This is a genomic window from Mesoflavibacter zeaxanthinifaciens DSM 18436, assembly GCF_000422365.1.
Classification (GTDB): domain Bacteria; phylum Bacteroidota; class Bacteroidia; order Flavobacteriales; family Flavobacteriaceae; genus Mesoflavibacter; species Mesoflavibacter zeaxanthinifaciens.
In genome coordinates, this window is sequence record NZ_AULQ01000012.1 from 1 (window position 1) to 57,671 (window position 57,671).

The 57,671-nt window shown below is 31.3% G+C and carries 56 protein-coding genes, 2 tRNA genes and 1 pseudogene (1 of these 59 running past the window's edge); 37 read left to right on the plus strand and 22 right to left on the minus strand.

Annotated elements, in window-relative coordinates:
- The coding region (locus H574_RS14185; protein WP_036227598.1) for a T9SS type B sorting domain-containing protein at nucleotides 1-876 on the plus strand (876 nt) is incomplete at its 5' end.
- 109 nt (nucleotides 877-985) lie between these two features.
- Here the strand turns inward: H574_RS14185 and H574_RS14595 are convergent.
- From H574_RS14595 to H574_RS0111395, 3 genes and pseudogenes are all read right to left on the minus strand, one after another.
- Nucleotides 986-1,120 (minus strand): annotated as a pseudogene (locus tag H574_RS14595) (dodecin family protein); the annotation flags it as partial.
- A gap of 62 nt (nucleotides 1,121-1,182) precedes the next feature.
- Nucleotides 1,183-2,703, minus strand: coding sequence for an OmpP1/FadL family transporter (locus tag H574_RS0111390; protein ID WP_027880704.1), 1,521 nt, complete (start codon nucleotides 2,701-2,703; stop codon nucleotides 1,183-1,185).
- Between the two features lie 70 nt (nucleotides 2,704-2,773).
- Nucleotides 2,774-3,742 carry a hypothetical protein gene (locus H574_RS0111395; protein WP_027880705.1) on the minus strand — a complete coding sequence of 323 codons (969 nt, stop codon included), beginning with the start codon at nucleotides 3,740-3,742 and terminating at the stop codon, nucleotides 2,774-2,776.
- A gap of 100 nt (nucleotides 3,743-3,842) precedes the next feature.
- On the opposite strand from H574_RS0111395, the gene proS reads away from it, so the two are divergent.
- The 3 genes from proS (at nucleotide 3,843) to rpsT (ending at nucleotide 5,829) form a co-directional block, all read left to right on the plus strand.
- Complete coding sequence (gene proS, locus H574_RS0111400) at nucleotides 3,843-5,321, plus strand: proline--tRNA ligase (protein WP_027880706.1); 1,479 nt, start codon at nucleotides 3,843-3,845, stop codon at nucleotides 5,319-5,321.
- 159 nt (nucleotides 5,322-5,480) lie between these two features.
- Nucleotides 5,481-5,552, plus strand: a tRNA-Glu gene (locus tag H574_RS0111405).
- Between the two features lie 25 nt (nucleotides 5,553-5,577).
- Nucleotides 5,578-5,829: a 30S ribosomal protein S20 gene (gene rpsT, locus H574_RS0111410; protein WP_027880707.1), complete on the plus strand. Its 252-nt coding sequence runs from the start codon at nucleotides 5,578-5,580 to the stop codon at nucleotides 5,827-5,829.
- A 159-nt stretch (nucleotides 5,830-5,988) separates the two neighbouring features.
- Here rpsT and rho read toward each other — a convergent pair whose 3' ends face one another.
- The gene (gene rho / locus H574_RS0111415; protein WP_027880708.1) at nucleotides 5,989-7,638 is read right to left on the minus strand and encodes a transcription termination factor Rho; all 1,650 of its coding nucleotides are present in this window, start codon (nucleotides 7,636-7,638) and stop codon (nucleotides 5,989-5,991) included.
- Between the two features lie 201 nt (nucleotides 7,639-7,839).
- On the opposite strand from rho, the gene H574_RS0111420 reads away from it, so the two are divergent.
- Complete coding sequence (locus tag H574_RS0111420) at nucleotides 7,840-8,253, plus strand: DUF4293 domain-containing protein (protein WP_027880709.1); 414 nt, start codon at nucleotides 7,840-7,842, stop codon at nucleotides 8,251-8,253.
- A gap of 60 nt (nucleotides 8,254-8,313) precedes the next feature.
- Here H574_RS0111420 and H574_RS0111425 read toward each other — a convergent pair whose 3' ends face one another.
- Nucleotides 8,314-8,808, minus strand: coding sequence for a metallophosphoesterase family protein (locus H574_RS0111425; protein ID WP_027880710.1), 495 nt, complete (start codon nucleotides 8,806-8,808; stop codon nucleotides 8,314-8,316).
- 97 nt (nucleotides 8,809-8,905) lie between these two features.
- Here H574_RS0111425 and truA point away from each other — a divergent pair, with 97 nt between their 5' ends.
- Together truA and H574_RS0111435 are read left to right on the plus strand one after the other, a co-directional pair.
- The gene (gene truA / locus H574_RS0111430; RefSeq protein ID WP_027880711.1) at nucleotides 8,906-9,655 is read left to right on the plus strand and encodes a tRNA pseudouridine(38-40) synthase TruA; all 750 of its coding nucleotides are present in this window, start codon (nucleotides 8,906-8,908) and stop codon (nucleotides 9,653-9,655) included.
- The gene (locus H574_RS0111435; RefSeq protein ID WP_027880712.1) at nucleotides 9,648-11,414 is read left to right on the plus strand and encodes an ABC transporter ATP-binding protein; all 1,767 of its coding nucleotides are present in this window, start codon (nucleotides 9,648-9,650) and stop codon (nucleotides 11,412-11,414) included. Before truA ends, H574_RS0111435 begins: the two co-directional genes overlap by 8 nt.
- Here the strand turns inward: H574_RS0111435 and cdaA are convergent.
- Genes cdaA through folP form a run of 3 tightly spaced genes read right to left on the minus strand, consistent with a single transcriptional unit; the run spans nucleotide 11,411 to nucleotide 13,706 of the window.
- Nucleotides 11,411-12,196: a diadenylate cyclase CdaA gene (gene cdaA, locus H574_RS0111440; RefSeq protein ID WP_027880713.1), complete on the minus strand. Its 786-nt coding sequence runs from the start codon at nucleotides 12,194-12,196 to the stop codon at nucleotides 11,411-11,413. The genes H574_RS0111435 and cdaA overlap by 4 nt on opposite strands.
- 36 nt (nucleotides 12,197-12,232) lie before the next feature.
- Nucleotides 12,233-12,889 (minus strand): hypothetical protein, encoded by a 657-nt coding sequence (locus H574_RS14465; protein WP_051169883.1) that lies wholly within the window; start codon nucleotides 12,887-12,889, stop codon nucleotides 12,233-12,235.
- Nucleotides 12,882-13,706: a dihydropteroate synthase gene (gene folP / locus H574_RS0111450; protein WP_027880714.1), complete on the minus strand. Its 825-nt coding sequence runs from the start codon at nucleotides 13,704-13,706 to the stop codon at nucleotides 12,882-12,884. The genes H574_RS14465 and folP overlap by 8 nt, the downstream gene beginning before the upstream one ends.
- 115 nt (nucleotides 13,707-13,821) lie before the next feature.
- Here folP and H574_RS0111455 point away from each other — a divergent pair, with 115 nt between their 5' ends.
- From H574_RS0111455 to H574_RS0111480, 6 genes are all read left to right on the plus strand, one after another.
- The gene (locus H574_RS0111455; RefSeq protein WP_027880715.1) at nucleotides 13,822-14,361 is read left to right on the plus strand and encodes a DUF1599 domain-containing protein; all 540 of its coding nucleotides are present in this window, start codon (nucleotides 13,822-13,824) and stop codon (nucleotides 14,359-14,361) included.
- 76 nt (nucleotides 14,362-14,437) lie between these two features.
- Nucleotides 14,438-15,769 (plus strand): BT_3928 family protein, encoded by a 1,332-nt coding sequence (locus H574_RS0111460; RefSeq protein WP_027880716.1) that lies wholly within the window; start codon nucleotides 14,438-14,440, stop codon nucleotides 15,767-15,769.
- A 22-nt stretch (nucleotides 15,770-15,791) separates the two neighbouring features.
- The gene (locus H574_RS0111465) at nucleotides 15,792-16,868 is read left to right on the plus strand and encodes an ABC transporter permease (protein WP_027880717.1); all 1,077 of its coding nucleotides are present in this window, start codon (nucleotides 15,792-15,794) and stop codon (nucleotides 16,866-16,868) included.
- A 188-nt stretch (nucleotides 16,869-17,056) separates the two neighbouring features.
- The gene (gene tpiA / locus H574_RS0111470) at nucleotides 17,057-17,806 is read left to right on the plus strand and encodes a triose-phosphate isomerase (protein ID WP_027880718.1); all 750 of its coding nucleotides are present in this window, start codon (nucleotides 17,057-17,059) and stop codon (nucleotides 17,804-17,806) included.
- Between the two features lie 143 nt (nucleotides 17,807-17,949).
- Nucleotides 17,950-18,786 (plus strand): 50S ribosomal protein L11 methyltransferase, encoded by an 837-nt coding sequence (gene prmA, locus H574_RS0111475; RefSeq protein WP_027880719.1) that lies wholly within the window; start codon nucleotides 17,950-17,952, stop codon nucleotides 18,784-18,786.
- 36 nt (nucleotides 18,787-18,822) lie between these two features.
- The gene (locus tag H574_RS0111480; RefSeq protein ID WP_027880720.1) at nucleotides 18,823-19,098 is read left to right on the plus strand and encodes an ATP-dependent Clp protease adaptor ClpS; all 276 of its coding nucleotides are present in this window, start codon (nucleotides 18,823-18,825) and stop codon (nucleotides 19,096-19,098) included.
- A gap of 34 nt (nucleotides 19,099-19,132) precedes the next feature.
- On the opposite strand, the gene H574_RS0111485 is transcribed toward H574_RS0111480, so the two are convergent.
- From H574_RS0111485 to H574_RS0111495, 3 genes are all read right to left on the minus strand, one after another.
- Nucleotides 19,133-19,339 (minus strand): YgaP family membrane protein, encoded by a 207-nt coding sequence (locus H574_RS0111485; RefSeq protein WP_027880721.1) that lies wholly within the window; start codon nucleotides 19,337-19,339, stop codon nucleotides 19,133-19,135.
- 125 nt (nucleotides 19,340-19,464) lie between these two features.
- Nucleotides 19,465-19,538 (minus strand) — tRNA-Arg (locus tag H574_RS0111490).
- 64 nt (nucleotides 19,539-19,602) lie between these two features.
- Nucleotides 19,603-19,755, minus strand: coding sequence for a hypothetical protein (locus tag H574_RS0111495; protein ID WP_027880722.1), 153 nt, complete (start codon nucleotides 19,753-19,755; stop codon nucleotides 19,603-19,605).
- Between the two features lie 553 nt (nucleotides 19,756-20,308).
- Here H574_RS0111495 and H574_RS0111500 point away from each other — a divergent pair.
- Nucleotides 20,309-22,258 (plus strand): endonuclease, encoded by a 1,950-nt coding sequence (locus tag H574_RS0111500; protein WP_027880723.1) that lies wholly within the window; start codon nucleotides 20,309-20,311, stop codon nucleotides 22,256-22,258.
- A gap of 64 nt (nucleotides 22,259-22,322) precedes the next feature.
- Here H574_RS0111500 and H574_RS0111505 read toward each other — a convergent pair whose 3' ends face one another.
- Nucleotides 22,323-24,389, minus strand: coding sequence for a M56 family metallopeptidase (locus H574_RS0111505; RefSeq protein ID WP_027880724.1), 2,067 nt, complete (start codon nucleotides 24,387-24,389; stop codon nucleotides 22,323-22,325).
- Between the two features lie 2 nt (nucleotides 24,390-24,391).
- Nucleotides 24,392-24,751: a BlaI/MecI/CopY family transcriptional regulator gene (locus H574_RS0111510; RefSeq protein ID WP_027880725.1), complete on the minus strand. Its 360-nt coding sequence runs from the start codon at nucleotides 24,749-24,751 to the stop codon at nucleotides 24,392-24,394.
- A gap of 157 nt (nucleotides 24,752-24,908) precedes the next feature.
- Here H574_RS0111510 and H574_RS0111515 point away from each other — a divergent pair, with 157 nt between their 5' ends.
- On the plus strand, nucleotides 24,909-25,850 hold the full coding sequence (locus H574_RS0111515) for a calcium/sodium antiporter (protein ID WP_027880726.1): 942 nt from the start codon (nucleotides 24,909-24,911) through the stop codon (nucleotides 25,848-25,850).
- A gap of 69 nt (nucleotides 25,851-25,919) precedes the next feature.
- On the opposite strand, the gene H574_RS0111520 is transcribed toward H574_RS0111515, so the two are convergent.
- On the minus strand, nucleotides 25,920-26,939 hold the full coding sequence (locus H574_RS0111520; protein ID WP_027880727.1) for a glutamine synthetase beta-grasp domain-containing protein: 1,020 nt from the start codon (nucleotides 26,937-26,939) through the stop codon (nucleotides 25,920-25,922).
- A 182-nt stretch (nucleotides 26,940-27,121) separates the two neighbouring features.
- Between H574_RS0111520 and H574_RS0111525 the strand changes: the two genes are divergently transcribed.
- From H574_RS0111525 to H574_RS0111595, 15 genes are all read left to right on the plus strand, one after another.
- A complete protein-coding gene (locus H574_RS0111525; RefSeq protein ID WP_027880728.1) occupies nucleotides 27,122-29,308 on the plus strand; it encodes a glutamine synthetase III family protein in 2,187 nt (728 codons plus the stop codon).
- A 270-nt stretch (nucleotides 29,309-29,578) separates the two neighbouring features.
- Nucleotides 29,579-30,694: a hypothetical protein gene (locus H574_RS0111530; RefSeq protein ID WP_027880729.1), complete on the plus strand. Its 1,116-nt coding sequence runs from the start codon at nucleotides 29,579-29,581 to the stop codon at nucleotides 30,692-30,694.
- Nucleotides 30,695-30,784: 90 nt separating this feature from the next.
- Nucleotides 30,785-31,312, plus strand: a complete 528-nt coding sequence (locus tag H574_RS0111535) for a hypothetical protein (RefSeq protein ID WP_027880730.1) — start codon at nucleotides 30,785-30,787, stop codon at nucleotides 31,310-31,312.
- Between the two features lie 13 nt (nucleotides 31,313-31,325).
- Complete coding sequence (locus H574_RS0111540; RefSeq protein ID WP_027880731.1) at nucleotides 31,326-32,099, plus strand: CsgE family curli-type amyloid fiber assembly protein; 774 nt, start codon at nucleotides 31,326-31,328, stop codon at nucleotides 32,097-32,099.
- A 1-nt stretch (nucleotide 32,100) separates the two neighbouring features.
- Nucleotides 32,101-32,502, plus strand: a complete 402-nt coding sequence (locus H574_RS0111545) for a curli production assembly/transport component CsgF (protein ID WP_027880732.1) — start codon at nucleotides 32,101-32,103, stop codon at nucleotides 32,500-32,502.
- 13 nt (nucleotides 32,503-32,515) lie between these two features.
- Nucleotides 32,516-33,991: a CsgG/HfaB family protein gene (locus tag H574_RS14195; protein ID WP_081653211.1), complete on the plus strand. Its 1,476-nt coding sequence runs from the start codon at nucleotides 32,516-32,518 to the stop codon at nucleotides 33,989-33,991.
- Between the two features lie 37 nt (nucleotides 33,992-34,028).
- The gene (locus H574_RS0111555) at nucleotides 34,029-35,522 is read left to right on the plus strand and encodes a carboxypeptidase regulatory-like domain-containing protein (protein ID WP_027880733.1); all 1,494 of its coding nucleotides are present in this window, start codon (nucleotides 34,029-34,031) and stop codon (nucleotides 35,520-35,522) included.
- Between the two features lie 97 nt (nucleotides 35,523-35,619).
- Nucleotides 35,620-36,798 carry an AIR synthase related protein gene (locus H574_RS0111560; protein WP_027880734.1) on the plus strand — a complete coding sequence of 393 codons (1,179 nt, stop codon included), beginning with the start codon at nucleotides 35,620-35,622 and terminating at the stop codon, nucleotides 36,796-36,798.
- 15 nt (nucleotides 36,799-36,813) lie between these two features.
- Nucleotides 36,814-37,764, plus strand: coding sequence for a DUF3078 domain-containing protein (locus H574_RS0111565; protein WP_027880735.1), 951 nt, complete (start codon nucleotides 36,814-36,816; stop codon nucleotides 37,762-37,764).
- A 284-nt stretch (nucleotides 37,765-38,048) separates the two neighbouring features.
- A complete protein-coding gene (locus H574_RS0111570; protein ID WP_027880736.1) occupies nucleotides 38,049-38,573 on the plus strand; it encodes a hypothetical protein in 525 nt (174 codons plus the stop codon).
- A gap of 233 nt (nucleotides 38,574-38,806) precedes the next feature.
- Nucleotides 38,807-39,883 (plus strand): peptide chain release factor 1, encoded by a 1,077-nt coding sequence (prfA, locus tag H574_RS0111575; RefSeq protein WP_027880737.1) that lies wholly within the window; start codon nucleotides 38,807-38,809, stop codon nucleotides 39,881-39,883.
- Nucleotides 39,884-39,903: 20 nt separating this feature from the next.
- Entirely contained in the window at nucleotides 39,904-41,265 is a 1,362-nt protein-coding gene (locus tag H574_RS14200; protein WP_051169884.1) for a DUF5723 family protein, read from the plus strand.
- A gap of 128 nt (nucleotides 41,266-41,393) precedes the next feature.
- Nucleotides 41,394-41,840 (plus strand): hypothetical protein, encoded by a 447-nt coding sequence (locus H574_RS0111585; protein WP_155912654.1) that lies wholly within the window; start codon nucleotides 41,394-41,396, stop codon nucleotides 41,838-41,840.
- A gap of 24 nt (nucleotides 41,841-41,864) precedes the next feature.
- On the plus strand, nucleotides 41,865-42,680 hold the full coding sequence (pyrF, locus tag H574_RS0111590; protein ID WP_027880739.1) for an orotidine-5'-phosphate decarboxylase: 816 nt from the start codon (nucleotides 41,865-41,867) through the stop codon (nucleotides 42,678-42,680).
- Complete coding sequence (locus tag H574_RS0111595; protein ID WP_051169885.1) at nucleotides 42,680-43,480, plus strand: ABC transporter substrate-binding protein; 801 nt, start codon at nucleotides 42,680-42,682, stop codon at nucleotides 43,478-43,480. Before pyrF ends, H574_RS0111595 begins: the two co-directional genes overlap by 1 nt.
- On the opposite strand, the gene H574_RS0111600 is transcribed toward H574_RS0111595, so the two are convergent.
- From H574_RS0111600 to purU, 3 genes are all read right to left on the minus strand, one after another.
- Nucleotides 43,448-43,645 (minus strand): Lacal_2735 family protein, encoded by a 198-nt coding sequence (locus H574_RS0111600; protein ID WP_027880741.1) that lies wholly within the window; start codon nucleotides 43,643-43,645, stop codon nucleotides 43,448-43,450. The two genes, H574_RS0111595 and H574_RS0111600, sit on opposite strands and share 33 nt — an antisense overlap.
- Before the next feature lie 246 nt (nucleotides 43,646-43,891).
- Nucleotides 43,892-44,593, minus strand: coding sequence for a DUF4197 domain-containing protein (locus H574_RS0111605; protein ID WP_027880742.1), 702 nt, complete (start codon nucleotides 44,591-44,593; stop codon nucleotides 43,892-43,894).
- Between the two features lie 183 nt (nucleotides 44,594-44,776).
- Nucleotides 44,777-45,625 (minus strand): formyltetrahydrofolate deformylase, encoded by an 849-nt coding sequence (gene purU, locus H574_RS0111610; protein WP_027880743.1) that lies wholly within the window; start codon nucleotides 45,623-45,625, stop codon nucleotides 44,777-44,779.
- A 146-nt stretch (nucleotides 45,626-45,771) separates the two neighbouring features.
- Here purU and H574_RS0111615 point away from each other — a divergent pair, with 146 nt between their 5' ends.
- The 5 genes from H574_RS0111615 (at nucleotide 45,772) to H574_RS0111635 (ending at nucleotide 52,385) form a co-directional block, all read left to right on the plus strand.
- Nucleotides 45,772-49,194, plus strand: coding sequence for a methylmalonyl-CoA mutase family protein (locus tag H574_RS0111615; protein ID WP_027880744.1), 3,423 nt, complete (start codon nucleotides 45,772-45,774; stop codon nucleotides 49,192-49,194).
- Between the two features lie 116 nt (nucleotides 49,195-49,310).
- Entirely contained in the window at nucleotides 49,311-49,928 is a 618-nt protein-coding gene (locus H574_RS0111620; protein ID WP_027880745.1) for a DEAD/DEAH box helicase, read from the plus strand.
- 77 nt (nucleotides 49,929-50,005) lie between these two features.
- A complete protein-coding gene (locus H574_RS0111625) occupies nucleotides 50,006-50,518 on the plus strand; it encodes a lactoylglutathione lyase family protein (protein WP_027880746.1) in 513 nt (170 codons plus the stop codon).
- A gap of 10 nt (nucleotides 50,519-50,528) precedes the next feature.
- Complete coding sequence (locus tag H574_RS0111630; protein WP_027880747.1) at nucleotides 50,529-51,614, plus strand: SMP-30/gluconolactonase/LRE family protein; 1,086 nt, start codon at nucleotides 50,529-50,531, stop codon at nucleotides 51,612-51,614.
- Nucleotides 51,615-51,845: 231 nt separating this feature from the next.
- Nucleotides 51,846-52,385, plus strand: a complete 540-nt coding sequence (locus H574_RS0111635) for a sigma-70 family RNA polymerase sigma factor (RefSeq protein ID WP_027880748.1) — start codon at nucleotides 51,846-51,848, stop codon at nucleotides 52,383-52,385.
- Here H574_RS0111635 and H574_RS0111640 read toward each other — a convergent pair.
- Entirely contained in the window at nucleotides 52,382-52,777 is a 396-nt protein-coding gene (locus H574_RS0111640; RefSeq protein WP_027880749.1) for a hypothetical protein, read from the minus strand. The two genes, H574_RS0111635 and H574_RS0111640, sit on opposite strands and share 4 nt — an antisense overlap.
- A 116-nt stretch (nucleotides 52,778-52,893) precedes the next feature.
- Here H574_RS0111640 and H574_RS0111645 point away from each other — a divergent pair, with 116 nt between their 5' ends.
- Nucleotides 52,894-53,334, plus strand: coding sequence for an Lrp/AsnC family transcriptional regulator (locus H574_RS0111645; RefSeq protein ID WP_027880750.1), 441 nt, complete (start codon nucleotides 52,894-52,896; stop codon nucleotides 53,332-53,334).
- Here the strand turns inward: H574_RS0111645 and H574_RS0111650 are convergent.
- Both H574_RS0111650 and H574_RS0111655 read right to left on the minus strand, forming a co-directional pair.
- Nucleotides 53,331-54,302, minus strand: a complete 972-nt coding sequence (locus H574_RS0111650; protein WP_027880751.1) for a YpdA family putative bacillithiol disulfide reductase — start codon at nucleotides 54,300-54,302, stop codon at nucleotides 53,331-53,333. The genes H574_RS0111645 and H574_RS0111650 overlap by 4 nt on opposite strands.
- 65 nt (nucleotides 54,303-54,367) lie before the next feature.
- Nucleotides 54,368-55,588: an MDR family MFS transporter gene (locus tag H574_RS0111655; protein WP_027880752.1), complete on the minus strand. Its 1,221-nt coding sequence runs from the start codon at nucleotides 55,586-55,588 to the stop codon at nucleotides 54,368-54,370.
- A 273-nt stretch (nucleotides 55,589-55,861) separates the two neighbouring features.
- Between H574_RS0111655 and H574_RS0111660 the strand changes: the two genes are divergently transcribed.
- A complete protein-coding gene (locus tag H574_RS0111660) occupies nucleotides 55,862-56,464 on the plus strand; it encodes a DUF1684 domain-containing protein (RefSeq protein ID WP_027880753.1) in 603 nt (200 codons plus the stop codon).
- 1 nt (nucleotide 56,465) lies between these two features.
- On the opposite strand, the gene crcB is transcribed toward H574_RS0111660, so the two are convergent.
- Together crcB and H574_RS0111670 are read right to left on the minus strand one after the other, a co-directional pair.
- Nucleotides 56,466-56,831: a fluoride efflux transporter CrcB gene (gene crcB / locus H574_RS0111665; protein ID WP_027880754.1), complete on the minus strand. Its 366-nt coding sequence runs from the start codon at nucleotides 56,829-56,831 to the stop codon at nucleotides 56,466-56,468.
- Between the two features lies 1 nt (nucleotide 56,832).
- Nucleotides 56,833-57,671 carry the 3' portion of an SRPBCC family protein gene (locus H574_RS0111670; RefSeq protein ID WP_027880755.1) on the minus strand. 181 nt of this gene lie beyond the right edge of the window, so only the last 839 of its 1,020 coding nucleotides appear in the window; its start codon lies beyond the right edge, outside the window; its stop codon occupies nucleotides 56,833-56,835.

Below are 57,671 nucleotides of genomic sequence, written 5' to 3' on the forward strand. Positions count from 1 at the left end.
ATCTATGTACGCGTAGATAATGATACTATGGTAGATGATGGAACCGGAACAATGGTAGATAGTTCGGTATGTTACGAAATAGCAACAATTACATTAGAAGTAAATCCACTGCCAGTAGTAGATTTAGAAGATAACTACTTATTATGTGTAAATACAAACGGAACCGAAGTTATCAATCCATTAGAGATCGAGACAGGATTAAGTACATCAGACTACACGTTTGAGTGGACCTTAAACGGTACTGTAGTAGGAACAGGTAGTAGTATCATGCCAACACAAGGCGGAAGCTATACAGTAACTATAGAAGATAACCTAACAGGTTGTATAAGTACAGATACAACTCTAGTAGAAGAAAGCGCACCACCAAGTATAGAAGCAGATGTAATTACACCAGCATTTGCAGACGTGCATAGTATACAAGTTACTGCAACAGGGACAGGCATCTCAGAGTATGAGTTCCAGTTAGATGGCGGACCATGGTATAATAACGAGCCAAATGACAATACATACATCTTTAATGATGTAAGTGGTGGCGAGCATACAATAACAGTAAGAGATATTAATGGATGTGGCGAGTCAAGCACAACTGTGATGGTTATGGATTATCCACATTTCTTTACACCAAACGGAGATACATATAACGAAACATGGCAGATATACGGAATAAGTGATCAGCCAGACGCAGTAATATACATCTTTGATAGATATGGAAAGCTGTTAAAGCAATTAAATCCAACAGGACCAGGATGGGATGGGACCTATAACGGTAACCCATTACCAACAAGTGACTATTGGTTTACAGTAGAATATAGAGAGCCAGGAGACACAAGTGATACCAAGAAGCAATTTAGAGCACACTTTACTTTGAAGCGCTAGGAAACAACTTCTAATTCAAACAAACCAATACAAATAGAAACAAAAAAGCCTGAACACTATGTTCAGGCTTTTTTGAATAAGGTGTTTTATAAATAAAAAATAAAAGCGATTACTCAACTTCAAAAGTGATTTTAAGGTTAACTCTAAACTCAGTTACTTCACCACTTTTAACAATTGCACTTTGGTCTTGTACATACACAGAACGTATGTTTTTTACACTTTTTGATGCGTGTTTTACTGCTTTTAAGATGTAAAAAAAAGCTTGAGTAGATACTCAAGCTTTTATATTTATGTTTTATTAGAGAGTTAAAGCTTAAAACTTAAAGAAAGTGTTATATTAGAGTTTGTTCTATCAATATTTGCAACATTGGTAAAACCAACATCAAAAAATTGCTCCTGTCTTTCTTGAGAAGAATTACTATAAGCCAAATCTAATACAGTGTTTCCAAAGTCGTAGCCTAATCCAAAAGAATAACCAGTTAAATCGCCAATAATTTCGTCGTTTTTATAAGGACTTTCTTCAAAGCGGTAACCACCTCTTAAACTAAACTGCTTTATTTTGTATTCTCCACCAATTCTGTAGGTGTTTGCTCTAGTTAGTATATTAGACATAATATTGTTTTGTGCACTATAATAAGCATCAGAAGTTGGTTTAAACTTTGTGTTACTAAAGTCTTTAGTAGAATAATCTAAACTAATAAGACCTTTTTGTCCAAACACATATGCTATACTAGAAGAAAATCTAGAAGGTGTTTGTAATTTGTAGCTAGGAAATATGTTAACTATATTAGGATTTACTATTTGGTAGAAATCTCCATTTGTTTCATCAATTACGAAAGTCTCTAAATATTGTGTGGTCTCTTCTTCAATAGTCATCCATGTAGGAGAATCGTAAGTGAATCCTATTCGTAATTCTGGTGTTACTTTATATATAGTTCCTAATTGAAATGAAAAACCAGTACCGTTAGTGGCTAATGTGTTATCAAATAAAACTTCATCAACTAAAGTGTTTGTGTTATTATTTGTTTCATAATAACTAGTGTATCTTTCGTAGTTTAAAAAATGAGAATTTAAATTTAAACCAATATATAAATCATCTGTGTATTGTGCTGCAGCATTAAAAGTCACTTTTCCGTTATATCCTGTTGCAGAGTAATTATTAGCTTGATTGAAGTCTCCTGCAGCAATATTAGAAAAGTACACTGTATTATTATCATCAAAGGTTTCAGGTTCTAGTATGTAAGAGTCATAACCTAAAAAAGCTTGTTGATTTTGATAGCCATACAAACTACCAATTTCTGAATAAGCTTGAGAAGTAGATTCTCCTTCTAAAGCAGAAATTTCACCTAAGGGTAAACCTTGCGCATTAGCTAAAAAGTATTGGTCAACAGAGTTTTGACTTACTCCAGAAGCTCTCCAATTATCATCATAATGTTTTGAATTTTCAAAATTTATTCCAACTGAAAATTTCTTCCAAGGTGAATCTTGTCGATTATTTCTAAAGACAAATACGGCACCACCTTGAGTAAAATCAAAATTAGATTCAGATGATGTGTTGTTTACATTAAAATAATTTGTTTCATTATCAATGTTTTGATTTTCTAAAGTAAATGTGGCATGACTGCTTGTAAAAACAGCAGAACCTGCAGGATTTATACTTATAGCGCTTAAATCTCCTCCTAGTGCACCAAATGCACCGCTTAAAGCTCTAAATCTAGCAGTTCCTTTTAAATCATCATTAGAGTATCTTAAAGCATCTGTAACTGTTTGCCCAAAACTAAAGGACATAACAAAGCTACTTATGGCAAGCATAATAATTTTTTTCATTTCAATTTTTTTAAATAATTATAAATTTGAATAAATAAGGTTAAATAGTAATGACTTATTAATATTCTAATCATCCACCTCTACGACCAGAAGACCTTGAAGATGTTCCTCTAGAAGAGGATCCACCACTTCTTGTTCCTCCAAAAGATCTTGTTGGAGAACTTGTACTAGGTCTTGTTGTGCTAGTCCTTGGTCTAGTAGTATTTGTTCTAGGTCTAGTAGTGCTAGTTCTAGGTCTAGTAGTAGAATTAGTTCTTGGTCTTGTGGTATTTGTTCTAGGTCTAGTTGTAGAGTTAGTTCTCGGTCTTGTTACAGATCTTGGTCTTACATTTGTGTTACCTCTATTTATGTTACTTCTACCATTTAGAACTGACGAGTTTCTTAATATAGATCCTCTTCTTCCAGCATTATAAGAAATACCTCTTCTAGTGTATATACCATTGTAAGCGTATCCATTATAGTAATTTCCGTAACCATATCCATAAAAGAATGGACCATATCCGTAAAAGCCTCTATTCCAAAAAGGATCGTAGAAACCGGCATTCCATCCCCAAGAATTCCATCCCCATGGTCTGTTCCATCTCCATGAGTTCCATCCCCAAGGTGTCATACCCCAAGAATTCCATCCCCAATTGTTCCAGCCGTATCTAGCTATTTGGTTTGAATAGACATCATTATATACGTTTATTACAACTTGATCATTAGAATCTCCCCATCCAGCTTTTTGAACAACAGCAGTAGTATCAGAGTATGTGCCTTCATAGGTGTCAATATCTGTGAAAATTTCGTTGTTATTATTGTCATAAGCTTCAGCTTCTAAAGCTTTCTCTCTAAAATAGTTAGTGTAATAATCGTTATTATCATTATTATTTCCTTCCTCTATAACAACGGTTTGTTGTCCATAAGCGTCAGATGTTTCATAAATACCATCATTTGTTTGTCCAACATATTGATAAGATCCACACGAGGTTAGTGCAATTGCAGCTATTATAGCTGTAAATGCGTTTAATTTGTTAGATAAAAAAGTAAATAATTTCATAACGCTTTATTTTTAATTGTTGAACTATACAAAAATAGTTAGTTTTGCTAAACTATTCTATTATTTAACATAGACACAATATTTGTGCCAAAATACCGATATGAGTAAAAAATTGACAAGTAGAGCCGAAGATTATTCCAAATGGTATAATGAATTGGTTGTAGAAGCTAATTTAGCTGAAAATTCAGCAGTTAGAGGTTGTATGGTTATAAAACCTTACGGTTATGCAATTTGGGAAAAAATGCAAGCAGAGTTAGACAGAATGTTTAAAGAAACAGGTCATGAAAATGCATATTTTCCAATATTTGTACCAAAAAAACTTTTTGAAGCTGAAGAGAAAAATGCAGAAGGCTTTGCTAAAGAATGTGCAGTAGTAACTCATTATAGACTTCAAAACGATCCTGATAATCCTGGTAAATTAAGAGTAGATCCAGACGCAAAACTAGAAGAAGAACTTGTGGTAAGACCAACAAGTGAAGCTATAATATGGAATACATATAAAGGCTGGATACAGTCCTATAGAGATCTTCCTTTGCTAGTAAATCAATGGGCTAATGTTGTAAGGTGGGAAATGCGTACACGATTATTCTTACGAACAGCAGAATTTTTATGGCAAGAAGGTCATACTGCGCATGCAACAAAAAAAGAAGCAGTTGCAGAAGCCGAACAAATGAATAATGTTTACGCAGACTTTGCAGAAAACTTCATGGCTATACCTGTAGTGCAAGGATTAAAAACAGAAAGTGAAAGGTTTGCGGGTGCAGTAGAAACATACTGTATAGAAGCACTTATGCAAGATGGTAAAGCTTTACAAGCTGGTACATCGCACTTTTTAGGTCAAAACTTTGCTAAAGCTTTTGATGTAAAGTTTACTTCTAAAGAAGGAAAGCAAGATTACGTATGGGCAACTTCTTGGGGAGTTTCAACACGATTAATGGGAGCATTAATTATGACGCATAGTGATGATAAAGGTTTAGTTTTACCACCAAATTTAGCCCCAAATCAAGTTGTAATAGTTCCTATATATAAAAATGAAGAACAGCTAGAAGCTGTAACAAAGGTTGTAAATGGTATAATGAAAGACTTAAGAAGTAAAAACATTACAGTTAAGTTTGATAATCGAGATACATTAAGACCAGGAGCAAAATTTGCACAGCATGAACTTCAAGGAGTTCCTCTAAGAATTGCAATAGGAGCAAGAGACTTAGAAAACGGAACTGTAGAATTAGCAAGAAGAGATACTTTAACTAAAGAAATAGTAAACCTAAATGGCTTGACAGAAAAAGTAGAAGGTTTAATGACAGAAATACAAGAGTCTCTATTTAATAAGGCATTAGATTACAGAAATAATCATATAACTAAAGTAGATACTTTTGAAGAGTTTAAAACTATACTTAAAGAAAAAGGAGGTTTTATTTCTGCTCATTGGGATGGTACACCAGAAACAGAAGAAAAAATAAAAGAACTTACTAAAGCAACAATAAGATGTATTCCTTTAGATGGAAAGGAAGAAGAAGGTAAATGTGTGCTTACTGGTAAGCCTTCAAACCGTAGAGTATTGTTTGCAAAAGCATACTAATAAAATTTTTTTTTAATTTTTTTTAATTAGTTGTTGCAATAGTCAAAAATAGTTGTATTTTTGCATCCGCAATGGAAACATTGTTAGTTGTTTTGAAATAAAAAAAAGTTTTGCAAGTATTAAAAATTAATTTATATTTGCGCTCTCAAAATAACAAATGGCCCGTTCGTCTATCGGCTAGGACGCCAGGTTTTCATCCTGGTAAGAGGGGTTCGATTCCCCTACGGGCTACAATTTTTTAATAAAAAAAGAACTAATGGCAAATCATAAGTCAGCATTAAAAAGAATAAGAAGTAACGAAGCTAAGCGCTTAAGAAATAGATATCAGCATAAGACAACTCGTAATGCTGTGAAAAAATTACGTGACTTAGATAACAAGAAAGAAGCTGAAGAGTTATTACCTTCTGTTGTATCTATGTTAGATAAGTTAGCTAAGAAAAACATTATTCATGCTAACAAAGCAGCTAATATTAAATCTAAATTAGCTAAGCACGTAGCTGCATTATAAGAAATTATTATTAGTTATATAATATTATTTTAACGCTTCATTTTATGAAGCGTTTTTTTGTTTTTAATAATTTTCAGTTATAATATTAGCGCATTTTAAGATTATAAAAAAGCCTTGAATAATTTCAAGGCTTTTTTTATATATAACATTCTTTAAGTCTTAACCATTCATAGAGATTAAAAACTCTTCATTGTTTTTTGTTTGTTTAAATCTTTCATTGATAAATTCCATCGCTTCAACAGGATTCATGTCTGCTAGGTATTTTCTCATTACCCACATGCGTTGTACTGTGTTGTCGTCTAATAATAAGTCGTCACGACGTGTACTAGAAGAAGTTAAATCAATAGCAGGGAAAATACGTCTATTAGCAATTTTTCTATCTAATTGAAGTTCCATATTTCCTGTTCCTTTAAACTCTTCAAAGATAACTTCGTCCATTTTAGAACCAGTATCTGTTAAAGCTGTAGCTATTATAGTTAAAGATCCCCCATTTTCAATATTTCTAGCTGCACCAAAGAAACGCTTAGGTTTGTGTAAAGCATTTGCATCTACACCACCAGAAAGTATTTTTCCTGAAGCTGGTTGTACAGTATTATAAGCTCTAGCTAAACGGGTAATAGAATCTAAAAGAATAACAACATCGTGTCCACATTCTACTAATCTTTTTGCTTTTTCTAAAACTATATTAGCGATTCTTACGTGTTCATGAGCTTCTTTATCAAAAGTAGAAGCAATTACTTCTCCGCGTACATTACGTTGCATGTCTGTAACTTCTTCAGGACGCTCATCGATAAGTAAAATCATTTGATATACTTCTGGATGATTAGCAGCTATTGCATTTGCTACGTCCTTTAGTAACATGGTTTTACCTGTTTTTGGTTGTGATACAATCATACCACGTTGACCTTTCCCTATAGGAGAGAATAGATCCATAATTCTAGTAGAAATTGTACTTTGCTTTTCTGCGATATTAAATTTCTCTTTTGGAAAAAGTGGTGTTAAATGTTCAAAAGATACACGATCTCTAACCACATTAGGGCTTTGACCGTTTATTTTATTAATTTTTATAAGAGGAAAATACTTTTCACCTTCTTTTGGAGGACGAACATTACCTAAAACAGTGTCCCCTGTTTTTAATCCAAATAGTCTAATTTGAGATTGTGATACATAAATATCATCTGGAGAAGAAAGGTAATTGTAATCAGAGCTTCTTAAAAAACCATAACCGTCCTGCATGATGTCTAAAACACCTTCACTTTCAATAATAGCATCAAACTCAAAATCAGGTTCTCTATAACGGTTGCGGTTATCTTTGTTTCCGTTATTACCTTTTTGATTGCTGTTGTTATTCTTGTTGTTGTTATTTTTTTGACGATTGTTATTATTAGGTTTGTTAGCTTTATTGTCCTTTTGTTGCTTATCGTCTTTTTTGTTGTCGTTGTTATTTGACTGTTTATTTTTTTGATGATTTTGTTGGGTAGCTTTTTTAGGCTGTTCCTTCTTTTCTTTAGATTTATCAGACTCTAAATCTAATTTACTTTGGTTATCATCTTTTTTTTCTGTTGAAGTTTTCTTGTCTGCTGAAGTTTTGCTAACTCTTGTTCTTTTTTGTCTTTGAGGTTTTGGTTTATCCTCTGTATCTTCCTTTTTTACCTCTAAGACAGCTTTTGGATCTGCTGCTTGTTTGTCTAGTATTTGATATACTAAATCTAATTTTTTCATAGAGCGAAATTTAGGAACGCTCAATTTTTTAGCAATTTCCTGTAATTCAGGAAGCTTCATGGCTTTTAATTGTGAGATTTCAAACATTGATGTTGAATTAACTTATGTAATGTTATAATTTTTAATTGATTGTTTCTTAAAGAAAATAAGATATTTCTGAAGAATTAACGCTTTGCTATTGTGAGTGTTGCGTAACGTTAATGCAATTATACAACTTTTATTTTAATTTTTAGTTCTATAATTCTAAAAGAAACTATATTTTTGTAATCCTAAAATTTAAAAATTATTATGCTACAACGCATCCAAACTGTATATTTATTAATTGTTGCTATTATCTCTGGCGGATTAATATTTGCATTTAATCTGTGGACCACTGCAGAAGGAACTGTTGTGTATGCTAAAGACGAAGTGCTTGCTTTAGGACTTTTTGTAGGTTCAGCTATTTTAGCAATTATCTCGATTTTCAATTTTAAAAATAGAAAGTCTCAATTTATGTTGGGACGTCTAAATATGATATTAAACTTAATTTTACTAGGATTTTTCGTGTATCGAATACTTAACTCACCTGGAGAAGCTAATGGAGTTTCAGAGAAAGGTGTTGGGATTTTTCTTCCAGTCATTTCTATCGTATTTTTGGTTCTTGCCAATAGAGCCATTAAAAAGGATGAAGATCTTGTAAAATCAGTAGATAGATTACGATAAACCTATCATCTTAGTAGTATTAGTGCGAAAGAAAAACCGAAGTGAATAACTTCGGTTTTTTTATTTTCTATCATATTGAATAACTTCTAGATTGTCAATCTTACCATTATCTATTGTAAAACGCAACATGGTACGTACTTTATGAAAACCATGTATGCCAATTGCTCCTGGATTTATATGTAACAAACCCAATTTTTTATCAGACATAACTTTTAAAATATGAGAATGACCGCAAATAAATAATTGTGGTGGATTTGCTTTAATAGCGTCTCTAACTCTAATATTATATCTACCAGGATAACCACCAATATGCGTAATCCAAACATCAACACCTTCAATAGTAAAACGATTATGTTCTGGGAATTCTGCTCTTGCTTTATCACCATCTATATTTCCCCAAACTGCACGTAAAGGTTTTAGTTTTTGTATTTGATCTGTAACACTTAAGTCACCAATATCACCAGCATGCCAGACTTCATCAGCATTTTTTACGTGTTTTAATATAGTGTCGTCAATGTAACTATGTGTATCAGAAAGTAACAGTATTTTTTTCATGCCTTAATTAAACTATTCTTAAAACTTGTATCATCAAGTTTTTAACTTAATGCTTTATCTTATCTTTGCATTTCAATTTGTAAAAATAAGCGATTAATTGAGATATTTCATAGAATTATCATACAACGGAAAAGCCTATCATGGTTGGCAAAATCAACCTAATGCTATTTCTGTTCAAGAAGTTTTAGAAAATGCGTTAAGTACTTTATTGGGTGAATCTGTCGCTATTGTCGGAGCAGGACGTACCGATGCAGGTGTACATGCTAAACAAATTTTTGCGCATTTTGATACAGAACAAATTGTTGAAAAAGCGCAATTAGTTTATAAATTGAATTCGTTTTTACCAAAAGACATTGCTATACACAATGTTTTTAAAGTAAAGCCTGATGCGCATGCACGTTTTGATGCTTTAAGCAGAAGTTATTTATACAGAATTTCATTTAAAAAAAATGCGTTTAACATAGAACAAGCGTATTTTGTAAAGCAGCAGTTGGATGTTGAAAAGATGAAAGAAGCAGCAAAAATCTTATTGGATTATAAAGATTTTCAATGCTTTTCTAAAGTACATACAGATGTAAAAACGTATAATTGTGATATCAAAGAAGCTGAATTTAATATTGTTGAAGACGAGCTTCATTTCACCATAAAAGCAGATCGTTTTTTGCGTAATATGGTGCGTGCCATAGTTGGTACGTTAATAAATATTGGTGTTGGTAAAATTGAAGTTACCGATATGCATCAAATTATAAAATCAAAAAATAGAGGAGAAGCAGGTTATTCTGTGCCAGCTAAAGGGTTATATTTAACAGCTGTAGAGTATCCAGATTCCATTAAAATAGATGACTAAGAAAAAAGAAAACATATTTGACGTCAACTTATTTAAGCGTCTTTTTAAATATACAAAACCTTATCGTGTAGTTTTTTACGGGTTAATAGTTTCGGTTCTAATTTTAGGAGCATTAAGTATTGCTACACCTTTATTAGTAAGAGAAATTGTAGACCAGCATTTGGTTAAGCAGGATTATGATGGTTTTGTCAACTTGATCACTATTATGGCTTTGCTATTATTAGCAACAGTTGTTTTTCAATTGTTATTTATCTACTATTCTTCTTGGCTGGGTTTAAAAATGGTTAAAGATATTAGAGTTAAGTTATTTGATCACATGCTTAATTTTAGAATGAAATACTTTAACAATTCTTCAGTTGGAGTTTTAATAACAAGAGCAGTTACTGATATGGAACGTATTTCGTCTGTATTTGGTGATGGTTTATTTTCAATCATAAGAGATTTATTAATTATGATTGTTGTCTCAAGCGCTATGCTTTATGTAAACTGGAAATTAGCGTTAATCGTTTTTGTAATGCTTCCTATAATACTATATGCTACCAAAGTATTTCAACGTTATATGAAACAAGCTTTTGAAGAAATTAGAAATGAAGTTTCTAATCTAAATTCGTTTGTGCAAGAACGTGTTACAGGAATGAAAATTCTGCAATTATTTACTAGAGAAGTAACCGAGTATAAAAACTTTCAAGAGATAAATACAAGACATAAAAACGCTTGGTTAAAAACCGTTTGGTATAACTCTATCTTTTTTGCAATTTTAGAGGTTTTATCAGCATTAACTGTAGGTACAGTAGTATATTTTGGTGGATTAAGAGTGATTATTGACGGTTCTGTTTCAGCAGGAGATTTGTTTATGTTCATAACCATGATACCAATGTTATTTAGACCTTTACGTCAAATAGCAGATAAGTTTAGTACACTTCAAATGGGGCTTGTTGCTGCCAACAGAGTGTTTAAAATTTTAGATACCACTTCGCAAATTGATAATTCTGGAACTATTGTAGCTAAAGATTTAAAAGGAAGTATTAGCTTTAAAGATGTTTATTTTAGATATGTTGAAGACGAAGAAGTTTTAAAAGGAATTTCTTTCGAAGTTACCGCAGGTCAAACCGTTGCTATTGTTGGTGCTACTGGCGCAGGAAAAAGTACGGTGATTAATTTATTAAATCGTTTTTACGAAATTAATAACGGTGAAATTAAAATAGACAACACCAACATAAAAGACTTTACATTAAGTTCTTTAAGACAACAAACTGCAGTTGTGTTGCAAGATGTGTTTTTGTTTGCAGATACTATTTTAAGTAACATTACTTTAAATCATCCCGAAATCACAGAAGCACAAGTAATACAGGCAGCAAAAGATATTGGTATACACGATTTTATAATGAGCCTTCCTAACGGATATCATTATAACGTTAAAGAACGTGGTGTTATGTTATCTTCTGGGCAGCGTCAGTTAATATCATTTTTACGAGCGTACGTAACTAATCCAAGTATTTTAATTTTAGATGAAGCAACATCTTCTGTAGATTCTTATTCAGAACAATTAATTCAAAATGCAACTGATAAGATTACTAAAGGTCGTACATCTATTGTTATTGCTCATCGTTTGGCAACCATACAAAAAGCAGATAATATTATTGTAATGGATAATGGTCAAATTGTAGAGCAAGGAACACATCAAGAGTTACTTAAAAAGGAAAATGGTTACTACAGAAACCTTTATGAAGTTCAGTTTTTAAAATCTGAAGTGGCTTAAACCAAATCTTTTTTCAAAATTTCAGCTAATTCTGAAGTATCAGAAAATGGTACAAATTCACCATCTCTAAAACAAGATATTTGTCCTGTTTCTTCACTTACTGCAATAGCTACAGCGTCTGTACGCTCGGTAACGCCAACTGCAGCACGATGACGTAGTCCAAAACGTTGTGGTATATTTTTTTCGTTATTAACAGGTAAAATAACACGTGTTGCTTTTACAATATTATCTTGTATTATAATTGCACCATCATGTAAAGGACTATTCTTAAAAAAGATACTTTCTATAATGGGTTGTGTTACTTTTATATTCATCTCGTCACCAGTATTGGCTAAAAAGTCTAGGTTGTTATTGCGTTCTAAAACAATTAATGCTCCAGTTTTTGAAGCACTCATCTTATTACAAGCAGCAATAATAGCATCAATATTTGTTGTAGCGTTTTCTTCCATTTTTAAAAACTTAAGCTGACTAAAAAACTTACGTCTACTAGCAAAATTGGTAGAACCTATCATTAATAAAAACTTTCTGATTTCTTGCTGAAAAACCACAATTAACGCAAACATTCCTACGCTAATAAATCCGCCTAAAATATTACTAAGCATTTGCATTTGTAGTGCTTGCGTAACCTTCCAAATAATGTAAATAATAACAATACCAATAAAAATATTGATAGCCACAGTACCTTTTACTAATTTGTAAACATAGTAGAGTAGTAGTGCAACTAAAATAACGTCGATAACGTCTATTAAACTAAATTTTAAAATATCATCTAATATCTCCAAAGTGAAGTCAGTTTTTGTAAATTTAATGAAATTGAATTAAAAAATATACTCGTTGTTGTCAATAACTATAGTTTCAAAATTTAAGTTTTGAAGTCTGTTTTTTACTGTAATGTAATCTTGAAATTTTAATTGCTTATTTAAATGAAGTGTCAAAACAGTGTTTTCTTCATTTTTATTAAAATTTTTCTCAAGTTGAATAATTAAATTATCAATATCAACTTCTGAAAGCTTTAAATCTTGATGCTTAAGTGTAATGTTATTTAAACTATTAATTGCTAATATGCTATTGTTTTCAGAATTGATTTCTTCAACATAATTTACATCTGTAAAATCAATAAATCCTAAATTTTTAATGCTGATATCGTTACAAGTGTAATAGTTTTTTGCGGCTTCATTTTTATGCATTTTTGCATTTCGTTTTTTGTCTTGCAAAAATTTAATTTTTGGTATGGCTTGCTCTAAAGTCAAGCGTTTATCTACATTAAATAACCAGTTAGTAGAGATAATCAAATTTTTTCTATTAAGCTCTACACTATCTGGTTGTGTTTCGTTATAAAAAATATATGCAGGAGACACATCTAAAATTTCAGTTATTTTAGCGTGTTGTACTTCTGGTAATTGGATGACTTTTTCGTTTCCGCAAGACCATAAAAAGAGCGTAATTAATCCTGTGAATCCTATTTTTTTAAGCATGTAATTGGTTATAAAGTGTGATACATTCTTTAGCTTCTTTTACATCATGTACGCGTAAAATTTTTGCGCCTTTTTGTAAAGCAATCATGTGTAAAGCAGTAGTTCCGTTTAGTGCGTTTTGAGCTGTTGTGTCTAGTGTTTTGTAAATCATAGATTTACGAGAGACTCCAACTAAAAGTGGTAAACCGGCAATGTTTAAAAGCTCTAATTGGTTTAAAAGTTCAAAATTTTGCTGTGTCGTTTTTGCAAAACCAAAACCAGGATCTAAAATCAAATCGATAATACCTAACGCTCTCGCTTTACTAATACGTTCAGAAAAATAGAAATTAACGTCTTTTGTCAAGTTATCATAATCTGTCAGCGTTTGCATAGTTTGTGGTGTACCACGCATATGCATCATGATGTATGGTACGCTTAAGTTTGCAACTGTTTGCAGCATTTTTTCATCTAAAAATCCTGCCGAAATATCATTAATTAAACTCGCACCAGCTTTAATGGTTTGTTTTGCAACTTCACTTCTAAAGGTGTCTACAGAAATGATAATTTCAGGAAAATGTTTCACTAGTAACTCAACAATAGGTACAATGCGTTGCAGTTCTTCGTCTTCTGTAACAAAATCTGCATTTGGTCTAGAGCTGTAAGCGCCAATATCTATAAAAGTAGCCCCTTGGTTAAGCATGGTTTCAACTTGATTTAATATAGAATTTTCGTCTTTATAACGTCCACCATCATAAAAAGAATCTGGCGTTACGTTTAAAATCCCCATCACTTTTGGTGTACTTAAATCGATAAGTTTTCCTTTACAATTTATTGTCATTGGTATATAGTTGATAGGTGTTGGGATAACTTGTAAAAACTTTAATCCCTAAACCTTGAACTTTAAATAATTTTATGCGAAATTTACGGAAATTATCAAGATAAGAACACCATTTATGCAAGATACTTCTAAACAATACGATGCGGTAATAAAAACCTGTCGTGATCTTTTTATAAAAAAAATGTCTGATTACGGAAGCGCATGGCGTATTTTAAGATTACCATCTTTAACCGATCAAATTTTTATCAAAGCGCAACGTATAAGAAGTTTACAACAAAATGACGTTAGAAAAGTTGATGAAGGTGAGCAAAGCGAGTTTATAGGTATTATCAATTACTGTATTATGGCACTAATACAAATAGAAAAAGGTGTCGTAGAGCAACCAGATATGGATGTAAATGAAGCGACAGAATTATACGATAAGCATGTTGCAATCACTAAAAAATTAATGGAAGACAAAAACCATGATTATGGTGAAGCTTGGCGTGATATGCGTGTAAGTAGTCTTACTGATTTAATCTTGCAAAAATTACTACGCGTTAAACAAATTGAAGATAATTCAGGAAAAACAATTGTTAGCGAAGGTATTGATGCAAATTATCAGGATATGATAAATTATGCTGTGTTTTCTATGATACATTTAAATGAAAAATAATATCATTCCTGCTTAGGTAAGAATGCATAAATAATATTAATTAAAACAGATGCCTGTTTGCTCAGGAAAAAATAACATGAAAATTATAGTAGGATTTTTAAGAATTTTTGTCGGAATATTTTTTATCATTTCAGGATTTATAAAGCTAAATGACCCAATAGGATTTGCATTTAAACTAGAAGAATATTTTGGGCCAACCGTTTTAGATTTACCATTTTTTACGCCTTATGCTCTAGGAATTTCTATAGTAGTTGTAGTTTTTGAAGTGCTTTTAGGAGTGTTCTTAATTATTGGTTATAAAAAGAAATTTATATTATGGAGTTTATTATTAATGATAGTATTCTTCACATTTCTAACATTCTATTCAGCATACTTTGATAAAGTGAAAGATTGCGGATGTTTTGGTGACGCTATGAAGATGGATCCATGGGAAAGTTTTGGTAAAGACGTTGTATTGTTAGTTATGATCCTTATCATTTTTGCAGGTCAAAAATACATTAAGCCATTCTTTAGTAAATTTATTACAACCGTAATAGCATTATTAAGTTTTATTGCATGCTTAGGGTTTGCATATCATGTTTTAATGCACTTACCAACAATAGATTTTAGACCATTTAAAGTAGGTAATAATATTACTGAAAAAATGACCATTCCAGAAGATGCGCCACAACCAGTTATAGAATATACTTGGACGTTTAAAGAAAACGGAGAAGAAGTAGAGTATGTAACTAATGGAAGTTATCCAGAATCTTCAGGAATTTATGTTGGTGTAGAAACCAATGTAATAGAAGAAGGTTATGAAGCTCCAATTCATGATTTTTCAATAGAAAAAGATGGAGAAAATTATACCGACGATATTTTAAATCGTGCACACGTATTACTAATTATCAATTATAATTTGGCTAAAGCTGAAACTGAAGGTCTTAAAACAATAAAAGTATTAACCGATAAAGCTATAGAAAACGGCTACGATGTTATTGGTATTACAGCAACAGGACCAGAAGAAGCAAATACATTTAAAAAAGAATATAATTTAAATTTTGATTATTATTTCTGTGACGAAACTGCTTTAAAAACCATCGTACGTTCTAATCCAGGTATTTTAAAACTTGAAGAAGGAACTATTATCCAAAAGAAACATTGGAATGATGCTGATGAAATTAAATTACCAAAAGTAAAGCGACCAGAACCTACCAAAAATTTATCTCAGATAGAGCAAGGAGAAGTCTTATATTTAATTGAAGGGAAAGAAGCTACGCTAGAAGAAGTTAAAGCTTTAGATAAAGATAAATACAAGCTAGTTCCTGTTCAAAAAGAAGGTTCTTTCGAAAAATATTTAGATTCAGTAAACACTGTAAAAGGCAAAAAATATATTGGTGTCTCAAGTTTTGAACTAAAACAAGAATAACCTAATCATAAAAATATAACATCTGTTAAGCTACTTACTAAATAAAATCTTTTACGCATTACTCACATTATTTGGAGTAGTCACTGTTATTTTCTTTTTATTTAGTGTGTTACCAGGTGATCCAGCACAAATGATGTTGGGTCAAAACGAAGATAGTGAGCAGTTAGCTATTGTTAAAAAAAAATATGGATTTGATAAATCAATTGGGACACAGTATTTATACTATTTAAACGATTTATCGCCCATTTCATTTCATTCAAAGACAGAAGGTGATTATACGTTTTTAAGTCAAAATAAATACGCTGCAACCCAACTGTTTTCAATAGGAAATACTACAACCGTATTAAAGTTTCCGTATTTAAGAGAAAGCTTTACAAAACAAGGTAAAAAAGTAAGTCAAGTACTTTTAGAAACATTACCAAATACTTTTGTTTTAGCTATATCAGCGATAACAATAGCTTTGTTTTTGGGTGTATTTTTAGGTGTTATTTCAGCATTAAAAAAAGATACATTTTTAGATAAATTTATACAAGTTATCAGTACTTTAGGGATGAGTGTCCCTTCCTTTTTTAGTGCCATATTATTTGCGTGGTTTTTTGGTTTTGTATTACACAAATACACTAATTTAGAAATGACAGGAAGTTTATACCAACTTGACGATTTTGGTGAAAAAATGCACATCAAATGGAAAAATTTAATTCTTCCTGCGCTAGTTTTAGGGATTAGACCATTAGCTGTAGTTATTCAATTAATGCGAAACTCACTATTAGAAGTATTTAACCAAGATTACATTCGTACAGCCAAAGCAAAAGGACTTTCAGAATTTCAAATTATAAAAAATCATGCTATAAAAAACGCATTAAATCCTGTAGTTACAGCAATATCAGGTTGGTTTGCAAGTATGTTAGCAGGAGCAGTTTTTGTAGAATATATTTTTGGGTGGAATGGCTTAGGTAAAGAAATTGTAAACGCTTTAAATACATTAGATTTACCAGTAATTATGGGTTCGGTGCTAATTATAGCGCTACTCTTCATAATAATTAATATTTTTGTAGATATAATCTACGGTTGGTTAGACCCAAAGGTAAAATTAGAGTAAAAATTCCTGCGTGGTCACTGAGTGTCATGCTGAGCTTGTCGAAGTGCGAAGTCGAAGTGTAAGCAGGAATCTCATAATAGACAAATAAAAATAAATAGTGCTTTAAACCGTAATAAGCAGTTGGCACTAAAAAAATATTAAGTTTAATTAAAAAGAAAGCAGAGATTCCTGCTTTCGCAGGAAAAACAATGAGAAAAAACATCGTCGCAGGAAACTGGAAAATGAATAATGATTTAGCCCAAACAGAAGGCTTATTAACAGATTTACAAAAGCAAACGCAAACAAGTGATGCAGAAGTAATGGTAGCGCCTTCATTTACAAATCTTTGGCATTCATTTCAGTCATTACGTACATCAGATATAGAAGTAATCGCTCAAAACATGCACTTTGCAGAAAACGGAGCATACACAGGAGAAGTAAGCGCATCAATGCTAAAAAGCGTTGGTATACAAACCGTAATCTTAGGACATAGCGAGCGTAGAGCATACTTTAACGAGACAGACGCAACTTTAGCAAAAAAAGTAGACGCAGCATTAGCAAATAATATGCGAGTAATATTTTGCTTCGGAGAAGAGTTAGAAGACCGTAAAGCAGGAAATGAAGAAGCAGTAGTTGGCAGTCAAATTAGCAATGCATTATTTCATTTAGACGCATCAGCATTTAAAAGTATCGTTTTAGCATACGAGCCAGTATGGGCAATAGGAACAGGCGAGACAGCTAGTCCAGAGCAAGCACAAGACATGCACGCATTTATCCGTAAAACATTAGCAGATAAATACGGTAATGATGTAGCAGATAATGTATCGATACTTTACGGAGGTAGCGTAAAACCAAACAACGCTAAAGAAATTTTCTCTAAGCCAGACGTAGATGGCGGCTTAATAGGTGGTGCATCGCTAAAAGCAGAAGACTTTTTTGCAATAGTAAACGCATTTTAAAATATTAATTTTGGCGTTACCCTTTGCCTGATATAAGTCAGGCAAAGCGTCGCGCTATTCGTTATATCTTTTTCTCGTACCTCAAAAAAGGATGTCACTACTATCGCTAACGCGGATAAAACCGCAAAAACATAGCAACAACAATGTCTAATATTATTTATAAAGGTTACTATTTTAAAGTAGAACCATTACAACCAGCAGTAGAAATTTTAATCGCCGAGTTAGGTTATGCAGGATTTGAAAGCTTTGTAGAAACCGAAGAAGGTGTAACAGCATACATTCAAAAAGAAGAATGGAACCAGAATATCTTAGAAGATATTCAAATATTAAATTCTGATGAATTTGATATTACTTACACACACGAAGATATAGAGCAAACCAACTGGAATGCAGAATGGGAAAAAAACTTTAACCCAATTATAGTAGATGATGTTTGTGCTGTTCGCGCACCATTTCATGAAAAATTTGATACAGAATACGATATCATTATCGAACCAAAAATGAGTTTTGGGACAGGTCATCATGAAACAACACACATGATAATCCAGCATATCTTACAAAACGATTTTAAAGATAAATCAGTCTTAGATATGGGTTGTGGTACAGCTGTTTTAGCTATCCTAGCCGAGATGAAAGGCGCACAGCCTATTGACGCCATAGATATTGATAATTGGTGTTATTTAAACAGTTTAGAAAATGTAGAACGCAATAATTGTAAACATATTTCGGTTTATGAAGGAGAAGCTTCGTTATTAAAAGACAAAAATTACGACATAATAATAGCAAATATTAATCGTAATATCTTATTGCAAGATATAGCAACATATGCAAAATGCTTAAACACTAACGGAAGTTTGTTTTTAAGTGGCTTCTACGAAGAAGATATTCCGTTAATAGAAAAAGAGTGTAATGCAAATAATTTACAACACTTAAAAACGTTAAAACGTAACAATTGGGTTGCTTTACATTTTAAAAATTAATACTTTAGAAGTGTAATACTCTCAAAATCATTGTATATGAGTACTAAAGAAAAAATTCAGGAACAATTAGAAGTAGATACGTTAGAGAAAAACAATAACGAAATTGTTTTGTATAACGATGACGTTAACACCTTTGATCATGTAATAAATACATTAATGTACGCATGTGATCACACACCAGAACAAGCAGAACAATGTTCTATTTTAGTGCATTACAAAGGAAAATGTACTGTAAAAACTGGTGACTATCACGATTTAAAACCACGTTGCTCCAAGCTTCTTGAAGCAGGATTAAGCGCAGAAATAGTATAAAAAAGAGCCTTTTTTAAAAGGCTCTTTTTTTGTTTTATGATTTACGTCTATTAGTGTTAATGCCTAAAATTTTATACAATGGGCAAAAATTAATAAAACTTGTAATTAAAAAGATAATAGAAATAGCCATTAAAACGTAAGCTAATGTACCTTCTATTACATCTAAATAATATAATAAAGCAATAATAATAGCAATAAGCACGCGTAGGCTTTTATCTAAAGCTCCCATATTTTTTTTCATAACCTAAATAGTATTGATTAGTTATAAATAAATATAGCTATATACTTAATAATAAACAACTTGTTTTGTTTATAGTGTTTGTAAAACAAAAAAACCACGTCAAATAGACGTGGTTTTTATTGTTGTGACCTCGACAGGATTCAAACCTGTAACCTTCTGAGCCGTAATCAGATGCGCTATTCAGTTGCGCCACGAGGCCTTTTTTTTGTGGGTGCAAATATATTCCTTTTTTATATAAACATCAAAATTTATGTTATAAAAATTTAATCTAAAGCATTTTTAGTTACATAAAGTTTCCATCCAAAAATGGCTAATTGTAATTTACTAGCTTTACTAAGGTCTAAACCTTGTTTTGTATAACTGGGTAAGATTAACTTGTTTAGTTTGGCTAAAAGTTTAAAAAAAATCTTTTTCATGGTAAACCTTTTTACAAAACTACTGGTTTAATTAATGCTTGCCAAATAGCGAATTTTAAAAAAAAATGTAAAACTTATTCTAGACTAAGTTTTACTTTTTTGGTTTTTAGTAAATAATTGATGTAATAATATCAATTATTAATTTGGCAATTGTTAGCATAGTTTTTAAGGTTTAAGGGTTAATAAAAACAACCATTTAAATGATTGTTTTTTTAATATATATTTTTTCAATATTAACCTACAAGCAAAAGCAATAAAATCTATGAATTTGACTATTAAATATGAAGTAAAAAAATCAAAAAAGTTTCAACTTTTAAAAATATGCCTTCAACAAAGTTTTTAATTGAAATAATAAAATATATTTATTGTTTAAAAATGTAATAATTGTAGGGTTTTTTTTAGGGTGAAAATTTTTTACAAGGCAATTTTTATTTAAAAAACACCGATTTTAGAGATTTTCATTATTTTTCTACTCATAAAAAGGTTAATTAACGTTCATATAAAATTGTAACTCGTTTATAGTGGTATATTTGTAAAAATAATTCTCCCAAAAATGAAAAAGATAATTACTCTTTTATCACTGTTTATTGTGTCTATTAGTTACAGTCAAGCAGTTGTTATAAACGAATTAGATTGCGACACACCAGGAATTGATTATGGTGAGTTTGTAGAGCTAAAGTCTGCAACACCAAATTTTGCTTTAGATGGATATGTTTTAGTGTTTTTTAATGGCTCTGGTTCTGGTGGAGATAGTAGTTATTTTGCATTAGACTTAGATGGAGCAGTTACAGATGTTAATGGATTACTTTTAATAGGAAGTGATACGGTAACGCCTTATCCACAAGTTTTTATTGGTGAAAATTTGATTCAGAATGGAGCCGATGCTATAGCAATTTATCAAGCTAATGATTATGATTTTCCTGAAGGGACTTTAGCAACAACAACAAATCTAGTAGATGCTTTAGTTTATGATACTAGTGATTCTGATGATACGGTTTTAATGTCTTTATTAGGAGTTACAGAACAAATTAATGAAGGACCAGGAAATAATACTAACTCAATACAACGTAATAACGATGGGTCTTACACGTCTACAACACCAACACCAAGACAATTAAATGATGGTTCTGGAGTAATTTTAAATGCTTTAGAAATTGCTGTAAGTCAAACACAAGTTGATGAAGGAGCATCTTTCAATATTACTTTTACAGCGCAAAGTAATGTAGATTCTGATTACTCATTTAGCTTTATAATGAATAATCAAGGTTTTGATACTTCAGATTATACAGGAAATACATCTTTAACTATATTAAGCGGACAAAATCAAGTTAGCACAACAATTACCTTAATTGATGATGCTCTCAATGAAGGAGATGAAGAGCCTTTAATTAGGTTTGATAACTTGCCAACACCATTAATACCTTTTAACAATAATATTAAGATAAGAATTGTAGATAACGATTTTGTTGTCGCACCTTTTGGGACGCCAGTAAACCCAACTTTCGGAGTAGTTTCAAGCACGCAACCTACGGATTATTATGACAGTTTAGATGGCTTATCTGGAGCTGCTTTAGAGCAAGCTTTACAAGATATTATTGCAGATCCTACCGTTGTAAGAGCGCAAACTTATACAGATGTTATTGATATTTTAAAAGAAGCCGATCAAAATCCAGAAAACTCTAATCAAATTTGGATGGTTTATACAGAACAAGGTCGTGCAAAATTAGATTTTCAGACTAATGCAAGTAATATAGGTAAATGGAATAGAGAGCATACATTTCCTAGGTCTTTAGCAGGTTATAACAGTATTGAAGCTGATGATACAAGTGACGGAATTGATATTTATTGGACTACAGAAGCAGATTCATTACGTCATGGTAATAGTGATGCGCATGCATTAAGAGCTGTAGATGGTCAGGAAAATAGCTCAAGAGGAAATCAGCATTACGGACAATATACAGGACCAAGCGGCAATTTAGGAAGTTTTAAAGGCGATGTTGCTCGTAGTGTTTTATATATGCAAATAAGATATAATGGACTAAGTGTAGTTAATGGTTATCCCTCAACTACTGGGCAAATGGGAGATTTAGCAACTATTTTAGATTGGCATAGAAATGATCCACCAGACGATTTTGAAATGAATCGAAATAATGTAGTCTATAACTGGCAATTTAACCGTAACCCATTTATAGATCAACCAGATTTAGTAGAATACATTTGGGGAACACATGTTGGTGATACGTGGAATCAAAACTTAAGTACAGATACTTTTGAAACTTCTTTTGTTAAAATTTATCCAAATCCAACAACAGATAAATTATACGTTTCTGGAAAAGAACAAAATTACAATATCTCTATGTTTTCTTCAGAAGGACGATTAGTGCTAAAGCAACAAGTCGCTAATAACAACTATATAGATTTAAAAGTTGCTAGCGGCTTATATTTAGTCAAAATTGAAACTGAAAATAATCAAAGTTTGGTTAAAAAGATTTTAGTCGATTAAGACTAAATATGAAAATAAAAAAAGACCTTCATTTGAAGGTCTTTCTTTATTTTAGAGCTAATAATTATTTAGAACTAATAATTAAATTTCCTTTTAAATCATTACCGTATTTAATGGTAGGTATTCCATCTTCAGATGCAAAAGTAGCACTTGCTTTTTGCCCTTTTTTATCTTCTAAAGTAATTTTGATTTTAATTATTTCTCCTTCTTTATTTCTTTTTATTTTACTGGTTTTTACCTCTAAATCATAGTGCTCTTTCATAAAATTTTTATTTATGGCAATAGATTTGTCAGTTGTTGTTTTAGAAAGTGTAAATACTGCAGCATTTTTATTTACAATATCATTTTCAGAATATGCAACTTCAGAGACTTCGTAAGATATTTTCCAAGGATTTTTTTCTGTTGCTGTTATTTCTATAACTCCATCTTTTCCTTTGTCACCGTATTTAATAACTGCTTTTTCGTCTTTTAAAATAGTAATACTTTTAATTGAGTAACTTGGTATTTTAAAAAACTCTTCTTTAGTTATTTCTTCTTTATTTTTAATTATTAAAATTTTAGAATTTGGGTCATTTAATTTTTTTGATAAAAAATTAATGTCTTCAGGGTTTGTTCTATCTGCTTCAAAAACGTTAACCTCTGTAACACCAGGATTTATTTTCCATGGGTTTTCTTCAACCTCAGAAACTGTAACTACATTTACTTCTTCTTCGATCTTCCAAGGTTTTTTGTCTTTAGTAAAAACTTCAATAACACCGTTTTTACCTTTTTCTCCGTATTTGGTAATTGCTTTTTCTTCTTTTAAAACGTTTACAGAGTTGATATCTTCTGGACTTATTTTTTCTAATTGGTCTTTATTAGACTCTTTTTTATCGATGATAATTAATAAATCTTCATCTATTTCTTTAGTTTTAGTAGTATTCGTTTTTTCAAATACCCAACCAGAATTGGTGTATTTTTGATTGAATTTGTTTTGCTTAGAAGCAAAAATAAGTTCGTTATTTTCTACTTTTAAAGCGATGTTATCAATAGGTTTGTTTTTATAACTAAAAACTTTCACTGTTTTGAAGTCCTCGTTGTCTTTAAACTTAGCTTCAATTGAAATACTTGTAATTTCTTGATTATTATTTCTTTCTATTTCAGAAAATTTAATTTCTATTCCATCACCTTGTTTTTCTAAGTCTTTTTTTATTGATTTTAAATCTTTGTCTGTAGATTTTGATGTGATAACTGAAAGTTCAGTTTGCACAATGTTATTAGCGCTAGTGTTGTTATTTGCGATATAAACTTCTTTTGTGTTAAAACTCATTAAGAATAAAACTATAACAGGTATAACCAATGTTAGCTTTAATAAGTTGACATTTTTTGATTTTGATTTTTGTAGCATAATAATTCGTTTTTTGATTAATGATTGATAAAAGTTGTTTGATATTGATAATTGATTTTGTGATAAACTGGTTTTTAAAAGTAGTTTTTGGTAGCTTTTTACAGATTTGCTTTTTGCATTTGCTTGTTGGTCTGCTATAAATTCTAAATTTTGAATTATTTCCTTTTTATAAAGCCAAGAAAATGGATTAAACCATAAAACAACAGTTAATAAATTACAGATTAACACGTCTATAGAGTGAAGTTGTTTGGCGTGAGTTTTTTCATGTGCAATAACTTGTTCTAATTCTTTTTCGTTAAAATTATTTGGGTTGACTACAATGTTATTAAAGAATGAAAACGGTGCGAGATTGCTAGTTATTTCTATTAGCTTGTACTTGTTTTCGCTTTTAGAAATGCCGCTTTTTAATAACTTGTTTAATGAAAGGTATTGAAGTACAAGTCTTGCCAATAAAATAGAAGATACCAATAGGTAAGCTGAAAGTAAAATATTTTCAATATTTAAATGACTAGTTGGTTCTTGTGTATTGTTATTAGTTAATTGGTTTGTAGTTACAAATTGAAATGTTTCTGGAGTGTATTCTACATATATTGGAATGACTAAAAAAGGTAAAGAAAATGCTATAATAATTCCTGAAAGTAAAAACCATCTGTTAGATTGAAAAAAGGTTTCCTTTTGTAAAAACAGTTTGTAACAAACGTAAAAAATAATTGTAATCGCAGAAGATTCTATTAGATATTCCATAATTATTTTTGTTCTTCTATTAAACGAATAATGTCTTTTAACTCTTCTACAGAGATTTTTTCTTCTTTTGCAAAAAATGAAACTACATTTTTATAAGAACTATTAAAATAATTGTCGATAGCTGTGTTTATAAAGTTTTTTCGGTAATTCTCTTTTTTAACAATAGGGTAGTATCTGTGTGTTTTTCCAAATGCTTCATGACTAACGTAACCTTTGTCTTCAAGGTTTCTTACCATTGTAGATAAAGTGTTGTAATGTGGTTTATTGTCTTTATATTCAGCTAAAATATCCTTTACAAAAGCTTTTTCTAGCTTCCATAAAATGTGCATTATTTCTTCTTCTTTATTAGTTAGTTTTTCCATGAAAATGAATTTTACGCTAATATAACTATAAAAATAGTTATGTAACTAAAAATATAGTTTTTTAACTATTTTTTTAGTTTTTAATAGCTCGTGATAAATAAAAAAGAGAGTGTTAGATTTTAAAATTCAAAATGTATCTTCGCATAAAATATAATTTATGAGTATTGTTTTTTTAATCTTAGGATTTGTGCTTTTGGTTGTAGGAGGCGAGTATTTAGTAAGATCTTCGGTAGCATTATCCTTTAAACTTAATATTTCAAAAATAGTAATTGGTATGACGGTTGTATCTTTTGCAACGTCTGCACCAGAATTGTTGGTAAGTTTACAAGCTGCCTTAAAAGGTTCGCCAGCAATTGCAATTAATAATGTAGTAGGATCAAATATAGCTAATATTGGATTAGTTTTAGGTATTACAGCAATTGTAGGAGCTATTGCAATAGATAAATCATTTTACAGGCTAACTTGGCCTGTCATGATGGTGTTTTCTTTCGCATTGTATTATTTTTTATGGAATGATAGTCAATTAACTCCAATAGAAGGAGCAGTATTGTTTGTAGGTTTACTGTTGTTTATTGTTTACTTAATTAAAGGTCAAAAATCTACTGAAGAAGTTGAAGAAGTAGATGATGCGCTATCTGTAGTTTCTAATGTTAAAATTTTTATATGGTTGCTTATTGGTGCTTTAGCGCTTTATTTTGGAAGCGAATGGCTAGTAAAAGGAGCAACAGAAATAGCTCAGAAATTAGGTGTAAGTGAAGCTGTTATTGGTGTAACAATGATTGCAATTGGTACAAGTGTACCAGAATTAGCCGCTTCTGTAATTGCTGCAGCTAAACAAGAAAAAGCAATTTCTTTAGGTAATTTAATAGGTTCAAATATTTTTAATATAGGTTCTGTATTGGGTTTAACATCAATAATAAAAACTATCCCTATTGAAGAGCCTTTAATTTTGAGTCGAGATATTTTTTGGATGCTTTTGTTTGCAGCGGTTATACTTCCGTTAGGGTTAATTCCTAAAAAGAATACTATAGATAAATTTAAAGGGTTTGCTTTAGTAGTAGTTTACGCCACATTTATCTTTTTAGTTTTTAAAGGTTAAAACAGAAATAAAAAAAAACGCTTTCAAATTTTGAAAGCGTTTTTTAATGGATTTTAACAAAAAATGTTATTAACTAATATTAGCAGATTTTACTGTTTTTACAATTCTTCCTGCAATTTTGTAAGGATCACCGTTAGATGCTGGACGACGGTCTTCTAACCAACCTTTCCAACCTTTTTCCACAGTGATAATTGGTATTCTTATGGATGCACCTCTGTCAGATATACCATAACTAAAATCGTCTATACTAGCTGTTTCGTGTTCTCCTGTTAAACGTTGGTCGTTAAACTCACCATAAACAGCAATATGTTCTTTTACTACAGGTCTAAATGCTTCACAAATTTTTTCATAAATTTCTTTACTACCACAAGTTCTTAATACAGTGTTAGAGAAGTTGGCGTGCATACCAGAACCATTCCAATCCATATCCTTTCCTAATGGTTTTGGATGGTATTCAATATAGTAGCCATATTTTTCTGTTAATCTATCTAATAGGTATCTAGCAACCCAAATTTCATCACCAGCTTTTTTAGCGCCTTTAGCAAATAATTGAAATTCCCATTGTCCAGCAGCAACCTCTTGATTGATACCTTCAAAGTTTAATCCAGCTTCAATACATAAATCTGCATGTTCTTCTACTAAAGCTCTACCATGAGTGTTTCTTCCTCCAACAGAACAGTAGTATAAACCTTGAGGAGCAGGATAACCACCAACAGGGAAACCTAAAGGTAGTTGTGTTTTTTTATCCATGATAAAGTATTCTTGCTCAAATCCAAACCAGAAGTCGTTGTCATCATCATCTATTGTAGCTCTTCCATTAGAAACGTGTGGTGTACCATCTGGATTTAAAACTTCAGTCATTACTAAATAGCCATCTTTTCTTGCAGGGTCAGGATAAATAGCAACTGGTTTAAGTAAGCAGTCAGAAGAATCTCCTGTGGCTTGCTTTGTAGAGCTACCATCAAAAGACCAAATAGGGCAGTCTTCTAATTTACCGCTAAAGTTGTCTTCAACCTTAGTTTTGCTCCTCATGTTTTGTGTTGGATAGTAACCATCCAACCAGATGTACTCTAATTTAGATTTACTCATGGTATAAAAATTTTTATTAGTTATGTTGATGCAAATATATATAAATTATGATTTTACCTATAAAAAAATAAGGGTGATAATTTTAAATTTATTAAAAGAGTGTTGATAACCCTATTTTTTTTAGGGTATAATAAATTTATGATGCAAAAAATTGTAATTTCGCAAAAAACAATTACAATTTTATGTCTACATTAAGATTTCATGCAGTTAAACAGTCGCTACAACATAAGCCTGTATTTATAGAAGAAAAACAACGACGTTCAGAATTATTTGCTTCTCATGTTTTTAATGAAGCAACAATGCGTCAATATTTAACAAAAGATGCTTTTAATAGTGTTATAGATGCCATTCAATTAGGAAAAAAAATAGATAGAGTAGTTGCAGATCATATCTCAACAGGAATGAAAGAATGGGCAATCTCAAAAGGTGCTACGCATTATACGCATTGGTTTCAACCTTTAACAGGAGCAACAGCAGAAAAACACGATGCTTTTTTTGAAACTGTTGGCGGAGGCATGTCAATAGAAAAATTTGAGGGTAGTCAATTAGTGCAACAAGAACCAGATGCCTCTAGTTTTCCTAATGGAGGTATTAGAAACACCTTTGAAGCAAGAGGTTATACCGCTTGGGATCCTACATCTCCAGCTTTTATTTATGGTACAACTTTATGTATTCCTACTGTATTTGTATCATATACAGGTGAAGCTTTAGATTATAAAACACCATTATTAAGAGCGTTGCAAGCTGTAGATAGTGCGGCTGTAGCAGTTTGTAAATATTTTGATAAAAATGTAAAAAAGGTAAATGCGTCTTTAGGTTGGGAGCAAGAATACTTTTTAATTGATAGAAGTTTGGCAATGTCAAGACCAGATATTGTTTTAACAGGTAGAACATTGTTAGGTCATGCAGCAGCAAAAGGTCAGCAGTTAGATGATCATTATTTTGGAACAATTCCTAATCGAGCTATGTCTTTTATGAGAGATTTAGAAACCGAATGTATGTTACTAGGTATTCCTGTAAAAACAAGACATAATGAAGTTGCTCCAAATCAATTTGAATTAGCGCCAATTTTTGAAGAAGCTAATCTTGCGGTAGATCATAATTCATTATTAATGGATGTGATGGAAAAAATTGCAGGCAGACATAACTTTAAGGTGTTATTTCATGAAAAACCTTTTGCAGGTGTAAACGGATCTGGAAAGCATAATAATTGGAGTTTAAGTACAGATACAGGAGTTAATCTTTTAAGTCCAGGTAAAACACCAATGAGTAACCTTCAGTTTTTAACCTTTTTTATAAATACAATTAAAGCGGTTGGTGATAATGAAGAGTTGCTTCGTGCTTCAATCGCTTCTGCAAGTAATGATCATAGGTTAGGAGCAAATGAAGCGCCACCAGCAATAATTTCGGTGTTTATAGGAGAGCAACTTACAAAAACTTTAAAAGAGCTTGAAAATGTTACCGATGGAAAACTTTCACCTGAAGAAAAAACAGATCTAAAATTAAATGTAGTCGGTAAAATTCCTGATGTACTTTTAGATAATACAGATAGAAATAGAACATCTCCATTTGCTTTTACAGGAAATAAATTTGAGTTTAGAGCAGTAGGATCTACAGCAAACTGTGCTAATCCAATGACGGTCTTAAATACTATCGTCGCAAAGCAGTTAATAGATTTTAAAGTTGAGGTTGATAAATTAATCGACAATAAGAAAATGAAAAAAGACGATGCTATCTTTAATGTGTTAAGAGAGTATATTAAAAAGTCTAAAAATATCCTTTTTGAAGGGAATGGTTACGGAGAAGCTTGGGAAAAAGAAGCTAAAAAAAGAGGTTTAAGTAATAATAAGACAACACCAGAAGCTTTAAAAGCAAAAGTATCTAAAAAAGCGTTGACACTTTTTGAAGAATTAGGAGTAATGAATAAAGTAGAATCGGAAGCACGTTATGAAATAGAAATGGAAGAATATGCTATGCGTATTCAAATAGAAGGAAGAGTCTTAGGTGACATAGCAAGAAACCATGTAGTGCCAACAGCTGTAAAGTATCAAAACACACTAATTAAAAACGTACAAGGCTTAAAAGCTATTTATGATAAGGATTTTAAAAAACTAGCAAAAGAGCAATTGATGTTAATAGAATCAATATCAAATCATATAGAAGCGATAAACTCTGGAGTAACAAAAATGATTACTGCTAGAAAAACATCAAATAATATAGAAGATGTTTATAAAAAAGCTATAGCCTATTGCAATGATGTAAAACCTCTTTTTAATGAAATTAGATACCATTGTGATAAGTTAGAATTATTAGTTGATGACGAGATTTGGCCACTCACAAAATACCGTGAATTGCTATTTACTAAATAAAGAGTTTTACTTGAAAGTTATCAAATTATCAATTTTATATAAAAATTTTTAAATTATATCTACGTAGGTCTACGTAGATATGATTTTTCTTCAATTTTTAAAGTTTTTATTTGTAGGAATTATCTGAAGTGATTTTTGCATTTCAGCGATAAATTTATTTGTGATAACGAATAATTGGTTAAAAACAATAATTAATTATGGTTATTCAAAAATAGCATCTCAATATTTCTATATATTTGTATCAGCTATTAATCAATAAATTTATTCACAATGAAAAAATTAATTTTCAGTGCAGCAGCACTAATGTGTGCGTCTATGATGTTCGCACAAAGCAATGACAGTAAAGTGTATCAAAATGGTACAATGAACGACTCTGACGTATTCCAAAAGGGTATGAGCAACGAATCTACAGTTGATCAAAAAGGTTCAGTAAACGCATTAAGTGGTTACATGAATGATGCCGATGTAGAACAAAGAGGTAACGACAACTGGTCTAAAGTTAAACAAGACGGTGATGAAAACATCGCTGATGTAAGACAAGTTGGTAACGATAACACTGCAGAAATAGATACAGGTGTTGGTTATGCTCAAGAAAATACTGCAATGACTGAGCAATTAGGTAACAACAACGATTCTTACCAAAAACAACGTTACGATTTTAATGAAGCTTATGTTTACCAATCAGGTAATAACAACAGCGCAAGTCAAGATCAAAACAGTAACCCAAACCAAACTACACCTGGTAACTTTGCAGACGCATATCAAGTAGGAAATGGTAACGATTCTGATCAAAAACAAGTTGGTCATAATGGTGGTGGTTACAACGCTGTTGGTGCATTAGCAGGAGCTTATGTAGCTCAAGTAGGTAACTTAAACGTTGCAGATCAAGACCAAAACGGTAACTACAACAGTGCAAGCATTGTTCAAGGAGACTCTAGAAACAAAGCTTTTCAAACTCAAATAGGTGATGATAACTATGCATTATCATTCCAAAATGATTTAGGTTCTGGTGGAAGAAACTTCTCTGATCAAATGCAAGATGGTGATAGAAACGTTGCTGTTGTAGACCAAGGTATTAACTATGATGAGAAAAATAAAGCTTGGCAAACACAAATGGGAGATGATAACAATGCTTATGCTTACCAAGATGGTTTAATGAACAAGTCTCGTCAAGAACAAGATGGAGATCGTAATGGTTCTGATGTTTACCAAGACGGTACTAGCAACTTTGCTAGATCAGTACAAAATGGTGATGATAACTATTCTGATATTATTCAAGTTGGGAATGATAATGAAGGTAGAGTTTTCCAAACAGGAAGCTTCCATACTTCTTTAGTTGACCAAATTGGTGTGAGTAATACAAGCATTACTGTACAAAAAGACTAATTAAATTTTAAATAAATTTAATTACAAATTATTAAGATAAAGTGAGGCAGGAGGTAACAATCCTGCCTTATTTTTTAAATTTAAATAATTATGAAAAAGCAACTAATATTAATATTACTTTCATTGTTTAGCGTTTTTTCTTTTTCTCAAAATGCTATTTTGTCATCAACAGAAACTGATGAAGATGGTAATGTTATAGATCAAAATCAAGAATTAGCTATAGTTAGTAATGCTGTAAATAATAGTCAACAAAACGCATCACAACTACAAATAAATAGTAAGAGTGTTTATGTTACACAAATAGGAGATTATAATACAGTAGAAGCAGTAGTCTCTGCACCAAAATATAATGTAGATTTAAATCAGGTAGGAGATGATAATTTAATAGATGTAAAATTAAAAGCAACTAAGCTTATAGATTATCAGGTGCTACAAGTAGGAGATAATAATACGGTAATAGATTATAATTTTGGTAATCAAAAAGTTATAAATTCATCTTTTAATCAAATAGGTGATAATTTAAAAATAGAAAATTATGGTTCAAACTCTATTTCAGAAAAATTACAAATCAATATGACTGGACAAAGCAGAACAATAACCATAAATAATTATAAATAAACTTAAAAACTAGATGGTTTCTATTTATAAATACAAACTATTAATTGTTGTTTTATTGTTTTCAATATCAAATTTGGTTGCGCAAAGAATAACTAATAGAGATATAGAAGCAAAAATAGATACGTCTAGCTTAAATGGTATATATCAAATCAAAAGTATAGCCTTTAATAAAACAGAAGTTTACAAAACACTTAAATATGATTTTAGTGTTATAAAGAAAAATAAAAAGACTAATAACTCCTCAAAAAATAAACAAGAAGGATTATTTGCTTTAGAGCCTAACCAGACAATGGAGCTGTCTCAAACATCAATTAATTTGTCAGAAAATGACGAAGTTGTTATTTTTTTACTAATTTACGAAGAAGAAAATCTGGTTGGTAAAAAAATAATTAACCTATCAACTTCTAATAATTTAAAAAAAACAGTTAAACCTAAAGAAGAAAGTTTAACTATAGATGTTGATGATACAAGTGAAGATGGAGTAGAAATTAAAGGCTTAGTAACAGATGAAACACGAACCAAATTTGGAAGAGAGTTTTATGAAGCTTTTGCAAATAGATATAGAGAAGATGGTGTTAATGCTGCAAAAGTTATTGTAGTAGAAGAAAAATTTAGTCTAGGAAGAAGAACAATAATAGAAGTAAAGATTGATGATAATTTAGTTTATCAATTTTTGATTAAACCAGATCCAGAATCAATAAGAAAGCATTCGGAGTCTTGTTTAAGATACGTAAAAAGGTATCTTATAAGAGAAAAAGAAAATGCTAAACGAATAAAAGAGTATTAACATGAAAAGTTTAATAACACTTGTAGGTTTACTAATTAGTATGACTAGTTTTAGTCAGGATTTGGTTTACAAACCAAAAAATCCTGCTTTTGGAGGAGATACATTTAATTATAATTGGTTATTAAGTTCTGCAGAATCTCAAAACTTGTTAGAGGATCCTGATGCACAAGATGATAATGATGGATCAGAATTAGAAAACTTTTCAGAAAACTTAAACAGTCAAATTTTAAATCAACTTTCTAGATCATTATTTGCAGATCAAATAGGTGCAGATGGATTGTCTGAAGGTACATATACCTTCGGTACGTTATCTGTAGAAGTATATCCTTCTGGTAATGGTTTAGTGGTAGATATATTAGATACAGGAACAGGAGAACAAACACAGCTTATTATCCCCAATTAATCAATAATTTTAAATGACTAAAATCAATAATTTAAACATTGTTGTTCTAATTATTTGTGCTATTATATTAACGTCTTGTGGAACTTATTTTAACCAACCATATCAACAAGAACGAGCAAAATTAGGAGAACAAACTAAGGCTAATAAAAACTTAATAAACCTACCGCCACCAAAAGAACCAATAGTTGTTGGTGTTTACAATTTTAGAGACCAAACAGGTCAATATAAACCAACAGAAAACGGTAGTTCTTTTAGTACAGCTGTAACACAAGGCGCTACAACAATTTTAACAAAAGCGTTAGAAGATTCTAAATGGTTTACTGTAATAGAAAGAGAAAACTTTACAAATCTTTCTACAGAGAGGAATATAATTAGATCAACAAGAAAGCAATATAGGCAAACCACCAATCCAAACGAACCTCAATTACCACCATTATTATATGCAGGTGTGTTGTTAGAAGGAGGTATAATTTCTTACGACTCTAATATTATAACTGGTGGTTTTGGAGCAAGATATTTTGGTTTAGGAGGATCAACACAATATCGACAAGATAGAATAACAGTATATCTTAGAGCAGTTTCTACATCTAACGGAGAAGTGTTAAAAACCGTTTATGTTTCAAAAACTATATTGTCTCAAGCTATAGATGCAAGTTTATTTAGATATGTAAAATTTAAAAGATTATTAGAGGCAGAAACTGGAATTACAAAAAATGAACCAGGACAAATGGCAGTTACAGAAGCAATTGAAAAAGCGGTAGAGGCTTTAATTATTGAAGGAATTAAAGATCAATTATGGGCTCCTCAAGCAACACAAGAGGCTTCTAAGAAGTTAGTTGATGATTATCTCTTAGAAAAATCTGATGCTATGTCTACAGAGATTTACGATAGGTTATTAATAAAAAGAAGAGGTAAGACAGCAGTTACAGGTGCTTTAGGTTTATCTAGGATTAGTGGTGATTTACCAAATCCAGAATTTGAGTTTAATAGTAAGATTGGGTTTAAATACTTTTTAAATCCTGCTATAAATGTAAATTTTACCTACAACAAATTTAATTTAAAAAATAAACAGCTGCTTAATGAAGGTTACATGTCTTTTGATTTGAATGCAGAATATGTCATGTTACCATACGATAAGTTTACACCTTATGTTTTCGCAGGGGTAGGATCTAATGCTTCAAATTATTTTGATACTATAGATTTAAAAATGCAATTTGGAGCAGGTTTAGAATATATGGTGAATAATAATATAGGTGTATTTGGCTATGCAGAGCACAATACTGCATTTACAGATCAATTAGACTTTGTAGAGGCAGGTAAAAGAGATGATATGTATTACAGGTTTGGGATTGGCGTTAATTATTATTTTTCTGCACCAAAGAGTAATAAAGACCTGAAAAAACAACAGAAAAGAGAGTTAAAACAAGAAAAGCGTAGGATTAGAAAAGAGAATCTTAAACAAAAAAAGGATTCAACAAAAGAAGAATAAACTTGTTTAAATCGATTAGCTATTAATTAAATAAACCATGAAAAATCACATACTCAAAATATTTTTTACAATAAGCGCTTTAGTTCTTTTTTGTGCTTGTAGTGAAGAAACTATCACAATAACAGGACAAGGTACTTTAACAGGTAAAGTAGTAGAAAAAAGTACTAACATACCATTAGAAAATGTAAAAATCTCTACTAATCCAAATACTAGTACAATTTTTTCTGATTCGGAAGGGAATTTTCAAATTTCTAATATAGACGTAGGAGATTATTCAGTCAAAGCAGAAAAAGAAGGGTATATTGTAAAGTTTGAAGGTGCAACAATTCAAGAGTCCGTTTCTGCTAATGTTATTTTTGAACTTGAAATTGAAACAGCAAATAATGATGCACCAAACGCACCTATATTGCTAGAGCCTTTAAATGATAGTGTGGAAGTTGGACTAAGCGTAGATTTAGTTTGGTCCGGATCAGATCCAGAAGAGGATGAGTTAACTTACTCTGTAGAAATTTTAAATGATCAAAATGCAGATGTAATAAGTTTTACAGAAATTACAGATACTACATTAACAGTTTCTGGTTTAATGTATAACACAAAATATTTTTGGCAAGTAACCGCTAATGATGGTATTAATAATTCTGTATCTAGCAATGTTTTCAACTTTAGAACTATTGAGTTTCCAGAAAATAGAATTTTCTTCACTCGAAAAATAAACGGAAATAATGTTATCTTTTCTACAGATGATGACGGGAATGAGATACAGTTAACCTCTCAAAATAACAATTCATGGAGACCTCGTAAAGCACAATCTTTAAATAAAATTGCATTTTTAAGAAGTAATGGAGGACAAACACATGTTTTTACTATGAATTTAGATGGTTCAGATGTTCAGCAAATAACATCTGCTGTACCAGTAAATGGATTTAATTTTGAAGAAATAGACTTTGAATGGACAAATAATGATTCTCAAATTTTATATCCAAGTTTTGATAAATTGTATGTAATAGATTCAGACGGATCTGGATTAAATCAAATATATCAAACATCTAATGGTAATTTTATAACCGAAGTAGATTGGAATCAAAACACATCCACAATAGCCTTAAAGACAAACAATAGTAATGGTTATGAGGTAGAGATTTTTACAATAAATACATCTGGAGTAGTTCAGGATATAATTTTACAAGGTATAACAGGAGCTGCAGGAGGAATTGATTTATCCTTTGACGGTACAAAACTATTATATACAAGAGACGTTACCGGTAACGAAAATCAAGAGTATAGACAATTAAACTCTCAAGTATTTATTTATGATTTAACAACGATGACAACAAATAGTACTGTGTCTTTTGAAAAACCACCAGGGACTAATGATTTAGATGCTAAATTTTCTCCAACAGAAGCAGAAATTATAATAGAAAACACACCAAATGATGGATTGTCGCAAAGTAATATTTATAAACTAACATTAGGTCAGGTTAACGGAAGAGAGTTGATTGAGGAAGATGCAAAAATGCCTGATTGGAAATAAAAAAGTTTACCAACCACATCAAAATAACCCTTAAAAGCACACATAAATATTTGTGTGCTTTTTTTTTATAAATATCTTTGTAGCTTAACACAACACAATGAGTTCCGAAATTTCTAAACGCTACAGTCAAAGAGGTGTTTCTGCTTCAAAAGAAGATGTGCACAACGCCATAAAAAACATAGATAAAGGATTATTCCCAAAAGCCTTTTGTAAAATTGTGCCAGATTACCTAACAAACGATTCTGACTATTGTTTAATAATGCATGCAGATGGTGCAGGAACAAAGTCGTCTTTAGCATACATGTACTGGAAAGAAACTGGAGATTTATCAGTTTGGAAAGGTATAGCGCAAGATGCTTTAATAATGAATATTGACGATCTACTTTGTGTAGGAGCAACAGATAATATTATGTTGTCTTCAACCATAGGAAGAAATAAAAATTTAATTCCAGGTGAAGTTATTTCGGCAATAATTAATGGTACAGAAGAGTTAATTGAAGAGCTTAAAAACTTTGGGGTAACGATACATTCAACTGGTGGTGAAACAGCAGATGTTGGTGATTTGGTAAGAACAATCATTGTAGATTCTACGGTAACAGCAAGAATGAATAGAGCAGATGTTATTGATAATGCTAATATCAAAGCAGGAGATGTTATTGTTGGATTAGAAAGTTTTGGCCAAGCTACTTATGAAAAAGAGTATAATGGCGGAATGGGAAGTAACGGTTTGACTTCTGCAAGACACGATGTTTTTAATAAATATTTAGCTAAGAAATATCCAGAAAGTTTTGATGCTTCAGTACCAGAAGATTTGGTATATTCTGGTCAAATTAAATTAACAGATAAGGTAGAAAATTCGCCAATAGATGCTGGTAAATTAGTGTTGTCTCCAACGCGTACCTATGCACCAATTATCAAGCAAATTCTTTCAAAATATACAAGTGAAGACATCCATGGGATGATTCATTGTAGTGGCGGAGCGCAAACAAAAATTCTTCACTTCATAGATAATTTACATGTTGTAAAGGATAACATGTTTTCAATTCCACCATTATTTAAACTAATACAAGAGCAGTCAAAAACAGACTGGAAAGAAATGTATCAAGTATTTAATTGTGGGCATAGAATGGAATTGTATGTTAATCCAGAAGTAGCAGAAGAGATTATAAAAATTTCAAAATCATTTAATGTTGATGCTCAAATTGTTGGACGTGTAGAAGCATCTTCAACAAAAAAACTTACAATAGAAAGCGAATACGGAACGTTTACCTACTAACAATAAACTATAATTATGAGATTTTTTCTTTTAATCTTAGCTGTTTGTGTATCCCAAATAACACAAGCGCAAGAAACAGATTCGATTGTAAAAACCTTAGATACTTTAACTTGGAAACAAGTTAATCGTGTTGGTTTAGATATAAACGAGGTTACGTTTGTAAACTGGAGTGCTGGTGGTGCTAATTCAATTTCGGCACTTTTAGCTTTAAATTCTAGCTTACGTTACAAGAAGAATAATTTAATATGGTTTAATGCTATAAGAACACGTTATGGTATCAATAAGCAAGAAGATCAATTACTAAGAAAAACTGAAGACGAACTTGAGTTAATCTCTACAATTGGTTACAGAAAAGACACGATATCTAATTGGTATTTTTCAGGTAGATTTAACTTTAAAACACAATACTCTAATGGGTATAATTATCCTAACAGAGATAATCCTATTTCTCGTTTTATGGCACCAGGATACGTGTTTGTAGGTGGTGGAGCAGAGTATGGAAAAAATATAGAAAAGCTTTCATTTTATTTATCGCCTTTAACCTTTAAAGGGACATTTGTATTAGACCAAAAATTAGCAGACAATGGTGCATTTGGTGTAGCACCAGCAGTTTATGATATAGACGGAAATAAAATACAAGATGGAGAAATGATGCGGACCGAAATGGGAATTTTAATAACCAATGCCTACGAAGCTCAAGTTATGGAGAATATTTACCTACGTAACCAGTTAAGCTTGTATACAGATTATTTAAACAGTTTTGGTAATATTGATGTAGATTGGGAAGTAGTATTTGACTTTAAAGTAAACAATTTTGTAAAAGCTACGTTAGGATCTCATATAAAATATGATAATGATATTAAAATTATAGAAGAAGCCGAGACCGAAGAAGCAGATGCTATAGAACGCGGTGCATCTATACAATGGAAACAACTTTTAGGTATAGGAGTTGTTGTAGATTTTTAGTATATTTAATGGTTGCTTCTTTTAATAGGTTTTTGTTAAAATCTGCTGCGGTCTATTAAAAAGATGTGTCAGTTTACAAAACACCTTTTCCAATTAAGTAGGGTTTTTAATGAATTCTAAACAAGCCATAAAAGTTGTTATCGCATTACTCTTAATAGTCAACTTATTTATCAGTATATTTTTTTGATGTGCTAACTTTTAGAACTGTTAGAGCTATATCTGTATTATTTATTCTAATATATTTTTTACTTTTCACTATTAAAGACTATCTAATACTTTCTTTTGTGTGTCTGCTTTTATCTGCAGATATTTTAGATCTTTACTTTGATAGTCCGCTTATCCCAGAATACTATTTTGTTGTAAAAATATCTGCCTACCTGCTTTTATTGCAAAGAGTTTTAAAAAAGACTAATTTTTTAAACGTAAAAATAAGAGATGTATTAATAGTTTCAGCAATAGCAATACTAAATATACTTATAGGTATTAGGTCGTTATATCAAGTTTCTCTAAAAACAGCATCTAATTTAGAGTTGACCTTACTTTTTATATATGGATTTGTTTTGGTATTAGTAGGTACTTTTGTAGCTAATTATTACTTCAGGTACGTTTCCAAAAGAGCATTCTATTTTACTACTTTTGTTTACTTAATCATGTTTGCAGATGTTTCAGGCTATGTCGCTAATTACTTTGATATTTATTTCTTTAATTATTTAGAGAGGTTTTACTACTTTTTAGGATTTTTTTATATGGCATTTTACCTCATTTATACTAATGAGCTAGACGATCAAGAAAATAAACTTTTCGAATAATTATTGATGTGATTTTTGTTTAGCAAAACAAAAAGTAAATTTATAAGTCACGACCAGATAAAAAATGATTTATACAAATAGAAAATACTTTTTAATTGTTTGGTCATGTGTGCTATAAAAATAGTTTTTGTTTGTAATAAATATATGTATTAATTATTTAGTGTTTGATCAGGATAATTAAATATTGCAAATTCATAAATTATCGTATTTTTGTTTTTCAACAAAAAAGATAGATGTTAGAGAAGTTACAAATTGTAAAACAACGTTTTGATGAGGTTAGCGATTTAATAATCCAACCAGATATTATATCAGATCAAAAGCGTTATGTAGAGTTAAATAAAGAATATAAAGACCTTCGTGTATTAATGGATAAGCGCGAAGAGTATATAGAACTTACCAATAACTTAAAAGAAGCAGAAGAAATTATTTCTGACGGAAGCGATGCCGAAATGGTCGAAATGGCTAAAATGCAATACGACGATGCTAAAACAGGTATCCCTAAATTAGAAGAAGAAATACGTATGCTTCTAATACCAAAAGATCCACAAGATTCTAAAAATGCGGTAGTCGAATTACGTGCAGGAACTGGTGGAGACGAAGCTAGTATCTTTGCTGGTGACTTATTTAGAATGTACACTAAGTATTGCGAAGGTAAAGGTTGGAAAGTAGACGTTGTAGATTATAGCGAAGGTACAAATGGTGGTTTTAAAGAAATTCAATTTGAAGTATCTGGAGAAGACGTTTACGGCACATTAAAATTTGAAGCAGGTGTTCATCGTGTACAACGTGTCCCACAAACTGAAACTCAAGGACGTGTGCATACCAGTGCAGCAACTTGTATGGTGTTTCCAGAAGCAGAAGAGTTTGATGTAGAAATAGATCCTAAAGATGTACGTATAGACTACTTCTGTTCTTCAGGACCAGGAGGACAATCTGTAAACACAACTTATTCTGCAGTACGTTTAACACATACACCAACAGGCTTAGTAGCGCAATGTCAAGACCAAAAGTCGCAACATAAAAATAAAGAAAAAGCTTTTAAAGTATTACGTTCTAGATTATACGATTTAGAATTAGCAAAAAAGATGGAAGAAGAAGCTGCTTTAAGAGGAACAATGGTAACAAGTGGAGACAGAAGTGCAAAAATTAGAACATACAACTATCCTCAAGGACGTGTTACAGACCATCGTATTGGCTTAACTTTATACGATTTATCAAACATCGTTAATGGAGATATCCAAAAAATTATAGACGAGTTACAATTAGCAGAAAACACTGAAAAGTTAAAAGCTAGTGACGAGACTATTTAACCTTAACTAAACCAATTAAAATGAAACTCTTAAAAATCGCTATTATACTATTGGTTTGTAATATAGCCAATGCACAGTCATTTATAGGTTATACTTCAGATAACTATTCTGGTTTACATGGTGTTGCATTAAATCCAGCAAATATTGTAAACTCAAAATTTAGGACAGAAATTAACCTAGCTTCTGCATCTTCAACATTTAATAATGATTATTTTGTAGCAGATTTTAACGAGTTGTTTTCAGGTGAAGACTTTGACGATTCAAGAACAGAACCTAAAGACAATAACAACTTCACTATAAGTGCAGATGTAATGGGACCGTCTTTTATGCTTAATCTTTCGCCTAAATCAAGTATTGGTATCATTACAAAAGGTAGAGTTTTTTCTAACGTTAATGAGCTAAGTGGTGTTTTATTTGAAAATATAGAAGACAACTTTGATGATAACTCAGACTTCACAATAGAAGAAGATAATTTTACAATAACTACACACGGTTGGGCAGAATTTGGTGTTGCTTACGGACATGTATTATTAGATAACAATCAGCACTATTTAAAAGGAGGCGCAACAATAAAGTATTTAAGAGGTTTTGGTAACGCTTACACCATAGGATCAAATTTACTTGTAGATTATGATGCTAATACTTTTATAAATGGAGATGGACAAATAACATCAACAGGAACCATTCAATACGGAAGCTCTAATGCATTTAGTGCAGATGGAGATGGCGATTTTAAACTAGAAGATAACGCACAAGGTTTAGGTGCAGATTTAGGTTTTATTTACGAGTGGCGAAAAGATCCTTTAGATATAGATAATATGTCTAACGCTGCATACAAACTTAAATTAGGAATAAGCATAACAGATATAGGAAGCATTAATTACAAAGATGCAGATGTAAAAGTTTATGATGTTACTAACTCTATTAATGAAGCGCAGTTTAATTCTGAAGAAGATTTTGAAGATAAATTAGATGCATTCTATACCTTAGTAGAAGAAAGAGATGCAACAAAAGTATTGCTTCCAACAGCATTGCATATAACAGCAGATTATAATTTAGACTCTCAATTCTTCTTAAACTTTAGAAGTGATTTATCATTAAGAAAAAAAGGAGAAGTTAACACAAACTCTATAGACAATACATTTACACTTACGCCAAGATTTGAGCGTAAATGGGTAAGTGTTTATTTACCTTTAGGAGTATCAGAATACAGTGGTTTTCAAGCAGGTTTTGGTTTTAGAGCAGGACCATTATTTATTGGATCTCAAACAATTTTGACTAATCTGTTATCAGATTCAAGTCAAGCAGCAAATATATACGCTGGTTTAAAAATACCAATCTATAAAAAAGGTAAATCATATTCTAAAGCAAGTAATAATTAAAAATATAAGCCTCTTTTTGAGGCTTTTTTTATAAAACTAATACATTGTCTACATAAAATTTGAAACACTTATTATTCATACTTTTTATTATAATTACTTCTAATAATATGATTACCAGTCAAAAATTCTTGAGTAGTAATCAGGATTGTATATTTGACCAAACAACTCAAACTGACGAGTTTTTAAAAAATATTGAAGAATTAAAAGATTACGTATGGTTTGATGATGAAAAGAAAGCTGAAATTATTCTAAATGACCATTGGGCATTGACAATAAAAAGAGGAGGATGTGATCATTTTGAGCTTTCTGCTGAGTTTTTTTATGAGAGACCGTTAGATTTTAAAACGAACAAGAAATTAGTATTTGATAATATAATTTGGATTACAAATTTACTTAATGAGTTTGATGGAGATATTATTAAAGAATGTCTGGAGAAAGAAAAATACTCTATAACAGAAGAAAATGAAAATGATTTATTTATCAATTTTCTAGATGAAAGAATTTATGAAAGCTACTTTATGTCTTATAAAAGCGATACAACAACAAATTTTATTGTTTCATATACTATCTATTGATTATTTTTATTTAATGTACTAAACATGACAACACAACAACTAATAGACCAAATCAAAAAAAAGAAATCCTTCCTTTGTGTGGGATTAGATGTAGATTTAAATAAAATACCACAGCATCTTTTACAAACCGAAGATCCTATTTTCGAGTTTAATAAAGCTATAATAGATGCAACACATCATCTTTGTGTGGCATACAAGCCAAATATTGCATTTTTTGAAGCGTATGGTTTAAAAGGTTGGCAAGCTTTAGAAAAAACAATCAATTATTTAAACGAAAAACATCCAGAAATTTTTACAATAGCAGACGCAAAACGTGGTGATATTGGTAATACTAGCACTATGTATGCTAAAGCCTTTTTTGAAGATTTAGCGTTTGATAGTGTGACTATAGCTCCATATATGGGTAAAGATTCAGTCGAGCCTTTTTTAGCATTTAAAGACAAACACACCATACTTTTAGCGTTAACATCTAATCAAGGTGCTTTTGATTTTCAAACTAAACTTGTTGATGGTAAAGAACTTTACAAGCAAGTGTTAGAGACCTCTAAAACGTACGCTAATTCAGAAAACTTAATGTACGTAGTTGGTGCTACAAAAGCAGAGTATTTATCTGAAATTAGACAAATAATACCAAATAGTTTCTTATTAGTTCCTGGTGTCGGTGCGCAAGGCGGTAACCTTCAAGACGTATGTAAATATGGTATGACCAAAGATGTAGGTTTGTTAATTAACTCGTCAAGAGGTATTATCTATGCTTCAAACCAAGAAGACTTTGCACAAGCAGCAGCACAAAAAGCTGAAGAGTTACAAAAGCAAATGCAAGCCATTTTAGAATCATAATGACAGACCATTTAGGTAATCATATTGATATAAGTGTTACGCCAAAACGTATTGTTAGTTTAGTACCTTCTCAAACCGAACTACTTTATGATTTAGGTTTAGAAGAAAGCATTGTAGGTATTACAAAATTTTGTGTGCATCCACTTCATTTTAAAAGTACAAAACAAGTTGTAGGTGGTACAAAAAACATTAAAATAGAAAAGATAAAGCAGCTTAATCCTGATATTATTCTATGTAATAAAGAAGAAAATACGCCAGAAATTGTAGAAGCTTGTCAAGAGATTTGTCAAGTTCATGTGTCAGATATTGTAACTATACAAGACTGTTTGGATTTGATAAACGATTATGGTGTAATTTTTAAAAAACGCACTAACGCGCAACGTATTTCAGATAAAATTCAATTTCATTTAAACAATTTTAAAACATTTATTAAAGCCGAAAAAGTTTTAAAAGTAGCCTATTTTATTTGGAGAGAACCATGGATGGTAGCAGCAAACAATACGTTTATTAATCATTTATTAGAGCTAAATAAATATCAAAATATTTACGCAAATTTAGAGCGTTATCCAGAAATAGAACTAAAAAAAATAAGATTACAAGGCGATCCAGAAATTGTCTTTTTGTCTAGCGAACCTTACCCATTTAAAGATGAACATGCTTTTGAAATTGGACGTAAAACACACCACGCAAAAACCGTTTTTGTAGACGGAGAATATTTTTCGTGGTATGGCTCTAGACTTATAAAAGCGTTTGATTATTTTATAGAGTTAAGAAAGCGATTGAGGACTATCTCTAACTAAAAACTTAAGTTTATTAAGCTTATCTAAAAGCTTTAAAGCCCTATATTCAGATAAGTCGCTTTCTTCATGGTTAGTTTGACGCAAATTATAAGCTTCTTCAACAAGTTGTTTGTAACGTTTGTTAAGTTTTAACTGCTGTTGTTTTAATTTATCTCTACGACTCATAACTTTTAGAGGTTGATTTTCAGTTATTTAAATTAGTTTATTTATTTGAAGAAAAAAAATAAATCTCTAATTTTTTGATAAAAAAAAGAGTCCATTCGCTTTTTCTTCAAAACAGACTCTTTTAATAACTAACTAAACTAACTCAAGTAAAAGAAAATGAGATAACTCCTTCACTTTTGCAGTGCAAAGATGTGATAAATTGCTAGTTTAAATGTTACCTTAACATTATGCAATTATTATATAAAGTTAGTCTTGTAGAGCAAAAACCTTTTTTAATAATTCTGTACCTCTAGAGCTAACCTTGTTTCTTATTTCTCCTTCTTCAACAGCAATCATAGTGTAAACACCTTTCAATGCTTCGTTAGTAACATAATCTGTTAAGTCTGGATTTACATTGTTAGTAAAAGGTATAGCATTATATTTTGTAATTAAATTAGCCCAAATTTGATCAGCGCCAACCTTATCAAAACTATTTTTAATCACCGGATTAAATTTGTTGTAAAGCTCAGTTTTAGTTCTGCTTTCTAAGTAATCTGTTGCAGCGGTGTCATTACCTAACAAAATGTTTTTAGCATCATTAAAAGTAATCCCTTTAACAGCATTAACAAAGATAGGTGTAGCTTCGCTAACAGCATCTTCAGCAGCTCTGTTAAGTGCTTTAATACCTTCGTCTGCAAGGTTGTCTAAACCAATGTCTCTTAAAGCCTTGTCTACTTTCTGTAACTCTTCAGGTAGTAAAATTTTTACCAATTCGTTTTTATAAAACCCATCTTTTTGAGTTAGTTTAGAGACTTGTTTGTCTATCCCTAAATCTAAAGCTTGGCGTAAACCATTAGCAATATCTAATTCAGATACCGTTCCTCCTTGTGGTAATTGGTTAACAACTTGTTGTAGTTCTGCACAAGAGGTAATAGAAATTAATAATAGTAGAGCAAAAATTCGTTTCATAGTAAAATGTTTAGTCGGTAAAGGTACTAATTATTAGGGCAAATATTTTGTTAAACTTACGTTGTCTGCAACGTAAATTCAACAAAATACCACGCTTTCGGCAGTCGCTTTTTTGTGTTGCATAGGTGCAACAACACAAAAAGAGCTTCAACAAAGCCTCAATCGTTTTTGCTAGGCTAAGGATTAAGAAAAAATAACAGTCTTATTGTTAAACACCATAACTTTTCTTTTTAAATGTAGTTTTATAGCGTTAGCTAAAACTATTTTTTCAAGATCTCTTCCTTTGGCAATTAAATCTTCAATAGAATGTGTATGAGACACTCGTTCTACATCTTGTTCAATAATTGGACCAGCATCTAAATCTTCAGTCACATAATGGCTTGTTGCACCAATAATTTTAACACCACGTTTATAAGCACTATGATAAGGTTTTGCGCCGACAAAAGCAGGTAAAAAAGAGTGATGTATATTTATAATTTTATTAGGATACACATCAATTAATCTATTAGAAACAATTTGCATATAACGCGCTAAAACAATAAAGTTTACGTTGTGTTTTTTTAACAATTCTAATTGCTTTGTTTCAGCTTCTTCTTTGGTGTCTTTAGCTACCGGAATATGATAAAACGGTATATTAAAGCTGTCTGCAATTGGTTTTAATGTGTTATGATTGCTAATTATAAACGGGATATTTACATGTAACTCACCACTATTATAGCGACCTAAAATATCGTATAAGCAATGATCATATTTAGAAACAAAAATGGCCATATTAGGCAAGTCTTCGGTATCGTAAATGCGCCATTTCATTTTAAATTTATCGGCTAAAATAGATTTAAAATCAGCTTTAAATGCCATCATGTTAAATTGTTCAAACTCACTTTCTAGACGCATAAAAAATATATCTTGCTCTCGGTCTACGTGTTGGTCAATGTAAACAATGTTTCCGTTATTGTTAGCTATAAAATTGGTGACAGCTGCAATAATACCAGATTGGTCATTGCAATTAATTAAAAGCGTTATTTTAGTCATTGATAACTCGTATAGTTGGTTAACTAAATTACTATAAATGAGGCTAAAAAAAATCTTTATTTATTCTTTTAGAATATTTTAATTTTAATCGCAATTTTTTTGAATTATCCGTAAATTGCAGCTCATAAAAAGATAGATTTTTACGAATGGAACAAATCGCACCATACAAACCAAAACATAAAGTACGTATCGTAACCGCAGCATCACTTTTTGATGGACACGATGCATCTATAAATATCATGCGCCGTATTATACAATCTACCGGCGTAGAAGTTATTCACTTAGGTCATGACCGTAGTGTAGAAGAAGTTGTAAACACTGCTATTCAAGAAGATGTAAATGCTATTGCCTTAACATCTTATCAAGGTGGTCATAACGAGTATTTTAAATACATGTACGACCTTTTAAATGAAAAAGACGCTGGACACATCAAAATATTTGGTGGTGGAGGCGGAGTAATTCTTCCTTCAGAAATTAAAGAATTAATGGATTACGGTATTACACGTATCTACTCGCCAGACGATGGTCGTGAGCTAGGATTACAAGGTATGATTAATGATCTTGTGAAGCAATCGGACTTTGCAATAGGAGATAAGCTGGATGTAAAAGTTGAAGATTTAGCAAAGAAAAACCCAAAAGATTTAGCGCGAGTAATTTCTTCTGCCGAGAATTTCCCAGAAGTAGCTAAAAATACTTTAGATCAAATACATAATAAAAATAAAACATCAAAAACACCAGTTTTAGGAATTACCGGTACTGGTGGCGCAGGAAAATCTAGTTTGGTAGACGAGCTTGTTAGACGTTTTTTAATCGATTTTCCTGAAAAAACTATTGGTTTAATTTCAGTAGATCCATCAAAACGTAAAACAGGTGGCGCATTGTTAGGTGATCGTATTCGTATGAATGCTATTAATTCACCACGTGTGTATATGCGTAGTTTGGCAACGCGTCAATCTAACTTAGCTTTATCAAAATATGTTAATGAAGCGGTTGAGGTTTTAAAAGCTGCCGAATACGATTTAATTATTTTAGAAACGTCTGGTATTGGTCAATCTGATACCGAAATTATAGAACATTCTAATGTTTCTCTTTACGTGATGACGCCAGAATTTGGTGCTGCAACACAGCTAGAAAAGATTGATATGCTTGACTTTGCAGACTTAGTAGCTATCAATAAGTTTGATAAAAGAGGCGCGTTAGATGCTTTAAGAGATGTGCGTAAACAATACATGCGTAACAATAACCTTTGGGACATTCCACAAGATAAATTGCCTGTTTTCGGGACTATCGCATCGCAGTTTAATGATCCAGGAATGAATACGTTGTACAAAACGGTAATGGATAAGTTAGTTGAAAACACTAAAGCCGATTTAAATTCGACATTTGAAATTACAGATCAAATGAGTGAGAAGGTTTTTGTTATTCCACCAAACCGTACGCGTTATTTATCAGAAATAGCAGAAAGTAATCGTGCTTATGATAATACTGCAGAAGTTCAAGTTGAAGTCGCTCAAAAATTATATGGAATTTATAAGACTTTAGAGTCTGTTTTAGATAAAACACCAGAATTGGATAAATCTGGAATTTCTTCAGAATCAATATCTATAGATTCTTCAGAAAATAAGGACTTCATTAAAATGCTTATCGCAGAATTTGACCGTGTCAAACTAAACTTAGATCCATACAATTGGGAAGTCATCACAGGTTGGGAAGACAAAGTAAACAAATACAAAGCACCAATTTATAGCTTTAAAGTTCGTGATAAAGAAATAAAGATTGAAACGCATACCGAGTCGCTTTCGCATTTACAAATTCCAAAAGTAGCGTTGCCTAAGTATCAAGCTTGGGGCGATATTTTAAAATGGACGTTACAAGAAAATGTACCAGGAGAATTCCCATATACATCTGGATTATATCCGTTTAAACGTAAAGGCGAAGATCCAGCACGTATGTTTGCTGGCGAAGGTGGACCAGAACGTACCAATAAGCGTTTTCATTATGTAAGTCAAGGTATGCCAGCAAAGCGTTTATCTACAGCTTTTGATAGTGTAACCCTTTATGGTAACGATCCAGATTTACGTCCAGATATTTATGGTAAAATTGGTAATGCAGGTGTAAGCATTTGCTGTTTAGACGATGCTAAAAAACTGTATTCAGGATTTAATTTAGCAGATGTAAAAACATCGGTAAGTATGACTATTAATGGTCCTGCACCAATGTTGTTAGGCTTTTTTATGAATGCTGCAATAGACCAACAATGTGAGATTTACATTAAAGAAAATGGTCTTGAAAAAGACGTTGAAACTAAAATAGCTAAGATTTACAAAGATAAAGGTGTAGAACGACCACAATATCACGGAGATTTACCGGAAGGTAACGACGGTTTAGGGTTAATGTTATTAGGTGTTACTGGTGATCAAGTATTACCAGAAGCGGTTTATAACGATATTAAAATCAAAACCATCGCTCAAGTAAGAGGAACCGTACAAGCCGATATTTTAAAAGAAGATCAAGCTCAAAATACGTGTATATTCTCAACTGAGTTTGCATTACGTTTAATGGGTGATGTGCAAGAGTATTTTATAGATAATAATGTGCGTAACTTCTATTCGGTATCTATTTCTGGTTACCATATTGCAGAAGCAGGAGCCAACCCAATTACACAGTTAGCGTTGACATTATCTAATGGATTCACTTATGTGGAATATTATTTAAGTCGCGGTATGGACATCAATAAGTTTGGACCAAACTTATCCTTCTTTTTCTCAAACGGAATCGATCCAGAATACGCTGTAATTGGTCGTGTAGCAAGACGTATTTGGGCAAAAGCTTTAAAAAACAAATACGGCGCTAATGCTAGAGCGCAAATGTTAAAATATCACATCCAAACATCTGGTCGTAGTTTACACGCGCAAGAGATTGATTTTAATGATATTCGTACAACGTTGCAAGCACTTTACGCGATTTACGATAACTGTAACTCGTTGCATACTAATGCATATGATGAAGCGATTACAACGCCAACAGAAGAATCTGTACGTCGTGCTATGGCAATTCAGTTAATTATCAACAAAGAATTAGGATTAGCGAAGAATGAAAATCCGTTACAAGGCTCTTTCATTATCGAAGAATTAACCGATTTAGTTGAAGAAGCAGTTTTAGCAGAATTTGATCGTATTACAGAACGTGGTGGCGTTTTAGGCGCTATGGAAACCATGTACCAACGTAGTAAAATACAGGAAGAAAGTCTGTATTATGAAACGTTGAAGCATAACGGAGATTTCCCAATAATTGGTGTAAATACCTTCTTAAGTAGTAAAGGATCGCCAACGGTAATTCCTGCAGAAGTGATTAGAGCAACAGAAGAAGAGAAGCAAAATCAGATTAAAACTTTAGAAAATCTACACAAAGGAAATGATACTGAAAGCTTGTTAAAAGATCTTCAGCAAAAAGCCATTAACAACGAAAATATTTTTGAAGCTTTAATGGATGTTTGTAAAGTCTGTAGTTTAGGACAAATTACTTCGGCGTTGTTTGAAGTTGGTGGACAATACAGGAGAAACATGTAAGTAGATAGAATTTTAGATACACAATAAAATAAAACTAAACACCATAATTACATTTTTAATTATGGTGTTTTTCTTTATACGTTATTTAATCCCTATTTTCGTAGCAAATAATAATTATGTCCTTCAAAAAATACCATCCTTTATTAAAAGAATCTTTGGAAACATTAGGTATTGAACAGCCTAATGCTTTTCAGAAAAAAATATTACCCATTATAAAAAGTGGCGCAAGTGTGTATGGCATTGGACCAAAAGGATGTGGTAAAACGACCGCTTTAATTATTTCTGTTATTCAAAAATTAAAAGCTGAAGCTTTTGAAGACTCGCCAAGAGCATTAATTTTGGTAAAGGACAAACAAGAAGCCTTACAATTAAAAGAAAAATTTGAAGCCTTTACAGCAAATACAGATTTACGATTGTATTGTGCATATGCCGCTAAAAACTTAGAAACGCAACGCGAAGATATTTATTATGGTGTAGATATTTTGATAGCAACACCAAAACAATTAAGCAAATTATATCACTTAAATAGTGTGCATACGGGCGAATTAAAACTGTTTGTGGTACATGATGCAGATTTTATAAATAGAGACAACAATCATAATTACATTTTAAGATTAACCGAAAGTACACCAAAAGCACAGTTTGTAATTTTCTCTGAAAATTTCAATTCTAAAATAGCAGCGTATCAAGATAGCTTTATGTTTAATGCTAGAATGGTGAAGGTGAAATCTTAAATTTTATAATACCTATAACATACTTTCTTTTAATTACCCAATAACTTTGCTAGTTATAATAATTATAAAACAAAGTTATGACAACATATCCAAAACGATTTTCGCACATTGGTATTACAGTACCAGATATTAATAAAGCTGCAAAATTTTACTCAGAAGTGATGGGTTGGTACACCATTATGCCGCCATCTTTAGTAAAAAAAGAAACAGATACCGCTATAGGACAAATGTGTATAGATGTTTTTGGCGACGATTGGGAAACTTTTGAAATCGCACATTTAGCAACGTCAGACGGTATAGGTGTAGAGCTATTTAGTTTTCCTCACGGTAAAAAAGAAGCACCAGAATTTAATCCATTTAATACAGGTTTGTTTCATTTTTGTGTGCAAGACCCAGATATTGAAGGTTTAATTGAAAAAATTGTTGCTGCTGGCGGAAAACAACGTATGCCAATTAGAGAATATTATCCAAACGATAAGCCTTATAAAATGTGTTATGTAGAAGATCCTTTTGGGATTGTTTTTGAGATTTATACGCACAGTTATGAGTTAACCTATTCGTCTGGTGCTTATGCAAATGAAGACAAATAAAAGAGTTAAAATGAAAAGATTATTGATATTATCTCTATTTTTTATCTCGTTTTTTGCTTGTAAAAATGATAAACAAAAAGAGACAGAAACTATTGAAACTACAGAATCAATTTCTGAAAATAAGCAAGAGATTATCGAAGTAGCTAGTTTTAAAGGTCAGCAAGTTACAGGAGTAACAGTTACAGAAAACGGTCGTTTGTTTGCTAACTTTCCTAGATGGCGCGATACGGTTAAATATTCTGTAGTCGAGGTGTTTGAAGATGGTTCTTTTAAGGCTTACCCAAGTGATATTTGGAATTTATGGCAACTAGACGATCAGCCAAAAGAGGATCAATTTTTAGGTGTACAATCTGTAGTTGCTTTTGAGGATAAATTATATGTCTTAGATACGAGAAATCCTAAATTTTCTGGTGTTGTAGATGCGCCAAGAGTGTTTGTATTCAACTTAAAGACTAATACTTTAGAGCAAACTTACAAGTTAGATAAAGATAGTTATCATAGCGATTCTTACATTAACGATTTGCGTGTAGATAAGGTAAATAATAAACTATATTTTACAGATTCTGGTCACGCAGGATTAGTCGCTTTAGATTTAAACACAGGAAAAAGTACCCGAATTTTAGATAACCACAAAAGTACAACAGCGGAAGTCTCTGAGCTTACTTTTGATAACACCGTTTGGAAAAATACAGTACATTCTGACGGAATAGCGTTTGACCCAAAAAAGCAACGCTTATTTTACCACGCGCTAACAGGTTACAGTTTATATTCTATTCCAGTAAGTAGTTTCAATTTAAAAGATAAAGCCAAAATTGAAGCTTCTGTAACATTAGAAGTTAAAACTGCAGCACCAGACGGAATGATTTTTGACCAAAAAGGTAATCTGTATTATGCCGATTTAGAACACAATAAAATTGATTATATCACACCAAACGGCACTATTAAAACATTAATTGAAGGCGATAAGGTAAAATGGGCAGATACTTTTAGTATTTACAATGGGTATTTATACTACACCAATTCTAGAATTAACGAGGCTTCAGGCGATATAAGTGACTTAAAATTTACTATAAATAAAGTCGAATTACCAAAATAACGTAAGAATTATGCATCTTTTTTAAAGTTTTATCGTCTATTAAGTGAACCCTAAAAATTTATTCACTTATGAAGACAGATAAATCTTGTAATTGCAATTGCGAACCATGTAATAACGGAAGATGTGCAGACTGTACTTGTCAAAATTGTACATGTACAAATTGTAATTGTTAAACCTAAAATCGGCTTAAGTTTTTTTTGAAAATTTAAGCTGATTTTTTTATATTAAAGTATGACTACAAAGCACGTTTGGGATACCTATGCGCATGATATAAAACGCTTTATCTTAAGTAAAACTAAAGATGAAAGTATTGCAGATGATATTTTGCAAGAGACCTTTATAAAAGTACATACCAAATTACAAACCCTAAAGAATGATGATAAACTAAAACCATGGTTATTTTCTGTGGCGCGCTATACGCTTATGGACTACTTTAAAACTAAAAAAAATAAAGTAGAGCTAAATGATTTTGAAGTAACAGACACCTTAGAAAACCATGAGCATACAGAAAAAGATTGCTTAAGAGGTATTTTAGTCAATCTACCTAAAAAATACAGAGAACCTATTTTTTTGTCAGACATTATGGGTTTAAAACAAAAAGAAGTCGCTAAGCGTTTAAACCTTTCCTTGTCTACCGTAAAATCTCAAATACAACGAGGCAGAAAACAAATAGCACAAGGCTTTATGGATTGTTGTGGTTACGAAATGAACAATGATGGTTACTTAGTTGGCGAGTTAAAGGACAAGGACGATTGTAAGATTTGTAATTAAAGCGTCATCATCCAATTACGTTGTAACTTTCTAAATACTCTAAGTTCTTTTTTTAACAACGGAAGAAAGTCTTTACCATTACTATTACATCTTTCTAGTCGTTTACAGTTTCTGTAAAGTCTATTAGTTAATCGTCTAACAGATGCTGCATGTTTAAGTTTTTTATCAGAATGGCGTTGCAATTCGGCATTAATAATTTCTGGAGCTAGAGATTCAGATTGTTGCACAATATCTCCAGAAAAATAGATGTTGTTATCCTCTTTTCCATCTTCATATAAATAGGCTAAATCTTGATTTAAATAAGACGAAATACTTCTAGACAGTGTAAAAATTTGTATAGCCTGTTTGTAAACGGGTAAATCTGATAGGTGTGAAGGGACTTGAGCCGACATTTTAATTTTTCTTTTTACCAAAATTACTAACATGATAACGTTTTCGTCTTTAGATGTTAAAGTAAAAATATATATTTGCTTTAATAATTAAATTATTTTTTAAAAATTCTTTAAAAATGAATATAGATAATCTTAACTGGAAGATTTTGAGGTGTTTGCAGCAAAATGCTAGGCAATCTAATGCAGAAATAGGAAGGCAGGTTGGTATAACTTCTCCTGCAGTTTCTGAACGTATAAAGAAGATGGAAGATTTAGGGATTATTCAAAATCATATTACATTAATATCGCCTTTTGAAGTTGGTTATCAGTTAAAAGCCTTAATTACATTACAAGCTTTTATGGGAAAACTAAAACCGTTTTTAGAAAAAGTGAAAACGTTTGATGAAGTTGTTAATTGCTATCGAATTACCGGTAACGAAAACATCGTTATGGAAGTAATCTTAAAAAACCAAAAGCACTTAGAGAGTTTTATTGATCAATTAATTGTTTATGGCGAATGTAAAACGCAAATTATCTTATCTCATGTGGTAAAAAACAATGCAATAAAAAAGCTTTAGCTTTTAGAGGCAATATCTTCTGCAATTAGTTTTGCATGAATGCGAGAATTCTCTATAAACCATTTATGTGTTTCCATACCGCCACAAATAACACCAGCAAGATATAGTCCTTCAACGTTAGATTCCATAGTATCTGGATTGTAATTTGGAATGTGTTTTTTGTCTTCAGAAAATTTAATTCCAGCTTGATCTAAAAACTTAAAGTTAGGTTGGTAACCAGTTAAAGCAATAACATAATCGTTTGGTAGTTTTTTGTTGCCTTCTAATGTTTTAATTTCAATAAAATCTATGCCAATAGTCGTGATTTCAGAGTTAAAATAAGCTTTAATGCTACCTTCTTCAATTCGGTTTAAAATATCTGGTCTTACCCAATATTTAACGCGTTCGCCAATAGATTCGCCTCTAACAATCATAGTTACGTTTCCGCCTTTACGGTAAATTTCTAAAGCAGCATCTACAGACGAGTTACTTGCGCCAACAACTGCTATATTTTGTAAGGTAAACGGATGTGCTTCTTTGTAATAATGAAATACTTTAGGTAAATCTTCACCAGGTACATTCAACAAATTAGGAATATCGTAAAAACCAGTAGCTATAATCACCTTTTTTGCTTTGTATTGGTTTTTTCTTGTCTCAATGTTAAAGTCATCATTCACTTTTTTAATAGTAGATACCTCTTCGTATAACTTAATATTTAATTGATTAGATGTCACTACTCTTCGGTAATATTCTAAAGCCTCATTACGTGTAGGTTTTGGGTTATTGCTAATAAACGGAATGTTATCTATTTCTAACTTTTCTGAAGTAGAAAAGAACGTCATGTTTAAAGGGTAATTAAATAATGAATTGGTTAACGCACCTTTTTCTATTACTAAATAATTCCAGTTACGTTTTTTGCATTCTAAAGCGCAGGCAATACCAATTGGACCTGCGCCAATGATGATGATGTCTAAATTTGTCGTTTTCATAAGCAATACAAAGTTAATGTATTAGAAAAAAAAACTTAGATTAGAGGACATACATTAACAAAGTTTTAAATGCTTAACTTACTATGTTCTTTAGCTTTTAAAAATTGTTTTAAGATTAAAAGTAAAAACATGCACAACACACCAACTGCTGTAAAAATGTACCAAGTGTTATCAAAACCGTACATGCTAACACTTTCTAAGCCTGCTTTATGACCAAAAATATGAGCAAAAGAAAACGCAATAGAGTATAATGCCATATATTCTCCTTGATTTCCTTTTTTAGCTTGTTGTAAGGCAAAAGCATTAGCAAACGGAAAAGCAATCATCTCTCCAACCGTCATTAAAAACATACCGATAATTAGTATGCCAGACCACGTTGTAAAGTTTAAAATTAAAAGGCTTAAACTTGTTAATAATGCACCAAACCATATAAGTGTTACTTTGTTAAATCTTGTGTTTTCTAACCATTTTATAAGAGGCATTTCCAATAAAAAGATAAAAAAACCATTAGCACCTAAAAGCAAACCAATTTCAGGTTCTGTTAAAAAGTGACTGTCTCTGTAATATATTGGCATGGTAGAGAAATATTGCAAGAACATAACTCCGAATAAAAATAAAGCAAAGAGGAAGATAATAAAAGCTTTGTCTTTGTATGCCGAGTAAGGCTCTTCAACTTTAACTTCGTCTAAAACCTTAGATTTTTTCGGATTTAATAATTGAATTAAAAGTAAGGTAGCCAAAATACAAGTTATACCATCTACCCAAAATAAACCGTTGTAACCCAATCCAGCAATTATTAAACCACCAACAGCAGGACCAGCCGAAAAACCTAAATTAATAGCTAATCTAATTAAAGTAACGCTTCTTGTTTTATTTTCAGGTTTACTGTATGCGCTTAATGCCACAAACATTGCTGGTCTAAACATATCTGCAACTAACATTAATACAAAAATACCAATGGATAAACTTAGTACGGTTTTTAAATATTGAAGTAAGATGAATAATAACCCAGAAACAAAAAGGCTAAATACCATAATTTTATAGTAGCCAATCTTATCGGTTAATTTTCCGCCTAGCCAAGATCCTACAACAGATCCTAATCCAAAAGCAGCCATAATCGATCCAACTGTAGACGGAGAGAACTCTAAATCTTCAGTAAGATATAATGATAAAAACGGGATAACCATCGTACCAGCACGATTGATTAATGTAATTAATGCTAGCCACCAAACTTCTCTTGATAGCCCATCAAAGGTGTTTAAATAAAGTTTAAGTAATCTTTTCATTTTTTTTGGTTGGTTTTAAAAAAGATTGACTTCATTGCTGCTTAAAAATAGAAAAGTCCAACAATGAAGCTGGACTTTTTATATTCTTAAAATTGATATCTAAATTGTCAAAACATATAAAGCGTCCTTCTTCTATTGCAATCCTTGATAGAAGTGGTTTGTTGCTTACAATATGTGTTGACTCTTTTCATTCTTTTCTTAAAAGTTTGAATCAAAGCTAAGTAAAATTTTTAATAAGTCGTATTTTTGAAACTAAATAATTTATTTTTAAAAATGAAAAATTTCTTTTCTATTTTCTGTGTTGTACTAATAATTTTTAGCTGTAAAGAAGGTAAACAACCAATTTTAGGAGCAACTAATTGGCAAAAAGAGCAAAACGCCATGTTTAAAGATGCTTCTAAATCGCCTTTAAAAGATAGAGATAGACAAGACTTTAATGGTTTAGATTTTTTTGAATTTGATAGTACTTTTGTGGTTAAAGCAATTTTAAAACGCACACCAAACTCTAAATGGTTTAAAATGAAAAGGACCTTAAATGAAACTACAGACGAGCGTGTTTATGGTGTTTTAAACTTTAAATTAAAAGGAAAAGCATATACACTTAATGTTTATCAAGGTAAAGAGTTAATGACAAAAAAAGGCTTTGAGGACTATTTATTCTTACCTTTTTTAGATGATACTAACGGAGATACTACATATGGCGGCGGACGTTATATAGATTTAAGAATACCAGAAGGTAATACTATAGAAATAGATTTTAATAAAGCATACAACCCATATTGCGCTTATAACGAAAAATTTTCTTGCCCAATTGTTCCAAGAGAAAATTACATTGATATTGCTGTAAAAGCTGGTGTTAAAGAGTTTAAAAAATAATTTATTTAGCTAGCCAAATACCTAAAAACACCGCTAAAAATCCTAAAATAAAACTAGCAATTGTATAGATAGCAAAGCTAGTAAAGTCGCCACTTTTTAAAAATAAATGATTTTCATAAGCAAAGGTAGAAAAGGTAGTGAAACCGCCACAAAAACCAGTTGCTAATAATAAGGTTTGGTTCTGGTTTAAGCTATTATTTTTTAAGGCATATCCTAAAATAAATCCAATTAAAAGCGAACCTAAAATATTAGCTAAAAATGTACCATAAGGTATTCCTGATTGATTGCTGTTTAGACATTTACCAATAATAAAACGTAATACGCTACCAAAGCCACCACCAATAAAAACTAATACTAGTTGCTTCATGTTATTCTACAGGCATATAGATTTCTGTAATCCATTTTGCAGGATTAGGCTCATTTGATGGATCGGTAACGTAGCTTTCAATAGCAACACCATTTTCATCAAAAACAAGATTGTACTGTTCTATATACTTCATGCCTTTATCCCAAGCTTCTTTTAGGTTACTGTAATCGCCTTTTAGAGTCGTTTTTACAGCTTTAAAAGGTTCTAATTGACCAGTTAAAATGTCGCTTGTTGTTGTGACTACTTTATTTGGCGTTGGCATAGCACAAGAGAACATAACAGTATTATTTTCTTCATCCCATTTGTGATAAATTACAAATGCAGATCCAGAAACTGTAATGTTATTTTCTGCGACAAACTGTCCAACTTTAGGTAGCATTTCTGCCATTTTTTTTTGAAAATCACTAATCTTACAAGATGTTGTGTTGTATAAGTAATAACCGCCACTATGTTCTGTAACACCATTAACTTCAATATTATATTGTCTAATTTGAGTTGTTGTAACGCTATCTAATTTTTCTAATCCGCGCTCAAAATCAGGACCAATCATTTTATCAAATCCGCCAGACATTAAACCAAATGCTTTAAACATAAAAGGGATATTTTCGCTATTCATTTGCCATTTAACTTCGGTTTTTCCGTCGTTAGTTGGTGTAAAAGTCCAATGGATTTTAGAAGGATCATAATCTTCAAATTGTAATTGGTGTTCTATAGATTTTGGTGGATTTGTATTAATAATTTTCATGTTGCCATTTCCGTCTTTTCCTGTCCAGCTATAGCTTGCACCAACACCTTTGGTTTGATCGTTATACATAATCTTCATTGTTGGATCTTTTTCTT

Bases quoted from the DNA above. Each gene is read 5' to 3' on its own strand.
- H574_RS14200 (WP_051169884.1), top strand. From the start codon at position 39,904: ATGAAACTCTTAAAAATCGCTATTATACTATTGGTTTGTAATATAGCC.
- H574_RS0111540 (WP_027880731.1), top strand. From the start codon at position 31,326: ATGGTTTCTATTTATAAATACAAACTATTAATTGTTGTTTTATTGTTT.
- H574_RS0111535 (WP_027880730.1), top strand. From the start codon at position 30,785: ATGAAAAAGCAACTAATATTAATATTACTTTCATTGTTTAGCGTTTTT.
- H574_RS0111655 (WP_027880752.1), bottom strand. From the start codon at position 55,588: ATGAAAAGATTACTTAAACTTTATTTAAACACCTTTGATGGGCTATCA.
- H574_RS0111640 (WP_027880749.1), bottom strand. From the start codon at position 52,777: ATGTCGGCTCAAGTCCCTTCACACCTATCAGATTTACCCGTTTACAAA.
- proS (WP_027880706.1), top strand. From the start codon at position 3,843: ATGAGTAAAAAATTGACAAGTAGAGCCGAAGATTATTCCAAATGGTAT.
- H574_RS14195 (WP_081653211.1), top strand. From the start codon at position 32,516: ATGACTAAAATCAATAATTTAAACATTGTTGTTCTAATTATTTGTGCT.
- H574_RS0111555 (WP_027880733.1), top strand. From the start codon at position 34,029: ATGAAAAATCACATACTCAAAATATTTTTTACAATAAGCGCTTTAGTT.
- H574_RS0111515 (WP_027880726.1), top strand. From the start codon at position 24,909: ATGAGTATTGTTTTTTTAATCTTAGGATTTGTGCTTTTGGTTGTAGGA.
- H574_RS0111600 (WP_027880741.1), bottom strand. From the start codon at position 43,645: ATGAGTCGTAGAGATAAATTAAAACAACAGCAGTTAAAACTTAACAAA.
- H574_RS0111615 (WP_027880744.1), top strand. From the start codon at position 45,772: ATGGAACAAATCGCACCATACAAACCAAAACATAAAGTACGTATCGTA.
- crcB (WP_027880754.1), bottom strand. From the start codon at position 56,831: ATGAAGCAACTAGTATTAGTTTTTATTGGTGGTGGCTTTGGTAGCGTA.
- H574_RS0111390 (WP_027880704.1), bottom strand. From the start codon at position 2,703: ATGAAAAAAATTATTATGCTTGCCATAAGTAGCTTTGTTATGTCCTTT.
- H574_RS0111620 (WP_027880745.1), top strand. From the start codon at position 49,311: ATGTCCTTCAAAAAATACCATCCTTTATTAAAAGAATCTTTGGAAACA.
- pyrF (WP_027880739.1), top strand. From the start codon at position 41,865: ATGACAACACAACAACTAATAGACCAAATCAAAAAAAAGAAATCCTTC.
- H574_RS0111565 (WP_027880735.1), top strand. From the start codon at position 36,814: ATGAGATTTTTTCTTTTAATCTTAGCTGTTTGTGTATCCCAAATAACA.
- H574_RS0111645 (WP_027880750.1), top strand. From the start codon at position 52,894: ATGAATATAGATAATCTTAACTGGAAGATTTTGAGGTGTTTGCAGCAA.
- H574_RS0111435 (WP_027880712.1), top strand. From the start codon at position 9,648: ATGACTAAGAAAAAAGAAAACATATTTGACGTCAACTTATTTAAGCGT.
- H574_RS0111660 (WP_027880753.1), top strand. From the start codon at position 55,862: ATGAAAAATTTCTTTTCTATTTTCTGTGTTGTACTAATAATTTTTAGC.
- H574_RS0111630 (WP_027880747.1), top strand. From the start codon at position 50,529: ATGAAAAGATTATTGATATTATCTCTATTTTTTATCTCGTTTTTTGCT.
- H574_RS14465 (WP_051169883.1), bottom strand. From the start codon at position 12,889: ATGCTTAAAAAAATAGGATTCACAGGATTAATTACGCTCTTTTTATGG.
- H574_RS0111480 (WP_027880720.1), top strand. From the start codon at position 18,823: ATGAGTACTAAAGAAAAAATTCAGGAACAATTAGAAGTAGATACGTTA.
- H574_RS0111530 (WP_027880729.1), top strand. From the start codon at position 29,579: ATGAAAAAATTAATTTTCAGTGCAGCAGCACTAATGTGTGCGTCTATG.
- purU (WP_027880743.1), bottom strand. From the start codon at position 45,625: ATGACTAAAATAACGCTTTTAATTAATTGCAATGACCAATCTGGTATT.
- H574_RS0111560 (WP_027880734.1), top strand. From the start codon at position 35,620: ATGAGTTCCGAAATTTCTAAACGCTACAGTCAAAGAGGTGTTTCTGCT.
- H574_RS0111485 (WP_027880721.1), bottom strand. From the start codon at position 19,339: ATGAAAAAAAATATGGGAGCTTTAGATAAAAGCCTACGCGTGCTTATT.
- tpiA (WP_027880718.1), top strand. From the start codon at position 17,057: ATGAGAAAAAACATCGTCGCAGGAAACTGGAAAATGAATAATGATTTA.
- H574_RS0111395 (WP_027880705.1), bottom strand. From the start codon at position 3,742: ATGAAATTATTTACTTTTTTATCTAACAAATTAAACGCATTTACAGCT.
- H574_RS0111455 (WP_027880715.1), top strand. From the start codon at position 13,822: ATGCAAGATACTTCTAAACAATACGATGCGGTAATAAAAACCTGTCGT.
- H574_RS0111495 (WP_027880722.1), bottom strand. From the start codon at position 19,755: ATGAAAAAGATTTTTTTTAAACTTTTAGCCAAACTAAACAAGTTAATC.
- H574_RS0111625 (WP_027880746.1), top strand. From the start codon at position 50,006: ATGACAACATATCCAAAACGATTTTCGCACATTGGTATTACAGTACCA.
- H574_RS0111545 (WP_027880732.1), top strand. From the start codon at position 32,101: ATGAAAAGTTTAATAACACTTGTAGGTTTACTAATTAGTATGACTAGT.
- H574_RS0111650 (WP_027880751.1), bottom strand. From the start codon at position 54,302: ATGAAAACGACAAATTTAGACATCATCATCATTGGCGCAGGTCCAATT.
- H574_RS0111500 (WP_027880723.1), top strand. From the start codon at position 20,309: ATGAAAAAGATAATTACTCTTTTATCACTGTTTATTGTGTCTATTAGT.
- prmA (WP_027880719.1), top strand. From the start codon at position 17,950: ATGTCTAATATTATTTATAAAGGTTACTATTTTAAAGTAGAACCATTA.
- rho (WP_027880708.1), bottom strand. From the start codon at position 7,638: ATGTTTGAAATCTCACAATTAAAAGCCATGAAGCTTCCTGAATTACAG.
- H574_RS0111505 (WP_027880724.1), bottom strand. From the start codon at position 24,389: ATGGAATATCTAATAGAATCTTCTGCGATTACAATTATTTTTTACGTT.
- H574_RS0111460 (WP_027880716.1), top strand. From the start codon at position 14,438: ATGAAAATTATAGTAGGATTTTTAAGAATTTTTGTCGGAATATTTTTT.
- H574_RS0111595 (WP_051169885.1), top strand. From the start codon at position 42,680: ATGACAGACCATTTAGGTAATCATATTGATATAAGTGTTACGCCAAAA.
- H574_RS0111425 (WP_027880710.1), bottom strand. From the start codon at position 8,808: ATGAAAAAAATACTGTTACTTTCTGATACACATAGTTACATTGACGAC.
- H574_RS0111635 (WP_027880748.1), top strand. From the start codon at position 51,846: ATGACTACAAAGCACGTTTGGGATACCTATGCGCATGATATAAAACGC.
- H574_RS0111510 (WP_027880725.1), bottom strand. From the start codon at position 24,751: ATGGAAAAACTAACTAATAAAGAAGAAGAAATAATGCACATTTTATGG.
- H574_RS0111525 (WP_027880728.1), top strand. From the start codon at position 27,122: ATGTCTACATTAAGATTTCATGCAGTTAAACAGTCGCTACAACATAAG.
- H574_RS0111420 (WP_027880709.1), top strand. From the start codon at position 7,840: ATGCTACAACGCATCCAAACTGTATATTTATTAATTGTTGCTATTATC.
- prfA (WP_027880737.1), top strand. From the start codon at position 38,807: ATGTTAGAGAAGTTACAAATTGTAAAACAACGTTTTGATGAGGTTAGC.
- folP (WP_027880714.1), bottom strand. From the start codon at position 13,706: ATGACAATAAATTGTAAAGGAAAACTTATCGATTTAAGTACACCAAAA.
- H574_RS0111605 (WP_027880742.1), bottom strand. From the start codon at position 44,593: ATGAAACGAATTTTTGCTCTACTATTATTAATTTCTATTACCTCTTGT.
- rpsT (WP_027880707.1), top strand. From the start codon at position 5,578: ATGGCAAATCATAAGTCAGCATTAAAAAGAATAAGAAGTAACGAAGCT.
- H574_RS0111520 (WP_027880727.1), bottom strand. From the start codon at position 26,939: ATGAGTAAATCTAAATTAGAGTACATCTGGTTGGATGGTTACTATCCA.